This is a genomic window from Chryseomicrobium aureum (assembly GCF_043182735.1).
In the GTDB taxonomy this organism is placed as follows: domain Bacteria; phylum Bacillota; class Bacilli; order Bacillales_A; family Planococcaceae; genus Chryseomicrobium; species Chryseomicrobium aureum.
This window is the reverse complement of record NZ_CP171117.1, coordinates 1,200,308-1,257,978: the sequence shown is the minus strand read 5'-3', so window position 1 is coordinate 1,257,978 and position 57,671 is coordinate 1,200,308. Positions and strand designations below refer to the sequence as shown.

The 57,671-nt window shown below is 41.6% G+C and carries 52 protein-coding genes and 1 other RNA gene (2 of these 53 running past the window's edge); 8 read left to right on the top strand and 45 right to left on the bottom strand.

The annotated features are described in order from the left end of the window. The 3 genes from ACF3OH_RS06635 to ACF3OH_RS06625 all read right to left on the bottom strand — a co-directional run. Positions 1–214, bottom strand: partial view of a DHA2 family efflux MFS transporter permease subunit gene (locus tag ACF3OH_RS06635; protein ID WP_392456516.1) — the 5' end (the start) only. 1,247 nt of this gene lie to the left of the window's left edge; only the first 214 of its 1,461 coding nucleotides appear in the window; the start codon lies at positions 212–214; its stop codon lies beyond the left edge, outside the window. Between the two features lie 130 nt (positions 215–344). Beyond that, the gene (locus ACF3OH_RS06630) at positions 345–2,408 is read right to left on the bottom strand and encodes an RNA degradosome polyphosphate kinase (protein WP_392456514.1); all 2,064 of its coding nucleotides are present in this window, start codon (positions 2,406–2,408) and stop codon (positions 345–347) included. Beyond that, positions 2,405–3,949, bottom strand: coding sequence for a hypothetical protein (locus ACF3OH_RS06625; protein WP_392456513.1), 1,545 nt, complete (start codon positions 3,947–3,949; stop codon positions 2,405–2,407). The genes ACF3OH_RS06630 and ACF3OH_RS06625 overlap by 4 nt, the downstream gene beginning before the upstream one ends. 118 nt (positions 3,950–4,067) lie before the next feature. Between ACF3OH_RS06625 and ACF3OH_RS06620 the strand changes: the two genes are divergently transcribed. The 3 genes from ACF3OH_RS06620 (at position 4,068) to ACF3OH_RS06610 (ending at position 6,565) form a co-directional block, all read left to right on the top strand. After that, positions 4,068–5,342 (top strand): MFS transporter, encoded by a 1,275-nt coding sequence (locus ACF3OH_RS06620; protein ID WP_204589207.1) that lies wholly within the window; start codon positions 4,068–4,070, stop codon positions 5,340–5,342. Positions 5,343–5,571: 229 nt separating this feature from the next. After that, positions 5,572–6,141 carry an SLOG family protein gene (locus ACF3OH_RS06615; RefSeq protein ID WP_392456511.1) on the top strand — a complete coding sequence of 190 codons (570 nt, stop codon included), beginning with the start codon at positions 5,572–5,574 and terminating at the stop codon, positions 6,139–6,141. Beyond that, on the top strand, positions 6,131–6,565 hold the full coding sequence (locus ACF3OH_RS06610) for a hypothetical protein (RefSeq protein WP_392456509.1): 435 nt from the start codon (positions 6,131–6,133) through the stop codon (positions 6,563–6,565). The genes ACF3OH_RS06615 and ACF3OH_RS06610 overlap by 11 nt, the downstream gene beginning before the upstream one ends. Before the next feature lie 111 nt (positions 6,566–6,676). On the opposite strand, the gene hisF is transcribed toward ACF3OH_RS06610, so the two are convergent. The 4 genes from hisF to gltB form a co-directional block, all read right to left on the bottom strand. Further along, entirely contained in the window at positions 6,677–7,447 is a 771-nt protein-coding gene (hisF, locus tag ACF3OH_RS06605; RefSeq protein WP_392456506.1) for an imidazole glycerol phosphate synthase subunit HisF, read from the bottom strand. Further along, a complete protein-coding gene (gene hisH / locus ACF3OH_RS06600) occupies positions 7,441–8,064 on the bottom strand; it encodes an imidazole glycerol phosphate synthase subunit HisH (RefSeq protein ID WP_392456503.1) in 624 nt (207 codons plus the stop codon). The genes hisF and hisH overlap by 7 nt, the downstream gene beginning before the upstream one ends. A 106-nt stretch (positions 8,065–8,170) precedes the next feature. Further along, positions 8,171–9,640: a glutamate synthase subunit beta gene (locus ACF3OH_RS06595; RefSeq protein WP_392456500.1), complete on the bottom strand. Its 1,470-nt coding sequence runs from the start codon at positions 9,638–9,640 to the stop codon at positions 8,171–8,173. 15 nt (positions 9,641–9,655) lie between these two features. Further along, entirely contained in the window at positions 9,656–14,152 is a 4,497-nt protein-coding gene (gltB, locus tag ACF3OH_RS06590; protein WP_392456498.1) for a glutamate synthase large subunit, read from the bottom strand. Positions 14,153–14,268: 116 nt separating this feature from the next. Here gltB and ACF3OH_RS06585 point away from each other — a divergent pair, with 116 nt between their 5' ends. Beyond that, positions 14,269–15,171: a LysR family transcriptional regulator gene (locus ACF3OH_RS06585; RefSeq protein WP_392456495.1), complete on the top strand. Its 903-nt coding sequence runs from the start codon at positions 14,269–14,271 to the stop codon at positions 15,169–15,171. A gap of 69 nt (positions 15,172–15,240) precedes the next feature. Next, positions 15,241–16,503: a threonine ammonia-lyase IlvA gene (ilvA, locus tag ACF3OH_RS06580; protein WP_392456720.1), complete on the top strand. Its 1,263-nt coding sequence runs from the start codon at positions 15,241–15,243 to the stop codon at positions 16,501–16,503. A gap of 51 nt (positions 16,504–16,554) precedes the next feature. Here the strand turns inward: ilvA and ACF3OH_RS06575 are convergent, their stop codons facing one another. The 13 genes from ACF3OH_RS06575 to ACF3OH_RS06515 all read right to left on the bottom strand — a co-directional run bounded on the left by ACF3OH_RS06575 (position 16,555) and on the right by ACF3OH_RS06515 (position 32,718). Next, a complete protein-coding gene (locus tag ACF3OH_RS06575) occupies positions 16,555–17,352 on the bottom strand; it encodes an ABC transporter ATP-binding protein (RefSeq protein WP_204589199.1) in 798 nt (265 codons plus the stop codon). Next, the gene (locus tag ACF3OH_RS06570) at positions 17,336–18,301 is read right to left on the bottom strand and encodes an ABC transporter permease (protein WP_204589198.1); all 966 of its coding nucleotides are present in this window, start codon (positions 18,299–18,301) and stop codon (positions 17,336–17,338) included. Before ACF3OH_RS06570 ends, ACF3OH_RS06575 begins: the two co-directional genes overlap by 17 nt. A gap of 15 nt (positions 18,302–18,316) precedes the next feature. Beyond that, on the bottom strand, positions 18,317–19,291 hold the full coding sequence (locus ACF3OH_RS06565; protein WP_392456492.1) for an ABC transporter substrate-binding protein: 975 nt from the start codon (positions 19,289–19,291) through the stop codon (positions 18,317–18,319). A gap of 143 nt (positions 19,292–19,434) precedes the next feature. Further along, on the bottom strand, positions 19,435–20,502 hold the full coding sequence (gene rlmN, locus ACF3OH_RS06560; RefSeq protein WP_204589191.1) for a 23S rRNA (adenine(2503)-C(2))-methyltransferase RlmN: 1,068 nt from the start codon (positions 20,500–20,502) through the stop codon (positions 19,435–19,437). A gap of 71 nt (positions 20,503–20,573) precedes the next feature. Next, the gene (locus tag ACF3OH_RS06555; RefSeq protein ID WP_392456489.1) at positions 20,574–21,377 is read right to left on the bottom strand and encodes a sulfurtransferase; all 804 of its coding nucleotides are present in this window, start codon (positions 21,375–21,377) and stop codon (positions 20,574–20,576) included. A gap of 10 nt (positions 21,378–21,387) precedes the next feature. Further along, on the bottom strand, positions 21,388–24,930 hold the full coding sequence (locus ACF3OH_RS06550; protein ID WP_392456487.1) for a dynamin family protein: 3,543 nt from the start codon (positions 24,928–24,930) through the stop codon (positions 21,388–21,390). Positions 24,931–24,943: 13 nt separating this feature from the next. Continuing rightward, a complete protein-coding gene (locus ACF3OH_RS06545; RefSeq protein WP_392456484.1) occupies positions 24,944–26,830 on the bottom strand; it encodes an ATP-dependent DNA helicase in 1,887 nt (628 codons plus the stop codon). A gap of 24 nt (positions 26,831–26,854) precedes the next feature. Continuing rightward, on the bottom strand, positions 26,855–27,979 hold the full coding sequence (locus ACF3OH_RS06540; RefSeq protein WP_392456482.1) for a class I SAM-dependent RNA methyltransferase: 1,125 nt from the start codon (positions 27,977–27,979) through the stop codon (positions 26,855–26,857). Positions 27,980–28,059: 80 nt separating this feature from the next. Continuing rightward, an RNA gene (gene rnpB, locus ACF3OH_RS06535) (RNase P RNA component class B) lies at positions 28,060–28,438 on the bottom strand. Positions 28,439–28,486: 48 nt separating this feature from the next. Further along, positions 28,487–28,774 carry a cell division regulator GpsB gene (gpsB, locus tag ACF3OH_RS06530; protein WP_239584750.1) on the bottom strand — a complete coding sequence of 96 codons (288 nt, stop codon included), beginning with the start codon at positions 28,772–28,774 and terminating at the stop codon, positions 28,487–28,489. Between the two features lie 66 nt (positions 28,775–28,840). Beyond that, complete coding sequence (locus tag ACF3OH_RS06525; RefSeq protein ID WP_392456480.1) at positions 28,841–30,103, bottom strand: ribonuclease H-like domain-containing protein; 1,263 nt, start codon at positions 30,101–30,103, stop codon at positions 28,841–28,843. Between the two features lies 1 nt (position 30,104). After that, complete coding sequence (locus ACF3OH_RS06520; protein WP_392456478.1) at positions 30,105–32,363, bottom strand: DEAD/DEAH box helicase; 2,259 nt, start codon at positions 32,361–32,363, stop codon at positions 30,105–30,107. Beyond that, the gene (locus ACF3OH_RS06515; RefSeq protein WP_204589184.1) at positions 32,338–32,718 is read right to left on the bottom strand and encodes a YppE family protein; all 381 of its coding nucleotides are present in this window, start codon (positions 32,716–32,718) and stop codon (positions 32,338–32,340) included. The genes ACF3OH_RS06520 and ACF3OH_RS06515 overlap by 26 nt, the downstream gene beginning before the upstream one ends. A gap of 148 nt (positions 32,719–32,866) precedes the next feature. Here ACF3OH_RS06515 and recU point away from each other — a divergent pair, with 148 nt between their 5' ends. After that, a complete protein-coding gene (recU, locus tag ACF3OH_RS06510; protein ID WP_204589183.1) occupies positions 32,867–33,484 on the top strand; it encodes a Holliday junction resolvase RecU in 618 nt (205 codons plus the stop codon). A 4-nt stretch (positions 33,485–33,488) separates the two neighbouring features. After that, positions 33,489–36,086 carry a PBP1A family penicillin-binding protein gene (locus tag ACF3OH_RS06505; protein ID WP_392456475.1) on the top strand — a complete coding sequence of 866 codons (2,598 nt, stop codon included), beginning with the start codon at positions 33,489–33,491 and terminating at the stop codon, positions 36,084–36,086. A 12-nt stretch (positions 36,087–36,098) separates the two neighbouring features. Here ACF3OH_RS06505 and nth read toward each other — a convergent pair whose 3' ends face one another. From nth to ACF3OH_RS06430, 15 genes are all read right to left on the bottom strand, one after another. Beyond that, the gene (nth, locus tag ACF3OH_RS06500; RefSeq protein WP_392456473.1) at positions 36,099–36,761 is read right to left on the bottom strand and encodes an endonuclease III; all 663 of its coding nucleotides are present in this window, start codon (positions 36,759–36,761) and stop codon (positions 36,099–36,101) included. A gap of 1 nt (position 36,762) precedes the next feature. Then, complete coding sequence (locus tag ACF3OH_RS06495) at positions 36,763–37,467, bottom strand: DnaD domain-containing protein (protein ID WP_392456470.1); 705 nt, start codon at positions 37,465–37,467, stop codon at positions 36,763–36,765. A 12-nt stretch (positions 37,468–37,479) separates the two neighbouring features. Continuing rightward, positions 37,480–38,775, bottom strand: a complete 1,296-nt coding sequence (asnS, locus tag ACF3OH_RS06490; RefSeq protein ID WP_204589180.1) for an asparagine--tRNA ligase — start codon at positions 38,773–38,775, stop codon at positions 37,480–37,482. A 13-nt stretch (positions 38,776–38,788) separates the two neighbouring features. Then, positions 38,789–39,271 carry a DUF5590 domain-containing protein gene (locus ACF3OH_RS06485; protein WP_392456467.1) on the bottom strand — a complete coding sequence of 161 codons (483 nt, stop codon included), beginning with the start codon at positions 39,269–39,271 and terminating at the stop codon, positions 38,789–38,791. Beyond that, positions 39,268–39,438, bottom strand: coding sequence for a YpmA family protein (locus ACF3OH_RS06480; protein WP_204589178.1), 171 nt, complete (start codon positions 39,436–39,438; stop codon positions 39,268–39,270). Before ACF3OH_RS06480 ends, ACF3OH_RS06485 begins: the two co-directional genes overlap by 4 nt. Positions 39,439–39,464: 26 nt before the next feature. Beyond that, positions 39,465–42,140, bottom strand: a complete 2,676-nt coding sequence (locus tag ACF3OH_RS06475; RefSeq protein WP_392456464.1) for a helicase C-terminal domain-containing protein — start codon at positions 42,138–42,140, stop codon at positions 39,465–39,467. A gap of 82 nt (positions 42,141–42,222) precedes the next feature. Beyond that, positions 42,223–42,606 (bottom strand): aspartate 1-decarboxylase, encoded by a 384-nt coding sequence (gene panD / locus ACF3OH_RS06470; RefSeq protein WP_204589176.1) that lies wholly within the window; start codon positions 42,604–42,606, stop codon positions 42,223–42,225. Further along, positions 42,599–43,444, bottom strand: a complete 846-nt coding sequence (gene panC, locus ACF3OH_RS06465) for a pantoate--beta-alanine ligase (protein ID WP_392456462.1) — start codon at positions 43,442–43,444, stop codon at positions 42,599–42,601. The genes panD and panC overlap by 8 nt, the downstream gene beginning before the upstream one ends. After that, on the bottom strand, positions 43,441–44,277 hold the full coding sequence (gene panB / locus ACF3OH_RS06460; protein WP_204589174.1) for a 3-methyl-2-oxobutanoate hydroxymethyltransferase: 837 nt from the start codon (positions 44,275–44,277) through the stop codon (positions 43,441–43,443). Before panB ends, panC begins: the two co-directional genes overlap by 4 nt. A 192-nt stretch (positions 44,278–44,469) precedes the next feature. Next, entirely contained in the window at positions 44,470–45,462 is a 993-nt protein-coding gene (locus ACF3OH_RS06455) for a biotin--[acetyl-CoA-carboxylase] ligase (protein ID WP_392456459.1), read from the bottom strand. Then, entirely contained in the window at positions 45,452–46,591 is a 1,140-nt protein-coding gene (locus ACF3OH_RS06450; protein WP_392456457.1) for a CCA tRNA nucleotidyltransferase, read from the bottom strand. Before ACF3OH_RS06450 ends, ACF3OH_RS06455 begins: the two co-directional genes overlap by 11 nt. Further along, complete coding sequence (bshA, locus tag ACF3OH_RS06445; protein ID WP_392456454.1) at positions 46,581–47,729, bottom strand: N-acetyl-alpha-D-glucosaminyl L-malate synthase BshA; 1,149 nt, start codon at positions 47,727–47,729, stop codon at positions 46,581–46,583. The genes ACF3OH_RS06450 and bshA overlap by 11 nt, the downstream gene beginning before the upstream one ends. Further along, complete coding sequence (gene mgsA / locus ACF3OH_RS06440; protein ID WP_392456451.1) at positions 47,719–48,126, bottom strand: methylglyoxal synthase; 408 nt, start codon at positions 48,124–48,126, stop codon at positions 47,719–47,721. Before mgsA ends, bshA begins: the two co-directional genes overlap by 11 nt. A gap of 11 nt (positions 48,127–48,137) precedes the next feature. Beyond that, positions 48,138–48,908: a 4-hydroxy-tetrahydrodipicolinate reductase gene (gene dapB / locus ACF3OH_RS06435; protein ID WP_392456448.1), complete on the bottom strand. Its 771-nt coding sequence runs from the start codon at positions 48,906–48,908 to the stop codon at positions 48,138–48,140. Further along, the gene (locus tag ACF3OH_RS06430; protein ID WP_392456447.1) at positions 48,905–49,240 is read right to left on the bottom strand and encodes a nucleotide pyrophosphohydrolase; all 336 of its coding nucleotides are present in this window, start codon (positions 49,238–49,240) and stop codon (positions 48,905–48,907) included. The genes dapB and ACF3OH_RS06430 overlap by 4 nt, the downstream gene beginning before the upstream one ends. Positions 49,241–49,330: 90 nt before the next feature. Here ACF3OH_RS06430 and ACF3OH_RS06425 point away from each other — a divergent pair, with 90 nt between their 5' ends. After that, on the top strand, positions 49,331–50,200 hold the full coding sequence (locus ACF3OH_RS06425; protein WP_392456445.1) for a YitT family protein: 870 nt from the start codon (positions 49,331–49,333) through the stop codon (positions 50,198–50,200). Between the two features lie 209 nt (positions 50,201–50,409). On the opposite strand, the gene ACF3OH_RS06420 is transcribed toward ACF3OH_RS06425, so the two are convergent. The 10 genes from ACF3OH_RS06420 to ACF3OH_RS06375 form a co-directional block, all read right to left on the bottom strand. Beyond that, positions 50,410–51,087, bottom strand: coding sequence for a zinc metallopeptidase (locus ACF3OH_RS06420; RefSeq protein WP_392456444.1), 678 nt, complete (start codon positions 51,085–51,087; stop codon positions 50,410–50,412). Positions 51,088–51,120: 33 nt separating this feature from the next. Next, a complete protein-coding gene (locus tag ACF3OH_RS06415) occupies positions 51,121–51,729 on the bottom strand; it encodes a DUF1405 domain-containing protein (RefSeq protein ID WP_392456442.1) in 609 nt (202 codons plus the stop codon). A gap of 65 nt (positions 51,730–51,794) precedes the next feature. Continuing rightward, a complete protein-coding gene (locus tag ACF3OH_RS06410) occupies positions 51,795–52,574 on the bottom strand; it encodes a c-type cytochrome (protein ID WP_392456440.1) in 780 nt (259 codons plus the stop codon). Between the two features lie 39 nt (positions 52,575–52,613). Further along, positions 52,614–53,288, bottom strand: coding sequence for a menaquinol-cytochrome c reductase cytochrome b subunit (gene qcrB / locus ACF3OH_RS06405; protein WP_204589164.1), 675 nt, complete (start codon positions 53,286–53,288; stop codon positions 52,614–52,616). Between the two features lie 18 nt (positions 53,289–53,306). Further along, complete coding sequence (locus ACF3OH_RS06400) at positions 53,307–53,813, bottom strand: ubiquinol-cytochrome c reductase iron-sulfur subunit (RefSeq protein ID WP_392456437.1); 507 nt, start codon at positions 53,811–53,813, stop codon at positions 53,307–53,309. 174 nt (positions 53,814–53,987) lie between these two features. Continuing rightward, complete coding sequence (locus tag ACF3OH_RS06395) at positions 53,988–54,428, bottom strand: DUF2487 family protein (RefSeq protein WP_392456434.1); 441 nt, start codon at positions 54,426–54,428, stop codon at positions 53,988–53,990. Next, a complete protein-coding gene (locus ACF3OH_RS06390; protein WP_204589161.1) occupies positions 54,429–54,980 on the bottom strand; it encodes a ReoY family proteolytic degradation factor in 552 nt (183 codons plus the stop codon). Positions 54,981–54,992: 12 nt separating this feature from the next. Next, positions 54,993–56,237, bottom strand: a complete 1,245-nt coding sequence (locus ACF3OH_RS06385) for a tetratricopeptide repeat protein (RefSeq protein WP_392456432.1) — start codon at positions 56,235–56,237, stop codon at positions 54,993–54,995. A 64-nt stretch (positions 56,238–56,301) separates the two neighbouring features. Continuing rightward, positions 56,302–57,591, bottom strand: coding sequence for a 3-phosphoshikimate 1-carboxyvinyltransferase (aroA, locus tag ACF3OH_RS06380; RefSeq protein WP_392456430.1), 1,290 nt, complete (start codon positions 57,589–57,591; stop codon positions 56,302–56,304). A 12-nt stretch (positions 57,592–57,603) separates the two neighbouring features. Then, on the bottom strand, positions 57,604–57,671 hold the 3' portion of the coding sequence (locus tag ACF3OH_RS06375) for a prephenate dehydrogenase (RefSeq protein ID WP_392456427.1). Its footprint extends 1,021 nt past the window's final position; 68 of the gene's 1,089 nt are visible here — the last part of the coding sequence; the start codon falls outside the window, past its right edge — the gene reads right to left on this strand; the stop codon is at positions 57,604–57,606.

Here is a 57,671-nt window from a genome sequence, read left to right as displayed (position 1 = left end):
TATTTTTAAATTTTTGTATGAAGTAGGCAGACGCAGGAATCAAAATCCCATTCACGAGCATATATCCTGTCGTCAACCACTGGACTTGGGACGGAGTAACATCAAATTCAATCATGATTGTCGGAAGCGCGACATTAAGAAGTGTATTATTCAAAAAAGCAACAAATGCTCCAATGAATAAGATGGCAATCATTCCGTACGGAGGTTTTTTCATAGGGGTTCCTTCTTTCTAAAATTCCATCTGTCCATCGTACACTAAAGTAGTTAGCTTTTCAAACTATTTGTATATCGAAATATTTATCAATAAACTAGTCTGCTGAGTTATCAGCAGACCCCTGTATCAATTATTCATGTTTTCTCTTTGCTTCATTCATAAAGTAATTTTGAGCATGAATGACTTCATCAGACTTTTTATAAGTGTAAACACCTTCTGCGTTTTGAATTCTAGCTTTTACTGTGTCTTTTAACTCGATGTCTACTATCGAGAGAATTCTCTTCTTTATGGACGGTGACAAAATGGGGAAAAGGATTTCTACTCGTTTGATCATGTTACGCGTCATCATATCAGCAGAAGATAAAAACAACTTCGATGCACCGTTTCGATGGAAGTAATAAATGCGGGAATGCTCCAAAAATCTTCCTACAATACTTGTAACTGTAATCGTATCACTAATTCCCTTAATTCCAGGGCGTAAACAGCAAATCCCTCTCACTACAAGGTCAATTTTCACTCCAGCTTGTGACGCAACATACAACTTTTCAATAAGATCTTTGTCCGTTAGAGAATTCATTTTGAGCTTAATATGTCCATTTCCAAATGTTTTTTGAAACTCAATTTCTTCATCGATCAATTCCACAAAACGATCTTTGATTTCAAATGGCGAGACGACTAGTTTCTGGTAATCCGGTCTATCCATATAGCCACTCAAATAATTAAAAAACTTTGTAGCATCGGCCCCTATCTTTTTATTTGTCGTAATAATACTCATATCAGTGTATATTTTTGCCGTCTGATCATTATAGTTTCCAGTTCCTAGATGAACGAATTGCTCAATCTTTCCGTGTTTTTGACGAATGATCAAAGTGATTTTTGAGTGTGTTTTTAAATTATGCATACCATAAATAACAAGGCAACCTGCTTTTTCAAGCTCTTTTGCCCAAATCACATTATTTTCTTCATCAAACCGAGCTTTTAACTCAACAAGCACTGTCACTTGTTTCCCATTTTCTGCAGCGCGTTTTAAAGCTTTAATAATTGGTGAGTTCCCACTGACACGATACAGCGTTTGTTTTATCGCGAGCACATATGGATCATCTGCTGCTTTTTCAATGAAATCGACAATGGATTGGAATGATTCATACGGGTGAAAAAAGAATAGATCTTGACTTTGCGCTTTGACAAATACATCTTCTTCCCGGCGAAGATCTTGTGGTTGTTGTGGCATAAAGACGGGATAACTAAGCGCAGGGTAGCTCTGTTCAAAATACTTTGTAAATGAAAATAAGAATGTGACATCAAGAGGTCCATCTATTTTATACACATCACCTTCAGTTATTTCCAGCTCATCCAATAAATAATGCAGTACTTTTTGCTTGATTTCACTTACTTTTACTTCAAGACGGCTAACTGCTCCCCATTTCCGTTTCTTTAATTCTTTTTCAATTTCAATCAGAAGGTCTCGAGCTCCTTCTTCGTGTATCGTTAAATCGGCATTCCTAGTAATACGGAACGGATTTGCATGTTTCACTGTGTAGCCAGTGAACAGTTTTGATAAGTTTCCGATGATGACATCTTCTAATAAGACGATTGTGTGATTATCTTTTTGTGTTTCCACTACAATAAAACGCTTTAAAACAGAGGGCACTTGAACAATCGCAATTTTCAATGCGTCTTCTTCATCCCCATCTTCAATCATCGCTAAAATATTCATCGTTTTACTTAGTAGTATAGGAAAAGGTCGGTAGGCATCTACAGCTACTGGTGTGATAACCGGGTAAATTTCTTCATCAAACTGTAAGTCCACTACTCTTTTTTGCTCTGAGCTTAGCTTACTATAGCTGACTAAATGAAGCCCTTCTTTTGGAAGTTCAGTCTCCATCAGTTCACGGTACACTTTCATCTGTCTTGCTACGAGAAGTTGCGTCTTTTTCGCAATTGCGTCCAGTTGTTCTTGAGGTGTAAGACCAGACTTTGCTTCTTTATTTGTGAAGCCAACACGCACTTGATCCTGTAATCCTGCTACGCGTACCATAAAAAATTCATCTAAATTTGAACTGAAGATAGCAAGAAATTTTAACCGCTCGAATAGAGGGTTTTTTGGATCCTCCGCTTCTTCTAACACACGCTCGTTGAAGGCAAGCCAACTGAGTTCTCGATTATTAAAATGTTCATACAAGAATTGGGTCATGCATGTTCCTCCGTTTCAAAACGCAGTTTGACATTTCGATTGATCAGCTTTTCAATATGTTTTTTCATTTTCTCTGCTTGATAGGACTCCAGTATCGTTGAACCATGTGTTTGAAGTGTTAACTGAATATCTTCCCCCGCCGCTTCAAGTTCTGCATCATGGACACTTGAATGTTTAGTCGTTTGAAGGGCATGTACAAAGCGCAGGAGTGCACCAGCTTCTCTACATTCTTCTATTTCTTGCATAGTTAAAATGCCTTGATACGGTTGAATATACTGTTGAAAAGTTTGCTTGTTTTTATAGGAAGCAAGAAGTGCCAACTTTACTTTTTGTTTATTTGTAAACCCGTCTAGTGTACTATTCGTTAACAAATAGAACGTATGCTGACTAGCCGACTCTAAATCAACCTGCTTTCCGAAGTGGAACAGTTGGTAGGCATAGGTTAGCATTTCAGGATCATCCGACCACTCTTGAATCCAGCCCCCTTCTGCAAATTGATCGTGTAGTTTGTGAAAGGTGTCAATCAGCGCTGTATCTTCCGATGATTGGATCGCAAATTTTCCGTGAACATGGCGAATTGCACTAGATGCGACTTCATCCACAAAAAAAGTATGTTCATTATTTGATTCAAGCTGCTCAATAATGATTCCTTCACGTAAACCTTTACGACTGTGCATGAAAGTTGAGGTTGCTGCATGGGAAAGTAATGTCTCGAAAGTGATAATTGCGCCATCAATAACATCCGCTCGGTCTGAAGAGAGACCATCAATCTTTTTACGTTCTGAAAATGAGATTTTTTTCAACAGATAATCTATAGAACGTAAATCTTCTACCGTCATTTCATATTGATGCGTTCCGGATAAGGGATAATTTTTTCGATTTTGATCGATTTGGACAATGTTTCGCGCACTTCCTCCAATTGAAATGACCGGAAGTCCTTTTCCTTCTTCTGCAATCCAAGGTTGTTCTTTCAACTGATTTTCTACAAACGACTTAATTGCTTTTCGCTCTTGTAATGTAGGGAGGTCTCCAGAAATGAATTTTCGTTTTAAAGTGACGACACCGAACGGAAAACTATAAGAATGGATGAGTTGTTTATTACGGTAAAGAGTAACTTCCGTACTACCGCCCCCCATATCTACTGTCAATGCATCCTTACAATTTGTCGTCAATACAACCGCTAGATACCCATAATACGCTTCTTGTTTAGTGGATAATACGTCAATGCGTAGCCCTGTTTCTTGGAATACTCTTTCTAAAATCTCCTGTTGATTAGACGCTTGCCGAATGGCTGCCGTAGCTGCAACAACAGGCTTTGTGATAGAGAGGTCATTTAAGAACGATATGAAATTTTGAAGCGTCTCGATTAGTCGTTGAATTCCTTCATCGTGTAAAACATCGTTGTCATCTAAATAGCCACTTAGTCGAGCGACTGTTTTTATATTGTGGTGTTCTTCTAAGCCTTTTTCGTATGAATAACTGTAGACTACTAATCGAATGGAGTTTGATCCGATATCAATAATTGCGCGTAATGATTCCATGTCGTCACCTGCCGTTTCTTTTTATTATACCGGACGATTGAACATAAGGTTTTATTTTTCAGAAAATTTACCTGAAATTCATGTGGATGCGATACAATGAAAAAAAGGGAGGGGTCTTGTGAAAAAGTATTCGAAGAAAGAGAAAAGCTGGGTCATGTATGATTGGGCGTCTTCTGCCTACACACTCATCATTACAACAGCCATATTCCCGATTTATTTCAAAGAATCCGCAACAGCTGCCGGCATCGCTGGAGCCGATTCTACAGCTTATTTAGGTTATACAATCGCTATTTTTACAACTATCCTAGCTTTACTTGGACCCATTATGGGAACAGTCGCAGACTATGAAGGACTCAAAAAGAAATTTTTCGGTGTGTTCTTCTCTATCGGTGTCATTTTCACACTTGCATTAGCACTTGTTCCGTTTGAAAATTGGTTAATGCTTCTCGTTGTCTATACATTTGCAGCTTTAGGTGCTACCGGATCAAACGTCTTTTACGATAGTTTTATCGTCGATGTGACCAGTGATGAACGGATGGCCAAGGTATCTGCTCGAGGTTACGGGATGGGTTACATCGGGAGTTTGTTCCCATTTATTATCGCAATGGGTATAATCGTTGCCAGTCAAAACGGACTATTACCCTTAGCTGCGGATACTGCGAGTAAAATTGCATTTGTTATTACAGCTGCTTGGTGGATCGTGTTTTCCATTCCGATTTTTAGAAATGTGAAACAGGTTCATTTTGTACCGCGTGAACCGAATCCGGTGAGTCAAAGCTTCAAGCGGTTATTTACAACATTTAAAGAAATTCGCAAATACCGCGCTGTGTTTTTATTTTTACTGGCTTATTTCTTTTATATTGATGGCGTTGGAACAATTATCGCGATGTCGACTGCATACGGAACAGACCTTGGACTCGATTCAACGTCTTTATTAGGGATTTTATTTCTTACGCAAGTGATCGCTGCACCGTTTGCTTTCTTGTACGGTTTTTTAGCTGGTAAATTTGGTGAGAAGAATATGCTATATGTAGGGATTTTTGTATATATAATTGTTTGTACGTATGCGTATTTTATGAATTCTGTTACAGACTTCTTTATTCTCGCTATGCTTGTCGGTACATCTCAAGGTGGCATTCAAGCACTTTCCCGCTCATACTTCGGGAAATTGGTACCAAAACAAAATTCAAATGAATTTTTCGGTTTCTACAATATTTTTGGACGATTTGCCGCAATACTCGGCCCATTATTAGTTGGGGTAACTGCACAAGTTACGGGGAATTCTTCAATGGGTGTGTTCAGTTTGATTGTATTATTTATTATCGGATTCATTATTTTGCGTTTCGTACCGGAACCAGGGCACCATGCACCGCCGGTTGTTGTGAAAGAGTAATTAGCCACACAAATAAGGAGTTTCTCATGTTACGAGAAACTCCTTTTTTATTGTTGTGTAGGAAGCGTTCTGCATCTATGCATAGAGCATAACATACCTCTCAATGTTCGCCACATACTGTGAAGATTGACTCACATAATCCCTCTCTTTCACTTTATCCTATTCTTAACCCTTCGAAATGTGACACGAAATGACCAATTTGATGTACACTATTGGGTGAGGTGATACGGTGAAAAAATTAGTCATTACAGGATATAGAGGGAATGAGCTCGGTATTTTCGACTCGAAACATCCTGGTATCACAATTATCAAAACGGCCCTCGAGGATCGCTTACGCTTGTATGTAGAAGAAGGTTTAGAATGGGTATTGATTTCAGGTCAGCAAGGTGTTGAAATCTGGGCTGCGGAAGTCGTTTTATCTTTAAAGCGAGAAGGTCTCCCGGTTAAGTTGTCCATCACACCACCTTTTGCCGATTTTACTGCACGACTAAAACCTGAAAAACAAGCAGAATTCCAGCAACTCCGAATTGAAGCTGATTTTTATCAACCGCTCACAAGTGGTGGCTATCAGGGACCTTGGCAATTTCAAGAACGCGATAAATTTCTCGTCCGAAACAGTGAAGGTACTTTACTTGTATACGATGATGAACAGCCCGCTAGCCCTAAATTTTTCTTGAAATTGGTTCAAGATTATAAAGAAGGACAACCTACTTATTTTATTGAACAACTCACATCCTATGATTTGAATGAAACAGCCGAACAATTAAAATGGAAAGAAGGCGAAAGCTATGGCTATTGAACAAGATTTATTTACAAAAGAAAATGACGAGTATATTCGCTCACTATCTGAATCAGATTTGGCAGGACCACTATCTCTAGTAAAAGATCAAATCGAAAATTACATCTATGTAGCAAAACCAACATATGATGATTTAAAGATAGAAGGTTTTGTAGTAGAACTTGATGATATTTTCCGATTTTATAATTTGCTCGTTGGTATTTATGTGCCAAAAGCAAAGATGAAGGCTATAGAAGAAGTACTTCTTTCGAAATGGACAAATCCAGAGTTTAAATTTGCATTCACATTTGATGCAAACGAAGGAGTAGCCGAACTCAATCTACCTTTAGAGTACGTCGAAGGTTTTCGAGACGACTTTACTGTGGCGGAAACAATTGATTTTGTAGAAGAGCTGCTTACAACTATTCAAAAAAATAGCGCATAAAAAAGCCTCCGAAGCATACTACTTGCATTTGTGTAAAAACCAGCCCAACTTTAGCAGTCTCGCTAGAGTTGGACTGGTTTCTTTTTATTTCATACGTTTTAAATTAACGAACTATCTTACAGGAATGGAATACTCACGAAGATGCGCTTTAATTTCCGGAATCGTGTAATGCCCGTAATGTAACATGGAAGCAACAAGTGCTGCATCTGCATTCGCTTCTGTAAACACCTCTGAAATATGTTCAAGCTTGCCAGCTCCACCTGACGCAATAATTGGAATCGATACCTTCTCCGAAAGAAGTCGAATCAACTCCACATCATACCCTGTCTTCATTCCATCTTTATGGATACTTGTGCAGATAATCTCACCGGCTCCACGGTCTGCCGCTTCTTGCGCCCACTCCACTACATCACGCCCAGAATTTTCATGTCCAGAATGCGTGTACACTTCCCAACGTTCAATGGAGCCATCTTCTCGCATGATCGGCATTGCATCCAGACCGAGAACAACACACTGCTTTCCAAAAATTGCGGCAGCCTCGTTCAAAAGCTCTGGTCGTTGGACGGCAGCTGAATTCACACCTACTTTATCTGCTCCTGCTCTAAGCAATAAACGGAAGTCATCAATTGTGCGCACACCTCCGATAACCGAGAATGGAATATACACTTCTTCTGCCACGCGACGAATCCACTCATATTTGAGTTCTTGGTTTTTCAAAGATGCTGTCGTATCTAAATAGATAAGTTCGTCTGCACCATCTTCCGAATATTTACGGCCAAGTTCAGCCGGATCGCCAATAATAGTTGGATTCCGGAACTGAACGTATTTTACTGCTTTGTCATCTAATACATCGATTGCTGGTACGATTCGTTTTTTTAACATGATGTCACCTTCTTTTTCGCATAGCGACAGAAATTATCGAGCAGCTTCAAACCTGCTTCGCCACTTTTTTCTGGGTGGAATTGAACACCCATGACATAGTCATTCCCGATAGCAGACGCAAATTCATCACCGTAGTCAGTTAATCCGATAATATCGTCTGATGAAATCGGAGCTGCAAAATAGGAATGAACAAAATAAAAGTCGGATGCTTCTGGAAGATCTTTCAGCAGAAAATGCTGTTTTGCATCTTTCACTTCATTCCATCCCATGTGAGGGACTTTCAATTTAGTCTCATCAAAGTAAGGAACCGTACCTTTTAAGAGACCGAGCCCTTGCGTATTGCCTTCATCGCTTTTCTCGAGCAGTAGCTGCATCCCAAGACATATTCCAAGTAGCGGAATCCCTTCTTCTACTTTTCGTTGAATATAAGGAATTAATCCACGTTCTTCAAGTTGAATCATCGCTTGTTCCGCGTGACCCACACCCGGAAGAATCAACTGATCAATTTCTTCTGTGCATGTACCGTCCTCGATTCGTATGGACGGATATCCTAGCTTTTTAATTGCTTTTTCTACGCTGTGCATATTGCCAGCACCATAATCCAGTATGCCAATCATCGTACTCGCCTCCTGCTTTTCATTATGCCACCTCCTTGTCAAAATAGAAAGAAATAACTTTAATTCACTAGCAGGAGAAAGTTATTAATCGAAAAAAACCCGCCTTTTAGACGGGTTGAACGGAATAAATATATTGATTTACTTTTTGTGCTGCTTCTTTTCCTTCACGGATTGCCCAGACGACTAAACTTTGACCGCGACGTGCGTCTCCAGCAGTAAATACACCCGGGATATTTGTTGCATAATCCACTTTCGAAGCGCTAATGCGGTTTCGTGACATGGAAAGGTCTGTGCCTTCTGCCACTTCTGGATCGATTCCTTCAAATCCAATCGCTACAAATACGATATCTGCCGGCCATTCTTTTTCGGTGCCAGGAAGCTCTCGGAAATAATGGAAGCCGTCTTCTCCAATAACCTTCTCCATTTGCACAGTGCGTAGAGCTGTTACTTGTCCATTTGCTCCTTTGACGATTTCTTTCGTCTGAATCAAGTATTCGCGAGGATCTTGCCCTTTCACTGCCTGTGCTTCTTCATAAGCGTAATCCATTTTAAAAATGTTTGGGTCAGATGGCCACATGTGCATTTCATCGCGCGCATCTGGCAAACGTGGGTGTTTTCCGAATTGAACGACAGATTTACAATTTTGACGAACAGCAGTTGCTACACAATCTGCTCCAGTGTCTCCCCCACCAATTACGAGTACGTGTTTTCCTTTGACATCAATCTCAGCTTTATGACCATCTAGTAGATTCTTTGTGGTGCTTGTTAAATACGTCATAGCCGGAACAATTCCTGTTGCATCATCTCCTGGAAGATGCAACACGCGTTGACGCTGCGCACCCACACATAAGATCACAGCATCAAATTCTTCACGTAAATCATGAAGTGTACGATCTACTCCGATTTCCGTGTTGACGATAAATTGTACACCTTCTTCTGACAACAGTTGCACGCGGCGTGTCACCACATCTTTATCAAGTTTCATCGAAGGAATTCCGTACATCAACAAACCGCCCGGACGATCATCTCGCTCAAACACTGTCACGGTATGTCCATCTTGATTTAAATCATCGGCTGCTGTAAGTCCGGCTGGTCCTGAACCGACAATGGCAATTTTTTTACCCGTTCGATTTGAAGGAACTCGTGGAGTGATCCACCCTTCTTCGAACCCTTTATCGATAATGCTACGTTCAATGCTTTTAATTGCAACAGCTGGCTCAGAAATCGCCAGTGTACAAGAACTTTCGCAAGGTGCCGGACATACACGACCCGTAAATTCTGGGAAGTTATTGGTCATTAAGAGACGATCAAGTGCATCTTTCCACTGTCCCTTATACACCAAGTCGTTCCATTCCGGAATCACGTTTTGAATCGGACATCCTGCTGCCACACCACGTATCTCAATACCCATGTGACAGAAGGGTGTGCCACAGTCCATACACCGTGCACCTTGCGCTTTCATTTGTTCTTCCGTAAACCGCTCACCGTATTCGCCAAAGTGCCGCACCCGTTTTTTTGGAGGCTCTTCAAATGGCTTATCACGTTTGATTTCTAAAAATCCTGTAGGTTTTCCCATCTGTTTTCCTCCTTATCAAACGACTGTTGCGCCATAAAAGGCCTGCAAAGCCGCATTTTCTTTGTCTATGCCTTGTTGTTCTAAGTCGACAATGCGTTGCTTCATTTTCGCATACTCTACTGGCTCTACTTTTATAAATTGATATTTCAGGGCATCCCAGTTGGCAAGTATTTCACCAGCTTTCGTACTTTTTGTATAGTAGAAGTGATCCATAATCAGTTTTCGAACCTCATGATATTCTTCGTCTTCTTCAATTCGTACGAGTTGAATCATCTCATGATTGCTGAGCGCTTGAATATCCTTGTCTTGATCCAATAGTAAGTAGGCAGTTCCTCCCGACATTCCAGCACCGAAGTTCTTGCCGACATTTCCAAGTACGACTACTTTTCCACCTGTCATATACTCACACCCGTGATCTCCTATTCCTTCTACTACAATTGTAGCTCCAGAGTTTCGAACGGCAAAACGCTCACCTGCACGACCGTTCAAGTATGCCTCTCCAGAAGTTGCTCCATAAAATGTAACATTCCCGGCAATCATGTCACGCTCTTTCTCATTTTTGGCTCTTGATTCAAGGATCAGTTTCCCGCCAGATAGCCCTTTTCCAAGATAATCATTTGCATCCCCGAGAAGTTTGATAGTCATACCCTTTGGAGTGTAGGCGCCTAAACTCTGTCCAGCATGTCCAGTCAAACTGATTTCCACTGTATCATCTGGTAAACCTAGCTCTCCATACTGTTTTGTGATCTCATGACCGATGATTGTGCCGACGACGCGGTCTGTATTTTTAATTCGTGCCGATATACGGACGGACTGACCTTGTTCGATAGCTGCTTCCACTTGCGGCAACAGTTCTCGTAAGTCAAGTGATTCTTCAAGTCGATGATTTTGCTCACGTTGTTTTGTTCGTGGCCCATCTGTTCGGTGAAGCAGTGCCGTGAGGTCTAATTGCCCTGCTTTCCAGTGCGATGATGCGCGCTGTGAGACATGTAAGGCATCCGTGCGACCCACTAGCTCTTCTACTGTGCGGAAGCCAAGTTTCGCCATCCACTCACGCATTTCTTCTGCTACAAACAACATGTAGTTCACGACATGATCTGCAGCACCTGTAAATTTATCACGGAGCTTTGGATTTTGTGTGGCGATTCCGACAGGACAAGTATCTAAGTGACACGCCCGCATCATAACACAGCCCATGACAATGAGCGGAGCTGTTGCAAACGCATATTCTTCAGCACCTAAAAGAGCGGCAAGTAGCACATCTTTTCCAGTCATTAGTTTGCCGTCTGTCTCGAGCGTCACACGATCACGCAGCCCATTTAGCATAAGCGTTTGATGGGCTTCTGCTAAACCGAGTTCCCACGGCAGACCCGCATGGGTAATGCTTGTCTTCGGCGAAGCACCCGTCCCTCCGTCATAACCGGAGATTACAATGACATCCGCTGCACCTTTTGCCACACCTGCTGCAATCGTACCTACTCCACCTTTTGAGACGAGTTTGACACTAATGCGTGCATGACGGTTTGCATTTTTCAAGTCATGAATCAGTTGTGCCATATCTTCGATTGAATAGATATCGTGATGCGGAGGTGGTGAAATCAATCCAACACCAGGTGTTGATCCTCGGACGTCCGCAACCCACGGATAGACTTTATTCCCTGGGAGTTGGCCACCTTCTCCAGGTTTCGCACCTTGTGCCATCTTAATCTGTAATTCATCTGCTTGAGAAAGATAAATCGCTTTGACGCCAAAACGCCCTGATGCAATTTGCTTGATGGCACTGCGACGGAAATCACCGTTGTCATCCCGTTTGTAGCGAGAAGGGTGTTCCCCACCTTCTCCACTATTGCTTTTCCCTCCAAGACGGTTCATGGCGATAGCGAGCGTTTCGTGCGCTTCTTTTGATAATGAACCAAACGACATCGCACCTGTCTTAAATCGTTTCACGATCTCACTTGCGGGTTCTACTTCTTCAAGTGGAATAGGTGCCAAGTCTGACTTTATGTCAAACAGATTTCGTAAAAAGCCCATGCGCTCCTCATTTGCCATTTCTGCATATTGGCGATAAAGTCCACTATCATTTTGACGTGTCGCCCATTGCAATGTATGGATAGTTTTCGGGCGGAAAGCATGGTGCTCGCCATTTGCTCGCCACTGGAATTGACTTCCGGAATCGAGTGGTTTAGCAGCAAGACTGACGGCAGCTTCTACACGTTTTTCCATCTCCAGCTGAATCGTATCCAAATTAATACCACCGAGTTGTGATTTAGTACCCGTGAAATAGGCATGAATGACATCATGGCCAATTCCTACCGCTTCAAAAATTTGCGCTCCACGGTAACTTTGAATTGTTGAGATTCCCATCTTCGCCATAACTTTCACAACACCATCTGTAAATCCTTTTACTGCGGATGTGACTGCTTCTGTGTAAGTTTTTTGTAGATGACCCTCTTCGATAGCTTGATGGAGTGTCGCATATACGAGATACGGGTAAATTGCATCCGCTCCGTATCCAATCAGTGCAGCAATATGATGCACTTCTTTTACTTCTGCCGATTCAATGATCAGAGAAGCTTGTGTTCGAAGTCCTTTTCGAACTAAATGATGATGAATGCCACTAGAGGCTAAGAGAATCGGGACGACTTTTTGGCCTCTTTGTAACGAGCGATCAGATAGTACAATCAAGCTGACACCGGAGAGAATCGCTTGTTCAACTTCTTCACATAGTTGATCTAGCTTATCTTTTAAAGATCCTTCAAAAGCAACCTCTACAGTCTTGGATATCATCACCGGATGGTTGTAGAGCTGGTTCAACTCACTTGCCTTCAAAATCGGCGTTTTAATAAAAATGCGTTTTGCATGCGAAGCTTGTGGATTTAATAAATCTCCTTCCGCACCTAAATAACTGATTGTTGACGTGACCAGTTTCTCACGGATCGAATCGATTGGCGGGTTTGTGACCTGTGCGAATAGCTGCTTGAAGTAGTTGTATAAAAGTTGTGGTCGATCAGATAATACAGCAAGTGGCGTATCGTTGCCCATCGAACCAATTGGGTCTTTTCCTTCCGCTGCAAGCGGTAATAAATATTTATGAATGTCTTCAAACGTGTATTGATTCAACTGTTGTTTGTAGAGCAAATCATCACTGTTTTCTACAAGTTCTTGCGTGGATTCAAGCACTTCAAGGTTTTCAATCCACTCGCTGTAAGGCTCTGCAGTCGCAATCGTTTGTTTCAATTCTTCGTCTCCGATAATTCGTCCTTGTTCTAAATCGACAAGTAACATCTTTCCAGGACTTAGGCGTTCTTTTGAAACAATCATGCCCTCTTCCACATCAACTACGCCGACTTCAGATGAATAAATGATGCGGTCATCTTTCGTGACATAATATCGAGCAGGTCGAAGTCCATTCCGGTCTAACACTGCACCAATTTGTTTGCCGTCTGTAAAACAAATCGCAGTCGGTCCATCCCACGGTTCCATGAATGTAGAATGATACGTATAAAATGCTTCTTTTTCTGGCGTCATATGTGGATTTTCTTCACTCCACGGTTCAGGAATCATCATCATCGCTGCATGTGCAGGTGTACGTCCTGCAAGTACCAAAAACTCAAACGCATTATCAAGCATTGACGAATCACTACCTGTCTCATCCACAATCGGTAGAATTTCAGAAATATCTTCACCAAAAAGTTCTGAGACAAATTGTTTTTCACGCGCTTTCATCCAGTTCACATTGCCTTGCAATGTATTGATTTCCCCATTGTGAACAAGGTAGCGATTTGGATGTGCTCGCTTCCAGCTAGGGAAAGTATTTGTGCTGTAACGCGAATGAACAAGACTATAGGCAGATACGAAACGTGAATCTTTTAAATCTACATAAAACTCGCTAACCTCTTTCGGTGTGAGAAGTCCTTTGAAGACAATCGTCTCACTCGAGAAAGAGGGAATGTACACTTCGTATCCTTCTTGTAGTAACCAATGTTCGAATTTCTTTCGGATGACGTAAAGGGCACGTTCAAATGCCAAACGTTCCTGTGATGCCTCATTCTTTTTTACAAAAAGTTGTTTGATGATTGGCATCGAGTGGGTTGCTGCTTCAGATAACCCTTCTGCATTCAATGGAACATCTCTCCATGAGAGAAAATCTATAGTTTTAGAATCATTTACAAGTTCTTCTAATTTCGACTTTGCTACGTCCTCAACGACTGCTTCATTCGGGAAAAACACCATTGCTACTGCATAATCCCCTCGAGTTGGTAATGGAAAGTCGAGTACTTGTCGGAATAGAGCATCTGGTAGTTGCACCATGATTCCTGCGCCATCTCCAGTTTTATGATCACTCCCACGACCTGCTCGGTGATCTAATCGGTGAAGCATTTCAAGTCCATCCATCACAATGTCATGGCTGGCGATTCCTTTTATATTTGCATAGAGTCCGATCCCACATGCATCATGTTCATCTTTCGGATTGTATAGACCTTGTTTTTGTGGGTATTGATGAAATGTCATTGTTCATCCCTCCATGTCATTGATGTGTAAGAATAGTGTAAGTTTTCAAACTGATATAAACAATATATAATTACTATTATATCCATATCAATTTGAGATAGGAGTGTCGATAAACCTTGGAACTACGCCAACTCATCTACTTTCAAGAAGTAGCAAAACGGGAGCATATTTCAGAAGCCGCTCTTCAGTTGCATGTTGCCCAATCTGCCATTAGCAGGCAAATCGCTAATTTAGAGAAAGAACTTGGTGTTCAGTTATTCGACCGAATTGGTCGCAATGTAAAGCTGACATCGATTGGTAGAGATTTCTTAAAACATACAGAACGAGCCCTTGCTGAAATTAATTATGGCTTGGAGGAAATCGGGAACTATTTAGATCCTGAGAAAGGGACAATTCGAATAGGTTTTCCCAGTAGTTTTGCGACGCAACTTTTACCAAGTGTTATTACTGCTTTTCGAAAAGAACATCCGGATGTCGAGTTTCAACTTAGACAAGGTAATTATCACTTTTTAATAGATGCTGTGAAGGAACGATCGATTAATTTATCATTCATAGGTCCACTTCCAGCAGGTGACCCTGAACTTGAAACAACAGAATTATTTACAGAGTCGTTTTCACTTGTTGTCCCGCTTCAACATCGCTTAGCTAGTCAACGTTCTGTCCATTTAAGCGAGCTAAAAAAAGAGCCTTTTATCGTCTTTCCAGAAGAGTTTGTGCTGCACAAGACTGTCATACAGGCATGTCAATCGGTTGGTTTCGTGCCACAGGTCAGTTCAATCGGTGAGGATTTAGATGCTATCAAGGGGCTAGTTGCAGCCGGACTAGGCATTTCAATTTTGCCAGATAGCACATTGCCGGATGGCTCTTTACGATTAATTAAAAAAATCCAACTTACCACACCAACACTCAGTCGTTCAGTTGGCTTAATCACACCTGCTACTCGAATTCTCACACCGTCTGAGAAAGTGTTCATTGAATTCTCGAAAGACTTTTTTAAACGAATGAACCAATATTTATAATTTCACGTTCACTTCATCGCGTCGGTGTGTTAAACTAATGCAATATTCAAAAAAAGGTGTGATGAAATGATTGAAGTACAAAACAAGCAAACCGTGAAAGTTGAATCGATTCTTCAGGCATTTCATCAATTGAAGGATGTCGTGGTACATACCCCTCTTCAACGAAACGATGTACTGAGCAGACGCTACAATGCGGAAATTTATTTAAAGCGAGAAGACCTTCAGCATGTGCGCTCTTTTAAATTGAGAGGTGCCTATTACAAAATCATTTCTATAGAAGAAAAGGCGAGACAAAATAGTGTTGTTTGCGCTAGTGCCGGAAACCACGCACAAGGTGTAGCGTATGCTTGTTCAGAACTGAAGATTTTCGGAACCATCTTTATGCCAAAGACGACACCAAAACAAAAAGTGAATCAAGTCCGTATGTTTGGTGGCGAGTTTGTTGAGATTCGTCTAGAAGGGGATACTTTCGATGATTCAGCTGCATCCGCTCTCGCATTTTGTGACGAGAAGAAAGCAGAGTTTATTCATCCATTCGATGATTATGAAATCATCGCAGGGCAAGGAACAGTTGGTGTCGAGATTTTAAACGATGCAGAAACACCAGTGGATGTCATTGTTGCAAGTATTGGTGGCGGTGGACTTATTTCAGGTGTTGCGAGTTATTTTAAAGGGGTTTCTCCTGCTACAAAAATTATCGGCGTTGAACCCAGCGGTGCAGCAAGTATGGCCACAGCTTTTGAGAAAGGTAGACCCGTTGCGTTAGAGTCTATCGATAAGTTTGTGGACGGTGCTGCTGTTAAATGTGCTGGTGCCTTTACTTATTCAATAGCGTCTCAGACCGTGGATCAGATTATTGCCGTCGATGAAGGAAAAGTATGTACGACGATTTTGGAAATGTACAATCAACATGCGATTGTTGTAGAGCCTGCAGGTGCTCTTCCGATTGCTGCACTTGACACGTTAAAAGAGGATATACAAGGGAAACAAGTTGTGGCCATTATCAGTGGAGGAAACAATGATATCTCCAGGATGCAAGAAATCAAGGAAAAGTCTTTATTATATGAAGGCTATCTCCATTATTTCTTAGTAAAGTTCCCTCAACGTGCGGGCGCTTTGCGTCAATTCTTACATGACGTGCTCGGTCCTGAAGATGATATTACGACGTTTGAATATACGAAGAAAAATAACAAAGAGAGCGGCCCAGCATTAGTCGGAATTGAGTTACATGACCCAGCAGATTATCCCGCACTAGTAGAGAGGTTTGAGTCGAATGGGTTTGATTACAAGGTTGTGAACACGGACTCTTTATTATTTGAGTTATTGGTTTAATGAAATAGGCACATAAAACCAGCCTCCGCTCATTTTGAGTGGAGGCTGCTTTTATGCTTCGAGTAACATACGATCGGACAAGGCCTGGCTACCTTTGATCTGCTTGAACTCATTCAACAAATCTTGCACCGTCAAAGACTTCTTGCGCTCCTCATCCGCTTCAAAAATAATCGAACCTTGATCCATCATCACTAGTCGATTCCCAAGATCGATTGCTTGTTGCATATTATGCGTTACCATCAATGTTGTCAGTCCCTTTTGGTCAACTAATTGTTTCGTCAGTTGGGTGATCAACTCGGCACGAGCTGGGTCAAGAGCAGCCGTATGCTCGTCTAAGAGTAGAATCGAAGGGTTGGTAAATGTGGCCATAAGAAGTGACAAAGCTTGCCGTTCTCCCCCCGATAACATGCCTACTTTTGTAGTCAGGCGATTTTCAAGATTCAAATGAAGTGCTTCAAGCTCCGACTTAAAAAACTCACGGCGGTGCTTTGTCGCTGCGAATCGAAAACTACGTTTTGTATTGCGTGAATAGGCAATTGCTAAGTTTTCTTCAATCGTCAGAGTCGGTGACGTTCCCGCCATCGGGTCTTGAAACACTCGTCCAATCCACTTTGCACGTTTATGTTCAGGCAGGTGTTCGACATTTTGGTTATCGAGTAGTACATCTCCTTGCTCAATGGGCAATGTCCCCGAAATACAGTTGAGTAAAGTCGATTTTCCTGCTCCATTACTTCCAATAATCGTTACAAAATCTTTATCTTGAAGGGTCAAATCAATCGACCGGAGCGCAATCTTCTCATCATGACTGCCTTCGTTGAAGCGTTTCTGTAAGTTATGAATGGTTAGCAAGTTCGACACCTCCTCTTTTCTCTACTTGTTGCTTACGCAATGCCTGTTTTTTAAGTTTCGATAACTTCGTCGGTAAAACTAAAGCCAATACAACAATTAAAGCTGTTAGCAGTTTCATATCCCCTGTATCTAAAAACTCGATACGTAGGGCAAATGCTAATACAAGACGGTAGATTACAGCACCTACAATAACAGCGAGTGTAATGCGCACAATAGATTTTGTTCCAAAAAGCGCTTCCCCGATAATAACAGATGCTAATCCAATGACAATCATTCCGATACCCATTCCAACATCTGCAAACTTCCCGTATTGGGCGATAAGAGCACCTGAAAGTGCCACTAAACCATTCGAAATCGCAAGACCGATGATTGTCAGACGATCTGTATTTCCTGAAAAACTTCGAATCATTCGCTTATTATCTCCAGTCGCGCGCAAAGCAAGACCCACTTCCGTTTTTAAAAAGAGGTCCAATGCAATTTTTACGACTGCGACAACAACAAGTGCACCAACTACAATCGCATAGTATGTTGGGATACCTAATGATTCGATGAACGAGATGTACTTGGTAATTAATGTTTCAGATTGTAGTAGTGGAATATTTGGTCGTCCGACGGAATTTTCAACAGTGAGCCCCATAATACGTAAATTGATTGAATACAAGGCAATCATCATCAAAATACCAGACAGTAGAGGATTGATGCCCCCTTTTGTATGCAAGAGCCCTGTTCCTATTCCAGCAATAAATCCTGCTGCTAGTGCCGCTATAGTGGCAAGCAGTGGCGAGTAGCCAAGTACAATCATCATAGCAGCAGTAGAAGCTCCCGTAACAAAGCTTCCGTCTACCGTAAGATCAGGAAAATCAAGCACCCGGAATGTCAAATAGACGCCGAGTGCCATTATCCCATAAATCAATCCTTGTTCTACTGCTCCTGTTAGTGCTCCTAGCATAGGTATTCCCCTTTTCTATTCAACGATTTCAGCATTCCAGCTCTCATCTATAGTGATACCTAGTGTATCTGCTGCATCTTTATTGACAACAAATTTCACGTTTTGTGGATATTGAACTGGTAGATCTGCAGGTGTTTTCTCACCTGATAAAATTTGAGCAGCCATCTCACCCGCTTCATAGCCGATATCAAAGTAATCAAATCCGTAAGCTCCAAGTCCTCCACGGGCTACAGAATCAAATTCACCCACCATTACCGGTAATTGGTTGTCGTTTGCCACAGAGATGACAGATTCTAAGGCAGATACAACTGTATTATCTGTAATGATGTAAAGTGCATCGACTTTACCAATCAATGACTCTGTTGCTTGCTTGACCTCAGCTGAAGTCGCTACCGAGGCTTCTGCAATTTCAATTCCGATTTTAGCTGCTTCTTCTTTTACTCGACCGACTTGAGCGCGAGAGTTTTGCTCACCTGAGTTGAATACCATTCCAACAGATGTTGCATTCAAATTATCTTTCAAAAATTTCATTGTGCTTGGAATCGCTTCTGGTTGTGTATCGACCGTACCTGTTACGTTTCCACCCGGTGATTCCATCGACTGCACAAGTTCCGCACTAACTGCATCTGTTACAGAGGTGAATACAATTGGAATCTCAGAGGTAGCACTTGCGACAGCTTGTGCGCTAGGTGTAGAGTTTGCAAAAATCAAATCTACTTCTGCGCTCACTAGGTTCGTCGCAATGGTAGTATTTGCACTCGTATCATTTTGTGCATTTTCAATTTGGTAATTTGCATCGATTCCAGCATCCTCAATTGCTTTTTGGAAGCCTTCAAATGCTGCATTTAAGGAAGGGTGCTCCACAATTTGTGTAACACCGATTGTGACTTGATCTTCTGCCCCTTCTGCTTGCTGTGATGCGTCACCACATGCAGCAAGTAATAGAGTAGATGATAGTGCAAGTAGTCCGAGTGATTTTTTCCAGTTCATTTCATTTCCCCCTTAACTTTAGCGCGTTGAAGCGACGAAGTATTATAAAGCTATAGTACGTTGGTTTTGTATGAAAGTCAATCGAATTTTCAGAAATAATACAAATAAAAAAATCAGCAGAGATAATATCTCTGCTGACTCGATTAATTTGCAACTTTTTCTTTTTTGATTTGCTTACTACGAAGTTGTCCACAAGCTGCGTCGATATCCGTCCCTTGCTCCATACGAACACCACAGTTGATGCCACGTTTTTTAAGCGTTTGGAAGAAGGCATCGATTGCTTCTGGTGTGCTTCGCTGGTACTGTCCGTGTTCATCAACTGGGTTGTAAGGAATCAAGTTTACATAGGACAAGTGCCGCTTATTCTCGAGAAGATCCGCTAACTGTTTCGCCTCTTCTACATGATCGTTCACGTCACGAAGCAAAATGTATTCGAACGTAATTCGACGGTTCGTTTTCTCTAAATAATAATCAACAGAATCCATCAATTTTTCAATTGGGAATGCTTTATTGATAATCATGATTTTACTGCGCAAGTCATCGTTTGGCGCATGAAGAGAAACTGCAAGATTCACTTGAGTCTGCTCATCTGCAAATTCACGGATTTTCTTTGCAAGTCCACTCGTGGACACTGTGATATGACGTGCTCCGATTGAAAGTCCCTTTTGATCATTAACAACTGTCAAGAAATTCATCAAGTTTGTATAGTTATCAAAAGGTTCACCAATACCCATAACTACGATATGGCTGACACGCTCTTGCTTCCCAGCAGCATCTAAATGTTCTTGTACTTTCATGATTTGACCAACAATTTCTCCCGCATCTAAGTCCCGGCTCTTTTTTAAGAGTCCACTAGCACAGAAGCTACAACCGATATTACAGCCCACTTGTGTCGTTACACATACGGAAAGTCCGTAATGGAAGCGCATAAGTACAGTTTCAATCAAGTTGCCATCTTCTAGTTGGAACAAGAACTTGATTGTCCCATCTGCCGATTCTTGTTTTACAGATTCTTTCAATGTCTGCATTACAAAATGTTCGCTCAGTAGTTGCAAGCATTCTTTATTCACATTGTTCATTTCTTCAAACGATTGTACACGTTTAACATATAACCAATTCCACACTTGCTCTGCACGGAATTTCTTCTGACCACGCTCAAGTAACCAGTCTGTTAATTGATCCTTTGTCAGGCTATAAATTGATTTTTTCATTTTATGGTGTCCCTCATTTCATCCTCATTACAATTTTCCCATTATACTATAGGATTGGATGAGTGACAAGTTTATTTACTTGTCTCAATTTCATTCGTTTGAATCCAGTCACTGTAACTACCAGCGTAGAGACGCACGTTCTCTCTCCCACTCTCTAGTAGCGCAATGGTTAAGGGAGATGCTGTAACACCACTTCCACAATAGGTCATGATTTCCTTCTCTTCAGGGAGATGGCGAAAAAGCGCTTCTGCTTCTGTACCTTTTAAAAGACCTCTGTCCGATTTCAATTGCTCCCAATCAATGTTTGCTGCCGTTGGAATATGTCCGGCAATCGCATCGATGGGCTCAGTCACTCCTCGGTATCTATCAGTAGAACGTGCATCAATCAACATGCCATTTTGAGCAATATGATTTTTCACATCCTGCTGATCCGCAAGAAGACCATCATGGAACTGTAGAGTTTGATTTGTTGAAGGATACCAAGCAGTGCCTCCTTCTAGCGGAAACACTTCTTTTAGACGGCCATATCCTTCACGCGCAATCGAGACATTCGTAAAACCCGCCCACAGCAGTAGTACAGCAGCACGTGCAGCAAATGGTGCGTTTCCTTGATCATAAATGACGAGTTCGTCTTCGTATGTTAATCCAGATGCTTGAATTAGCTTTGTCATCCGTTGTTTTGACGGAACAGGATGACGGCCTTCAGAGCGAGACATATCCGAAAGATGATCCTCTAGGTGCCAATAGATAGCGCCTTGCACATGGTCTTGTTGGTAAGCTTGCTCGCCCCAAGTGGGGTTTTGTAAATCAAATCGTGTGTCGATGAAACGAACGTGTTGTTTTGGAAGTTCATGCAAATCTTTAGTAATGATCATATTCATCCTCCTAAAGTAGTGTGCGTTTTTGTTTCCATTTCGTAAGCGTTTCGTGTTGTTCTAAAAGTTCTCGTTCTGCTTGTATCGTTGAAACTGATGATTGTAAGAGTCGCAACTTTATTTGATCCATTACTTCGCTGAAATAACTATCTGTCCAATTGCGCAAGCGTGACTTCTCAGCAGCAAATGGATTTTCTAAATCATCTTTGATCATGCGTTCGAGGTCCTGTTGCACAGCATGTTTTTCATTCTTTTCGAAGAATCGTTTCGCGTTCTTGTATCCACTCTTTAACGAACTATAGTTTTCAACTTTTAGAGTAGGCTCTTGAAACTCTAAAAGTTTGGGTGCTTTGAGCTCTATAGGACTCACTGCAAATGCAGCAGGCTGTTCATACAAGAACGCAAGCTCTTGTCGCTCGTAATCCCGAACACTTTTGTCAGTTGCTTGTTGAAGGCGCAAGTTTGTGACGCGCAGCTCTTGCGCGGCATCAAACTGTATACTTGCAGCGACTTCACGTAACGCTTGTTCGAATGCTTGTCTTCCATCCTTACTAGCAAACCTTGACGGATTGAATGCTTCTTTAAAGAAGTCTGGATATCGGTAGAACAGTCGTTGTTTCAAATAATAAATAAGCGTGTCTGCTTCATTTAATAGAGCCGTACGCATCGATTGTGAATGGGACTTTGTATAGCGTGTGCGCAACTGTTGTTCGAGTTCTGCGAGTTCTGCTAATCGTTGTGGTTTCCGTAGCATATTCTCCTCAGTAGAATCAATTAGCTTAGAGAATTGCTCGACTAACTCGTCCGCTTGTTCTGAAACGGCCTGTAAAATCACATCAAGAAGCTCATTCCTTAAAAATGCTTGGAAAGCATCTGAAAAAGCAGGCATACCACTCGTTAAGTTTTCGCCAGTCTGCTTCTCTTTTAAAGCTTGTAGACTAGATACCCCATATAAGCGTGGGAAGCGAATGCCGAACTGGGTCAGTTCTTGTCCCACATAGTCGATGACTTCTTGTTTTTCTTGTTCAGAACTTGCGAGGTCAATTGCATTGACTACGAAGAACATTTTATCGAGTTCAAAAGAATCTTTTACACGTCCAAGTTGAATTAAAAACTCACGGTCTGCTTTTGCAAATGCGTGATTGTAATAGGTGATGAATAGAACTGCATCTGCATTTCGAATGTAATCGAAGGCAACGCCAGTATGCCGTGCATTAATCGAATCTGCCCCAGGTGTATCCACTAATGTGACCCCTGCTCGAGTCAATTCACAATCGTAGTAATAAGTGATTGTCTCAACAAAACAACTTTTTGATTCGACTGCGACATATTCAGTAAAGTTTTCATGATCTACTAGACGCGTGGTTCCAAGATAAATAAGTTGCTCGTCACTACCAGATAAGAATGCGCGAATGAAGGACTTTTTCGTTTCATCGAGAGGTTTAGTTAAAAACTCATTGGCTCGACTTTTGAATTCCTCAAGAGATTGACACTCTTTACCGTGTGGCGCAACCATGGCCTTTAATTCTGTCAGTAAATCTTCTTTTTTCTTGAATGCTACATCCGCGTGACGATGAGGTTTGCCCTCTGCAATAGGAGCGATTTTATTGATGGAAGCCGTTGTCGGGTTAGGCGACACTGGTAAAACTGCGTCTCCGAGCAACGCATTTGAAAAACTAGATTTACCAGCAGAAAATGCACCAAATAGAGCAATAGTGAATGAGCGATTCGTCACGCGTTTGATTTTTTGTTTTAGTTCACGCACAGCATCTTTAAAGTTCGGTATGTCTGCTAGTTGCGTCGTGACATTTTGCGCCTTTGACAAAATCGCGGACTCGTCAAATGATGCCGCTTTTTCAGCTTCTTGCTCTTGCTTTTCATCGATCACTTTTTCAACTTCTTGTCCGAGTTTGAGCGGTTTGGCTTTGGCGTAAAACTCTGTATACTCCTCTTCCCATGTCTTTAACTGAAGCATGCGAGCAGCTTGTAACTGTTCATTTGGTGACTTCATTTGTAGCGAGTAATCGGCTAGACGTTCTTCACTTGCAAACCACTCTTCTAGAGCTAGTTTTCGTCTCGTTAACGATTGTTTCTTAAGTTGATCGTCTTCTGATAAAATTGTTTCTCCATCTGACTCAGATAAACGTTCATCCGCCCAAACAAGTGTTGTCTGCACAATAAATCGTTTAATAGCCTGTTCGATCCGAGACGAAAACTGAAGAAGCCCGTCTCCTGTTGCACTTGTGCCAGGTTTGTACTCTGTAGCGATAAGTTTTGGATCCATCTTGAAAGAAATATATGTCTCGTCCGACTGTACTACACGTGCATAGCGATCAATCACTCGTTGTAGTAGTGGTAAGGTCGTTTGATCAAACACTTCTTGCAAAAGTTGCGTTGCAGCTTTTAAACGATTGTCTTGCTCCTCTTCCGTCTTTTTCTTCGCGCCAAAAAAGCCTACTTTGAAACCAGGTTGACTCGCCTCCGCGTATAGACGGATTCTCTCGCGGACATCAGGCGTCATCAAATAGGCCGTCGATAGCACTTCTTGGACATCATTTTGAAGTTCTTCTTTCCACTTGGTGAAATCCAGAAGTTCAAATGATTGAAGTGCAAGCTTTGTCTCTGAATAGGTCGTCTTTTTATCGAGCCATTCTTCTGGTGAAAAGAGCTCTTCATATGTAGCAGCTAAGTCTTCTTGATCTTCTTTTAAATAGGTAGCGTGTTCATCAATAAGTTTTTGAAGAGTGCCTGTAGTACTTTCTTCTAAAACCGTCTCCTTATTCTCGAGCGCGTGTTGGATGACATCCTGAACATCCTTCACTGGATAGGTCTTAGCATCACGAAGAGACGTAAAGAAAATTCCTTTTGGATGGACACCCCAGCTCTCAAATGCTGTCTTAACTGACTGTTTGTAAGCCTCTAGTGAAAGTTCTTGTTCTCTGTGCTTATCCATTTGATTAATAATCAAGTAAACGTTCGGATTTGTCCGCATCAAGTCTTTTGTGAAAGTAAAATTTAATTCTGACTGGACATGATTATAGTCCATCACATAAAATACCAAGTCCGCTAAATGCAACTCAGATTCTGTAGATAGTCTATGAGCATCGTCCGTAGAATCCACTCCAGGTGTATCCATTACTACGATATCATTTGGCAATCGAGTATCTGGGTGAAACAATTCGATTTTACGAACGGATTGTCCGTCTTTTGCCATACGTTTAAGGTTGGCTACAGCCAATTCTTCCTCTGCTACGGCGACGTCTCCATTCATAAAGTGGATGTATGCTTTCCAATTCGTAGCTTTTTGAATCGTCACTATATTTGCAGATGTGGGAATTGGACTTGTTGCTAACAAGTTTTCACCTGTCAACGCGTTGATCATGCTGGACTTCCCCGCAGAGAAGTGCCCAGCAAACGCAATCGTCAGATTTTCCGTAAACAGTTTTTGACCAAATTTCTTCGCTTTATCAAATGTAGTAACATTCCCTTGCTGCTTCGTTACGACACCTAAAAGCGCAGTTCGTCTATACAGTTGTTGTCGTTGTTCATTCATACACGCTACCCCTTTACTTTGGCGAGACAGGAAGTTCCTGTTCGAGCTCTTGTAAAAATGCTTTTTCAGATGCAGTCAGTAAAATCTCAATCGAGCCACGATCTTTTTCTGTACGAATCAAACGCCCGACCCCCTGCTTCATTCGCATCTTCATAAATGGTAAATCCACTTCTTCAAATGCATTGAAAGAAGCTGCACGCTTCGCATTGAAAATCGGATCATTCGGTGGGAATGGCAAATCGTAGACAATGACACGCGTCAATAAGTCTTGCGGTAGATCCAATCCTTCCCAAAGTGAGTAGGAAGCTAAAACAGATGGCTTTTCTTTGTACGCCTCAATAAGCGAGCTCATTTCTTGTTCCCCTTCGAACAATATATCCTCATGTCCATACATCAATTGGAACTGTTCAAACGATTCTTTTGTCGCAAACAAGACAAGTGTCGGCTCTTCTGATTTTAGAAGTTCGAGTACTTTTTCGCTTTTATCCACGGGTTCAGACACATGAATCGTCATGACTTCTTCGTAGTCAAATGGTGAAGCAACTTGAAGTGACTGATAGTCTGCAATCCCTAAATTGCCAGCTAAATAGTCAAACGTCTGCTCGACACTGAGTGTTGCAGAAGAGAAGATAATTGGTAGTGTTCCATTAAACAATTTTTCAGCAAGTTGTTCGTCTACAAGTTCTGGCATGATGGCAAGTGTTTCAATCCCGTCTACCTCTTCTACCCAATCAATCGCTTCATTGTCTTCTGTGAACAACTGGAACGCTTGCAAGTAATCTTCCAAGTATTCTTCCATCAGTTTCATATCGTAGGATTCAATCGAGTACATTTCACCCTCGAATACAAACTCTTCTAGTAGAGCTTCTACTGTTCTGACAAGTAATCCACTCGCAGCTTTCAACTCATCGGTATGACGGATTGTCATCTTTTCAAGCATGTCATTGTCAATAGAAGAACGTAACAGTTCAAAAAACGCTAAATGAGCTTCTTCTAGAACATCAAGATAGTGAAGTGTTTTAGGACGCAATCCTTCTACTCGTGCTTTCTCTAACAAATCCAATAATGATTCGCTTTGCACTTTTAATGTAAATGCTTCCTGCGCGGCAAATTCCACTAAGTGTCCTTCATCTAATACAATCGCAGAAGCTTCAGGAAGTAATGGCAATTGTTCTTGACGCTTGCGTGACTCTGCCGTCCACAAATGTTCCATCAAAAATTCATGCGAGCAAATCACTAGGTCAGTTGCTTGACGGTAGAATTGACGAGAGATGGTTTGTCCACATTGATTTTTGATGTCACAGATGGAACACTGTTGTACCGGATGATAATTGACAAGCTTCCACTGCTCATCTGTAAGGAAGCTGAATTCTTTGCGATCTCCATACGGATACACTTTTTGAAGAGAAGATCCCCCAAATACAAACTCCGGAAGACGGTCATCAATCTCATCCACAAATTCTGGCACATCAAACCCACGACGTTGTTCATCTAATCGCTGCAGACACAAATATTCTTCTCGCGACTTTGCCAAACGTACATCAATCGATAAGTTGAGCAGCTCAGATAGGCGAGAGATATCCCCTTCTGGTTTGATCAGCTGTTCAATAAGGGCTTCATCCGAACAAGCTATAATTACAGGCTTACCTGTGTAGCGTGCATACGCAATCGATGGTAATAAATAAGCCATTGTCTTTCCAGTTCCTACTCCGGCCTCGGCAAAAAGAACGGATTTCGACTGTAATGCCTTTTCAATTTGGAAGGCCATATATACTTGTTCATCACGAATCTCGTATCCATTTTCCGGCAAGGTGTCATAAAACACATCACCTAACCAGTTCGATAACGACTGATAGAACGATTGATCTTTGGATAATTCGAATGGAATATTTTTGCGCATAACTTCACTCTTTTCTAGACTAATTTAGACTCTTTGACCCCAGAATTGATAATAATCTGTACGGATAAATCCATTGAATAATTTGCGTTTTTTCGTTGCTTTCTTACCATAAACGGTTTCCAAGTTTTCCATAGAAGATAACAAATAAACAGACCACGATGGATATTTACTCATCACATAGCCAAATTGAGACAATGTCTTTTCAATCTCTTCAACTTCACCGATACGTTCTCCGTAGGGTGGGTTACTGATGACAACACCGTTATCTAAACGAGTTGTAAAATCTGCGGCTTGCATTTGCTTGAATGTAATGATATCCGCAAATCCTGCTTCTAATGCATTGGAATTCGCAATTTCAATCATACGGTGATCGATGTCCGTTCCAAGGATTGTGAGTTCTTGATCATAATCCGCTTGTGTGTCGGCTTCATCACGTATTTTTTCCCATACTGCTGGTTTGATCCAACTCCAGTGTTCTGCATCAAACTCACGATTATATCCGGGTGCAATGTTCTGACCAATCATAGCCGCTTCAATACAAAGTGTACCCGAGCCACAGAATGGGTCGACAAATGGACGACTTGGACTCCACTTTGAAATTTTTACAAGAGCCGCTGCTAATGTTTCTTTTAAAGGAGCATCCCCTTGCGTCGTTCGATATCCGCGTTTATGCAGGCCAACACCGCTTGTATCCATTGTGAGTAACACACGGTCCTTTAAAATGCTGACTTCGATTTTATAGCGAGCACCGGACTCATCAAGATAGCTCATACGTTTATATGCGGACTTTAATCGCTCAACGATTGCTTTTTTCACGATACTTTGACAATCTGGAACACTGTATAATGTCGATTTTACACTTTTCCCGCTCACTGGGAAATTTGCATCTACCGGTAAGTACTTTTCCCATGGAAGTGCTTTTGTCCCTTCAAAAAGTTGATCAAATGTCTTGGCAGGGAACTCCCCTACTACAAGTTTCACACGGTCTGCCACACGTAACCAAATGTTCGCTTTTGCGATGGCTTCTTCGTCCCCTTCAAAAAACACTTTCCCGTTGTCTGTTTGTGTTTCAAAACCTAAGTCTTTCAATTCATCTGCAACGATACCCTCTAATCCCATTGCAGCTGTCGCAAGTAATTTATATGTCATAGTATCCACTCCTTTTTAGTCTATAAAGAGAAAAAACTCTCCGAAAAGGAGAGCTGTGCTGTTTATCATAAAACCTTCTATTCGATAAGCCATGTTTTGTCTCCCTTGTACTCAAACGGGAAATTCCCTCGTACATACTGGGCGGCAATCATCTATCTACGGACATGCCGTCTTCCAATCCGTTCAATTCCTTCATGGAAATGCCCCTACCATAATTTGGGTTTCTCACTCGTGGGGTTTACCGCGTTCCACTCTTACCGTTTCCGATAAGACTTCGTCACTGTGGCACTTTCAAGAGTACTGCACCATATCCCGTAAGACGTAGGTGGTTTCTCTGCCGTCAGCTGGCAGCTGCCCTCGTTTATGACTTCACGAGGCACGAACACTACAGACATCTCAGAACTGTGTGAGCATGGACTTTCCTCTACACATTAGTATGTGCAGCGATTGCCTGAATAGAAGGCCACAATCGAGTATACGTTATTTTACTGGTTTACACAAGAACTATCAGTCGTAAAGCTTCGCACCAAATACATGCTTCTCCAAATTAGACAAGCGCTTTAAAATGTCAAAGTTTGTAGATGACTGAGGGGCTGGTGCTGATTTTGGTGTATCTTCTAATTGCGTGCGAAGATCTCGGTTCTCTTTCTCGAGCTCTTGGATTCGCTTATCGAACTGCTCATAGTCTTTAATGACTTCATCTAAAAATGCATCGACTTCTTCTTGACTATAGCCACGCATTGTTGTTTTAAATTGTTTCTCTAAAATATCATTTGGTTTAAATTGAATCCCCATACCCATCTTCCTTCCATCCATTGGTGATTGGCTTCATTATAGCATAGGAACGCTTGACACACCTATCTATTTGTCGAAGCTTGCGCTTTCCCGAGAAATGATTTTCCGGTCTAATCGTTCGTCCCTATTTTTCAATTCTGCCAAGTAGAAAGCCAATTTCTCACGCGTCAAGATTGCTGTTAATGATAACAACTGTGTTTTTGCTTGTTGGACGTAATTCTTCGCTTGCCCGAGATCTTTCATTTGATGCTCTGCAAGTTTTGCACAATGAATGAGTGCGTCCAACTTCTCAATTCCTACTAGCAATTCTGAAGCTGTCTCCATCAAATCAAGGCTTGATGCAAATTCTCCTTCACGCTTTTGTAAAAGAGACAAATAATAATAAGCGTGTGGTATATCTTGTTTCTCATAACGTTCAGTTACTTTTCCATAAAGCTCTCGACTGTTTGGCAACAATTTTAAATCTCGCAGCCATTTTGCTAAATTTAATTCAGTTTGAGAAGACCGGGTCTCAGGTGCATCTACGAGATGACGAAGAGAGTGGATATACAATGCCACTAGAGAATACAAATCCCATTTGTTATGTTCTAGTATGCGATCCAAGTTTTCGGTTTTCCCCGATCTAACAGCGTCCATATAAACAATCGGAGCGAGATGTCCGGGCATGTCATCTTCCCTATGAAAGTTCAATTGTTCTCTTTCCATGTCTTGCAACTTATAACGCTCTTGTTGTCCTCTCCACAGTCGCTTACTTCCGTGAAGCAAATCAATTTGAAACACTTGCGGAAAACTTGGAAGAAGTTTTCGGTTCATCGTCCAACGCACTTCGAGCTGGGTCAAGTCAAAGCTTTTGCCGTTATACGTGATAATTGTGTCACGGTCTTGAAAAGGTAACGCTTTTAAAAATGCCAATTCATGTTGCGGAGAAGCCAAAATAAATTGATCGAGTTGAAACCCAGTGGCCGTTTCAAACAAGACGCCATTTAAAAAAATATGAACGCCGACACCTTTTAGACCCGTCGTTTCGGTGTCATAAAAAAAGAGGCGACTTGACTCTTCTGGAGTTAGTGGATGCCCTTTAAAATCGCGCTTTGCTTTCGCGACAAGGGAGGAGAGTTCTGAAAACTGAGTCCCTCCATGCTTAAAGTCATGCGGCAAAAGCGTTGAGATTTTATAGTAGACGCCTTGGTCTGTATGAACCAAGTCATAGTCCGACGAAGACCATTTCACAAAATCAGGGCGATTCACTTCTTTGATAGGTTCTTTGACTTGTTCAGGTTGCTTTTTTATAAGGCCTTTCATAGCCAGTAATTTTTTTTCATAGGACATATCAGTCACGCACCAAGTTCGTTAGTAATAAAAGGACTTCTTCTTTTAAACCGACATTTGCTTCCTGCGCACCAATACATGCAGGACATCCATCCAAGCATGGACAAGAAGCTACTTGCGCATGTGCTTCTTCCACAAGTTCTTCAAATCGGTCTAACATTCGTTCAGATAAACCAATACCACCTGGATAACTGTCGTAAATGAAAAATGTTGGTTGCTGGTCTAAGATGGATTTCATTTGCGGAACGACATGCACATCTTTACGATCACAGTCTAAAAATAGTGGAATGAAAGAATGTAGCGCATAAGCTGCACCAACCATTGCATCTGAGAACAGATGCAGATTCCCTTCTTCCGGTTTTGAAAAAGTGATCCATGTTGCAGATGTATGAAGCTCAAGTGGCGGTAAATCGATTGTTCCAGATCCAATATTGTCATGCGTATCAAATTTGATTTTTTTAAAGAGTGTAGGGTGTGCGAGCACGATAATATCGCCATAATGCATCTCGACGTTCTTTTCGGTTCGGTGTTTATCTTTCGAAAGTACTTTCATTTCTACTGCAATGTTTGCATCCGTAAAATAATCTACATCTACTTCTGTGACAAATGCTTTTTTCTCATCCCAATCGAGAAGCTCTACTTGAAACTGAGTGCCTTGATGGAGATAGATCGCTTCTTCGTGTAACAATGTCATCGCACTAAATAAATCCATCTCTCCTATAACCCGCGTCTTGGTTGGAACGGATTGATCAATAATAATCACATTGTCCTGAGAGGCTGAACGCAAGGAGATATTACTCGCTGGAAAACTTTCAGCCATCCAATGCCATTTATCTGCTGTTTCTAACAAGACGCGTTCTTCTTTCAAAAGCTCAAGTAGTGGCGTCACATGATACTCCGCGTAGTCTTCTTGTTTCTCGAACGGTAATTCAAACGCTGCACATTTTAAATGGTCCATTAAAATCAACATGTTTTCCGGGAAAATACGGACTTCTTCTGGAGATTGGCCAAGTAAATACTCGGGATGGTCAACAACGTATTGATCCAGTGCTGTAGATTGTGCGACATAGACAACAAGTGACTCTTCTTGACGACGCCCCGCTCGTCCTGCTTGTTGCCATGCACTTGCAATATTGCCTGGATAGCCTGTCATAATACAGACTTGCAATTGCCCAATGTCGACACCCAGTTCTAAAGCGTTTGTACTGACGACTGTTCGAATGTCTCCGTCACGCAAGCCCTTCTCAATTTCTCTTCTTTCAGAAGGTAAATACCCTCCTCTATATCCTTGAATGGAGCGATCATTTAGTTTCTTACTGACCAATGCTTTCAAATAGGTGACGAGCATCTCTACACGAACGCGACTCTTCGCAAAAATGATTGTCTGTAAACGTTTTGCATACAATTCTTGCGCGAGGTCACGAACTTCTAGAACAGCACTTCTTCGCACGTTGTAAGTCGGATGGACGACCGGCGGATTGTAAAACATGAAGTACTTTGTTCCGGAAGGGGCGCCGTTATTTGTGAGTACGACATGGTCTTCATGTGTGAGTGAATCCGCTAACTCTTTTGGATTTTGAATTGTGGCAGACGTACAGATGATGACCGGGTGGCTTCCGTAAAATGCACAAATTCGTTTCAATCGACGTATAACATGCGCTACGTGAGAGCCGAACACACCTTTATACGTATGCATTTCATCAATTATGATGTATTTCAAGTTCTCAAACATCGACACCCATTTTGTGTGGTGCGGTAAAATACCTGAATGCAACATGTCCGGATTGGTTAGAATGATATTGCCATTCGTTCGCACTTTTCTACGAATCCCTGGCTCTGTATCTCCATCATATGTAAAACTGTTGATTTGCTTGCCTGTGGCTTCAATCAATTTGTTCACATCTGCTTTTTGATCTTGCGCTAGAGCTTTCGTTGGAAATAAATAAATCGCCCGGCTTTTGGGGTCTTCAATAATCGACTGCAAAACTGGTAGATGATAGCACAATGATTTGCCAGAAGCTGTAGGAGTAATTGCTGTAAACGACTCTCCAGCACGAGCATGCATGTATGCACTCGCTTGATGTGTGTAAAGTTCTGAAATTCCTTTCGCATGGAGGGCAGCTATCAAACTATCATCTAAGTCTTGAGGAAACGGGACTGTTTTTGCTTCTTTTGGTTCTATGACATGTATCGACTGGATCTGCTGTTTTTTGGCAGGATCTTTTACCCATTCATCAAGTAGTTGGGATATTGTCGTCATTGCCCTCACGCTCCAATTCCGTCAGCAAAGTTTTCAGTGTGTAAAGAACGGCATGTACACTTTGATAAAATCTTTTCTTCGAAGTTTCTTTGAAAAAAGACTGTACACTATACTGTTTCATCCCATCTTCTGTTGCATCGATTTGATTTTGATGGATATACTTCGGTCGGTTAAGACGAATGTAGCGCTCGGCTTCTTGTTTCCACTCACTAATCCATATGTCCACTTTTGCTACATGAGGTTTTACTTCCTCGAAAAAATCAGGTGTGCGATCTTCGACACGTAGTTGTTCAAATCTTGCAAGACACGCTTCTGATTCACTAATCAATTTTTCTGTTAAGTCTTTAAGTTTCATCTGTGTCACTTCCTGTTCACTTCTATCCTTTTATCATATCAAAAGTTCACTACTTCAACTAGTTTTACGAACAAACATTCGAATGAAACATTCGGGGCATGTCAGGCGTCTAGTGTATATGCTACACTAAGGCACAGAGGTGTTGACTATGAGCATACGGTATCCGAATGGAAAACGGTACCAACCTACCTCCCCGAAAAAAACTGCGTCCAAAAAGGATTATTCTTTTAGTAATCGGGGAAAGACGTTAGAGGATGAAGTCAATGAAACGAATGACTATTACTTGCAACATAAAGTAGCAGTGATTCATAAAAAACCAATCCCAATCCAAATCGTAAAAGTGGATTACCCCGGAAGAGCGCGTGCAGTCATACGAGAAGCTTATTACCGTACACCATCCACAACAGATTACAATGGCGTATATAATGGATACTATTTAGATTTTGAAGCGAAAGAGACGAAGAATAAAACATCGTTTCCTCTTCAAAATGTTCACGAACACCAAGTCCTGCACATGCGACAAGTAGCAGAGCAAAATGGTATCGCATTTTTGGTTGTAGCTTTTTCAACTCTTGAACGCTACTTTTTCATGAGTAGTCAAACACTTGACTTGTATTGGGATCGAATGAATCAAGGTGGTCGAAAATCGATCACACTTGATGAGTTTGAACAAACTGGTATTGAAATTACTCCTGGGTATGCTCCGCGTGTACCCTATTTAGATGCTGTCGATCTTTATTTGACTGGCAAAGAAAGTGAGGAATGAGCTCGTGGCGAATGAACAGCGAACTCGGCAACAAATTAGATTAGAGCAACAAAAAAGCAAAAAGAAAACAAAAGGAAAAACTGGCAAACGGGGTATCTTCAAAAAGATATTCTTAGCACTAGTCGCAATTGGCCTTATTGGCTTACTTAGTGGTTTTGGATTATTTGTGTATTACGCAAGCTCTGCACCACCGCTTGATGAAGAGTCTTTAAAAGACCCGATTTCGTCCACTTTCCTTGATAAAAATGGCGAAGCTTTCTATACTTCTGGAACTGAAAACCGAATTTATGTCAATTTTGATGATATTCCACAACAGATGGAAGATGCGATTTTAGCTACAGAAGATGTTCGTTTTTATGACCATATGGGTATGGACTTCTTACGTTTAGGAAGTGCCGTAATTGCGAACGTTACACAAGGGTTTGGAGCACAGGGTGCTTCTACTATTACGCAACAAGTCGTGAAAAACTCTTTCTTGCAAAATGAAAAGACATTAAAACGAAAAGCGCAAGAAGCTTGGCTATCGTTCCAATTAGAACGCGCCTATGACAAAGAAGAGATTTTTGAAATGTATTTCAATAAAATTCTTATGTCAGGTCGCAATTATGGTTTTGGAACAGCTGCAGATTATTTCTATGGTAAGGAATTAAATGAACTAGAACTACATGAAATAGCGATGCTTGCTGGAATTCCACAAAGTCCGAACAATTACAATCCGTTCAACAATCCAGAACTTGCTGAAAAACGTCGAAATACAGTCCTGCATTTAATGGAGTTACACGGAAAAATTACGACTGAAGAAGCGGATGCTGCTCGTGCAATTCCCGTTACAGAGACATTGATTCCAGAAGATCAACGTCAAGCTTCAAGCGAATTAAAATATGAAGCATTCATTGATATCGTGGAAAGTGAATTAAACAAAATTGACCCTTCTCTTCTATCAGAAGGTATCACTGTTCACACGACTTTAGACCCTGCTGTACAAACGAAAGTAGAAGAAGTGATCAACTCTGACATTTATGCTACTGAGAAACAACAAGCAGGTATCGCCGTCGTAGACCCGAAAACTGGAGCACTTGTTGCTTCAGGTGGAGCACGAAATTATTCAAATCGTGGTTGGAACTATGCGTATGATAATAAAGACCGTCAGCCTGGCTCTACGATGAAACCACTTCTTGCGTATGCGCCTGCGATAGAAAATCTGAACTGGTCAACAGGGCAAACTGTAGTCGATGAACAAATCACCTACACAGGTACTGACCAAGTTGTACGGAACTTTGTCGATCGTTATTTAGGTCCTATGACAATGCGCGAAGCATTATACCGCTCTCAAAACACACCTGCAGTCAAAACACTGCGCGAAGTGGGTCTTGATAACTCTCGAGACTTTATCAATCGTTTTGGGTTAGGCATTGAAAATGTTTATGAATCGTCTGTTCTAGGTGGTATTGAAGGAATTTCACCAATGACGCTTGCTGGTGCATATAGCGCATTTGCGAATGGCGGATATCACGCGGAACCTTATGCAATTGAAAAAATCGTCTATCGTGACGGAGAAACAGAAGACGTTTTGAAAAACAACTTAGAAACAGTCATGAAGGATTCTACAGCCTACATGGTGACGGATATGTTACGTGACGTTTTAGAAAATCAAAATGGTACAGGTCAAACCGCTGCAGTTCCTGGGATTGACTTGGCAGGTAAGTCTGGTACTTCGAACTATAGTGCCGACGAGATTGCAACAAATAACCTCCCTTCTGGTTCGTTCCCAGATACATGGTTTGCTGGCTACTCTACGGATTATTCAGTAGCGATTTGGTCAGGAAATAGTAAACGAAGTGAACCGATGACTTCTGCTGAAGAGCGTCGTGTACCGCAACAAATGTTCAAGCAGATCATGACGACCATTTCTGCAAATGCTGCAGACTTTAGCCGTCCAAACTCAGTAGTGGAAGCTACTATTGAAGTAGGTACTTCACCCCTTCAATTAGCAAGTGAATTTACACCAAGTAACCTACGTCGTACAGAATTATTCGTTCGCGGTTCAGAACCAACGGCAGTTTCTGATGAATACGAGTTGACGGAACTCCCTGCTCCGACAGGATTAGCGGCAGATTTTGATGAGTCTAACGCGTCCGCAACACTTCGTTGGAACTATGAAGCTCCTGAAGGTGTTGAAGATGTAGAGTTTGTCGTATCTGTGAGAGTAAACGATGGTGGCGCTCAAGAGGTAGACACGACATCCGACACTGGGCTTATTGTTAGGGATTTACAACCTGGAAACACCTATACATTTAGTGTTGTAGCAACAGCTGAAGGTATATCCAGTGCCCCTGCCACAGTATCGATTACACTTGCTGAAGAACAAGAGCCGGAGGAAGAAGAACCTGCGGAGCCTACGGAACCTGAACCGGGTGAAGGTGAAGGTGACGAAAATGGCAATGGAAATGGAAACGGCAATGGCAACGGTAATGGAAATGGTAACGGAGATGAATCTGAGGAACCAACTGAGCCGGGTGAAGGTGAAGGCGATGGCGATTCAGAAGAACCGACTGAGCCTACAGAACCTGGTACAGATGAAGAAGAAACAAATAGTAATTAAAAAAGTGGCCCATTATAGGGCCACTTTTTTTGTGCTTTTCATTCGTTTTTTCCCTTCACGACATTTTTCGAGAAGTGGACATTCGGGACAATTTGGATTTTGCGCTTTGCAATGATACCGTCCGAAAAAAATCATTTGATGATGCGCTTTGGACCACAATTCTTTAGGCATCTTTCGCATCAGCGTCTCCTCTACTTGTAACGGTGAATCCTTCCACCTTGAAACACCTAGCCGTTTCGATACACGTTCAACATGTGTGTCTACGGCAAGAGCAGGTACTCCATATGCGACAGATACCACTACATTTGCCGTCTTTCTACCCACACCTGGTAGGCGCGTCAACGTGTCGCGATCTTCGGGAACCACGCCACCAAATTCATCAAGTAACATCTGACTCAGCTTTTGTATATTCGATGCTTTATTGCGATACAATCCGATTGATCGTATATCTTGTTGCAATTCTTCCAAAGGAACAGCCAAGTAATCTTCGGGTGTCTTGTATTTTTGGAAAAGATCTTTCGTTACACGGTTCACTAAGACATCCGTACATTGTGCGGAGAGTAGTGTGGCAATGACAAGTTCAAATGCGTTGTCATGCACCAATTCGCAATGGGCATCTGGATACATCGTATCCATAACATCTAGAATTTCAAGCCACTCTTTCTTCGTTACCATCTTACTCCCTCTCTTCCAACCAATTATAAAACGGCACTTTTGGTCGACTTTCTGAAGACGGTGTTCGTTTTACCGTATATTTATGAAACCCTTCAGAATGCTTACGAATTTCTTCGAGTGTCGTCAGATTTTTTTTCTTCCATTCAAATAATATGCGGTCTATATACTTCAAACTTTTCTTTTCAGCAAGCACAGCTTCTACAAGTGCTTGCCTGATCACATCCACGCTGTGACGATCTTCATCAATCCATTTTGAAATCGTCTCATATTCAAGTGGAGTGAATACCCTACCAAACTCTTCTTCAAAAGTACGGAATAACTCACCAATCTGTTGTTCCGATGTTTTTTTCTCTGATGCAGATTGTTCCTTCTCTAAACAATCTACAAGTCGTTCCCACAGCTGATATAACACATAAGACTCTTCTACCATCTTATCTGTGTTGGATTGTTCGATAAACAATAAGCCCCTTTGCATCAATCGTTGTAAGATGGCTGCAACTTGATGTTCCGTGATTTCCATTCGAGAGGATATTTCGGTAGGCGTCGGGAAATGAATCCCAGCTTGTTGATACGATTGAATATGTAAAATCACCATGGCTTCTTGGTCGGAAAGCTCTAAAGCCCGATAATGAGTAAAAAAAAGCTGGGAAATGGTTACATTTCCCTGCTTCATCCACTGCTCCAGGCGACTCGACGTGTTTTTCACGTGATGTCCTCCTTAAGGGTATAAACGATTTAATAGACGTGGGAATGGAATGGATTCACGAACGTGTTCCGCTCCACTGATCCATGCTACTGTGCGCTCAAGACCTAAACCGAATCCTGAGTGAGGTACTGTTCCATATTTACGGAGTTCTAAGTACCAAGCATATGCAGCTTCATCTAAGTTGTGTTCTTGTATACGTTGCTTTAATAAATCATAATCATGAATACGTTCTGATCCACCGATAATTTCACCGTAACCTTCTGGTGCAATCATGTCTGCACATAACACTACATCATCACGGTCTGGGTGTGGTTGCATATAAAAAGGCTTGATACCTGTTGGATAATGTGTAATAAATACAGGCTTGTCATAAGCTTCAGCAATCGCTGTCTCGTGTGGTGCTCCGAAATCATCGCCCCACTTAATGTCATCAAATCCTTGTTCATGCAAGAAAGTGATAGCATCATCGTATGTAATACGTGGGAATGGCGCTTGAATTGCTTCTAATTTCGATGTGTCACGACCTAAACGCTCAAGCTCTAATTGACAGTTCTTCAATACCGATTGCACGATGTAGGATACATAATTTTCTTGCACTTCTAAGCTCTCATTAAACTCAACAAATGCCATCTCCGGCTCAATCATCCAGAATTCAATCAAATGACGACGCGTTTTTGATTTTTCAGCACGGAATGTTGGACCGAACGAGAATACTTTCCCCATTGCCATCGCTGCTGCTTCCATGTATAACTGACCGGATTGTGATAAGAACGCATCTTCATCGAAATACTTTGTCGCAAACAGTTCAGACGTACCTTCTGGAGCTGAACCTGTTAAAATCGGAGGATCCATTTTGACAAAGCCCTCTTGGTTATAGAATTCATAGGTCGCTCGAATGATTTCGTTACGAATTTTCATGATGGCATGTTGTTTACGAGAGCGTAGCCAAACATGACGGTTATCCATCAAAAACTCCGTCCCGTGCTCTTTTGGTGTAATCGGGAAATCTTCAGCGAGTGATAACACTTCAATTTCTGAAACTTGGATTTCACAACCAAAACTGTTGCGTGTATCTTCAGTCACTGTTCCGGTAATATAAACCGAAGACTCTTGAGTCAGACCTTTTGCAGTTTGGAAAAGCTCTTCTCCAACGTCTGCCTTCACTACAACACCTTGTACAAATCCAGTTCCATCTCGCAATTGTAAAAATGCAATTTTCCCACTTGAACGCTTGTTCGCAATCCAAGCCCCTAGCTTTACTTCTTCTCCGATATGAGAAGGCATTTGATTAATTGAAATTTTCTTCATGATTTCCTCCATCTTATAAATTCGAAATCCGCTTCCACCAATCTCCTGATTTAAAATCCAAGTACGTATAGCCAAGCGCATCATTCGTGTTCAAATAGGTGACTTCCCATACAGGTCCTATTTCTTCATGACCGAGTTTTATGGACATAATCTTCTCGACATTGCCTTCTGCGCGCGTTCGCTGTTCGGCTTCTTCAGCAGAAATCCCATCAGAGAGGTTTACTTCATACGCTGTTTGGTTTTCAGCTTTGTCGATGATGTACGCCACATCTTGCCCTTCAGAGGACTTTCCGATGACAGTTACATAACTCGTCACACTATTGTAGGCATAAACTTCTGAAACAGTACTAAGAAGACCCTGAGATTTGACGAGTTCTTCATACTTTGCAAATTCGTTTTGTTCAGGCTTCTTTGCCACTGTATAGAGAATTCCGAGACCGGAAATGACGACGACTCCAATTAGCAGCACTGTCGCTACGATCCATTTCATTTTCATGTGCGGTAAATTGTAAAGACCGCTTTTGATTCATCCTCTTTGTCAAGCGCTAAACCGAACATCAAATCATCGTGTTTCAATGAACGATTGAGTGCGTCTACTAGCTTATAGAGGTCGGATTGGTACGTTACGGTCACGGATTGGATGACTTCAATTTTTGATTCCATTGCAATCCCTGCTTTCTTCAATATACTTAGCTATTATACCAAGTTTCTAATGTATCGACCATCGTTTCAATGGAAACTTGTTTTTTTGGAACTTGTGGAATGGCATCTAAAAAATCTTTTCCGTACGATTTTGTTTCAATTCTACGATCGAGAATTATAAAAGCTCCTTTTTCTTCCGGGCTACGAATCAAGCGCCCAAACCCTTGTCGGAACCTTATAATTGCCTCCGGTAGTGCATACTGCGTAAAAGCATTGCGCCCTTGCTTCGTTAACTGATCTGCTTTTTGTTTAAAATAGGGATCATCAGGGCTTGTGAATGGCAATCGAACTAATAGTATTGTGGAAAGTGCATCTCCCGGCACATCGATTCCTTCCCAGAACGTTGTTGTTCCGAACAAAATCGCTTTCGGGAAGCGTTGAAAAGTACGTAACATGCGCATTTTGCTACCAGCATTCATACCTTGTGCGATTAATAAATACTCACTAAGTAAGTCAGTCTCTTCAATTAATTCAACCGTCTTTCTTAGCATATCTTGAGATGTAAACAATACAAACATACGGCCATTTGCTACTTGAGCAGTTTGAATGATGACATCTGCAATCGATTCGATAAACGTATTTTGATCCACTTGGGTAACATCAGGGACATCTTTGACGACAAAGACTTCGGCTCCTTTGTAAAAGTCTGGTTCTGCCTGAAAGCGTTGAATCGTCAGTTCTTTTGGTAAATACAATTGATCTAAAATAAACCACGGTTGCTTTGGCACGGTTAAAGTACCAGACGTCCAAATAAGTGCTTTTCCTTCACGAAGAGGAGCGAGCAGCTTCTCAGTCGTCAGCTGCTGATCAAGCTTTCGCTGATGAAAGACAAATGAACTCGGTAGACTTCGCTTGTCTGCCTCTACCCAACTTGCCTCATTTGAGAGCTGATCTACAAACTCTTCCCAATCATATGCAGCGATTCGTAACTCACGAACCCAGTACAACACATCTTCTTTTACAACCTTAGAAGATATGTCATTTTCATAAAGAAATGCATCATACAGGCTTACAAGACGATTGACTTCTTGTACGAGATCTACAAAAAGATCCTTATGATCTGTCAACTGCAGCTGGAGCTTTGAATTTCCACGACTCGTCCGCTGTTGATTGGTCCAATCTGTCAACTGCTTTGTAAGCAGTTCAAAGACATCGTTCACAGTTTCTGTCTTGATTTTGATTTTTACTAATTTTGACGCGTACGATTCAATCTGTTCAAGCTTCCAGCCAATTTGCGTCTTGTCCACAAATCCAAACTGACTGAGTAAGTATTTCCACTCTGTAAATGAAATGACTTTTTCATTAAGCTTTTGAACCGCAGTTAAGAAATGATGCGCTTCATCAATAACAACTGCACCGATATCGTGATCAAGCGAGCGCAGAATTTCAGGTTGCCCTGCAAGCATCGCATGATTCGTTAAAATAATATCTGCATCTTTCGCGCGACGGTATTCACGCTCGTAAAAATCGTTTGCAAATTGTGGTGTTCGTTGATGTTTTCGGACTTTATCAAGCGTCAGTTGTCCACCACCTGTAGTATTCAATTCACTTAAGTCGCCTGTAGTCGTTTCTTCTAACCAGACGAGAAGCTGCATGAGCGCGAACGTTTCATCATACGATTCATCTCGACTTGCTAAACGTAACTCAAATAAATTCAAATCGAGATAATGTGTATAGGATTTTAGTTTAGACACACGGAAAGATTGTGGAAAATGACTCAACAGTGTTGCACATTCACCTTCGTATAATTGATCCAAAAGAGTGTTGGTATATGTTGAAATCACTACTTTTTTCCGAGATTCGTTAGCATAACTGATGCTAGGAAGTATATAACCGATTGTTTTTCCGATGCCTGTTTCCGCTTCGAGTGCGACTTCTTTTTTACTAACTAGTGCACTATGGACCGCGTCCATATAACGGAATTGAGCAGGACGTTCCTGGGCTCCTGGATAAATTGTCGACAAAAGCTCCATTTTTGAAGAAGAGGAATCAGGATAAGCAGGCAACTCTCTCTCGATTGGTTGCGTGCTCTCCACTCGTGTTGTCAGCTGCTGCTGCTGTTTTTTCAATGCCTCAAAAAATAATGGAGCTAAATGCGATTTCAATTTAAAACAGCGCTTATGTAATTTCTCGATAGTTGGAAGAGATAGGGTCGTCAACTTTTTCGCGCATGACAAAAACAACTCTGCAGTTGCGTATGCATCCGCATCCGCTCTATGGGCATCTTCTAAAGGAATACCAAGTTCAACTGTGATTTCACTCAACTTGTAGCTAAGTGCTGTCGGAAACATGAGTCGTGCAAACTCGACTGTATCAATTTTTTTATTCTTTAAAGCGGGTTGTTGGATACGTTTCAACTCACCTTGAATGAACGGAAAATCAAAGTTGACGTTATGCGCTACAAAAATCGCACCTTCTAGTTGTTTTGCCACTTCGTGCGCGATGTCTGAGAACAAAGGTGCATGTTTGACATCGTCGTTCCCAATATGTGTAAGTGTCTGAATAAAGTATGGAATCGGTTTTTCTGGATTCACAAAAGAAGAGTAGGTAGAGACAATCTCCCCTTTCTCTATTCGTACAATACCGATTTGTATAATTCGGTCTCCATTTTTTGGTGAACTCCCTGTTGTCTCTAAGTCCACCACTGCATATACATCATTCATCTCGTTCACTCACAGTACTTTTAGATTCCTTAGAATTGTAACATAAAAGCGCCGGTTCACGTAGAAACCGGCGCTTTTTGAATTATAGAATTGTTGCTTCTGGTTCGTAGGAAATCAAGTCTCGAACTGAATTATCTTCGTTCATGATGGCTACAGTCGGCTTATGCGATTTTGCTTCATCATTCATCATATAGACATACGATAAAATAATGACAATATCCCCTCTTTGCACTAATCGCGCAGCTGCTCCATTTACACATATGACACCACTGCCACGTTTTCCTGCAATAATGTATGTTTCAAAACGGGCACCATTATTGTTGTTCACAACATGGACCTTTTCATTCGGAAGCATGCCAACTGCATCCAACAGGTCTTGGTCGATTGTTATACTTCCTACATAATTTAAATCGGCTTCCGTTACAGTCGCTCGGTGGATTTTACTGTTTAACATCATTCTAAGCATGGGCATTCACTCTTTCTATTAATATATTGTCAATAAGGCGGGCTTTTGTGAAGAAAACGGCTGTCGCTAAAATTGAGAGTGGCGCATTTTCTTGCACTTCAAGATTTGGATAACTCAACAGCTCCACATAATCTACTCGGCCAGACGTATTTGTTTCAATCATCGCTTTCACAGATCGAATCACATCATCTGTCCGCGCTTCGGACTCCACTAATTCTTTTCCGTGTTGAAGCGCTTGGAAAAGGACAGCTGCTTCCTTGCGTTCCTTGTTATTCAAAAAAACGTTTCGAGAGCTTTTCGCCAGTCCATCTTGTTCACGAACTGTTGGGATACGGTGCACGGTTAAAGGAAAATCATAGGATTCAACAAGAGATTCAATTAGTGCAAGTTGTTGGGCATCTTTTTGCCCAAAATAAGCGTTTGTTGGTTGAACAATATGAAAGAGTTTTGTAACGATTTGCAGAACTCCATCAAAATGACCGGGTCTACTTGCTCCACAAAGTTTCGTGGCCATAGCACCTGGTTGAATAGAGAGAGTTGTTGTGGTGCTATACATCTCTTCTACTGAAGGATAAAAGATTGCATCTACACCGAGTGATTCAGCTAGAGCTTGATCCCGCTCAAAATCACGTGGATACCTGTCTAAATCTTCATTTGGACCAAACTGTGTGGGGTTTACAAATATACTGAGCACTGTTACATCATTTTGCTCTACAGATGCCTTTAGCAATTCAGCATGCCCCTCGTGTAAATAGCCCATTGTTGGAACGAAACCAACTGGCCCGCTCTGCTCTTTGCGCCATGCGCGTAATTGTTGTTTTGTTTTAAGCAGTTTCATTTCTTTCCTCCGTACAAGGCAATCGTTTCTTGTTCTTTCATAACAAATTGATGGGCTTCACTTGGAAATGTGAGAGACTTCACCTCATCCACATAAGTTGCCAATGCCTGTTGCATCGTTGGGAATACGGTCGCATACTGTTTCACAAATTTCGGTATATGATGCGTTCCGTAGCCTATTAAGTCATGGAAAACAAGGACTTGACCGTCTACATCTTTCCCAGCTCCAATACCAATTGTCGGAATCGTCAATGCTTCTGAGAGTTGTTTGGCGAGCTGATGAGGAATGCATTCTACCACGAGCATAAATGCTCCAGCCTGCTCTGTTTTTTTAGCATCTTCGAGTATTTTTAATGCTTCAGACGATGTTTTCCCTTGTACTTTGAATCCTCCAAGGACAGCTGCACTTTGTGGTGTCAAACCGAGGTGTGCAACAACTGGAATCCCAGCAGCCGTCAATCGCTCAATGAGCGGAATCATCGTTCCTGCCCCTTCAATTTTCACTGCTTCTGCACCCGTTTTCTGCATCATTTCAATCGCATAACGGAGTGCTTGGTCCGTTGATAAATGACAAACACCAAATGGCATATCAACGACTAAAAATGTATCAGGTGCACCGCGTCTTGCGGCTTTCCCGTGATGAATCATATCATCCACAGTTACAGGAATCGTTGAATCATACCCGAGCACGACCATGCCTAATGAATCGCCCACTAGAATCATATCGATCCCTGCTTGTTCGGCTACTTTGGCAGATGGGTAATCATAAGCTGTTACCATCGTAATCTTTTCATACTTCATTTTCATCGCTTTAAATTGAGTTGTAGATTTCACTGTTTTCCCTCCTTTAGTGTTCAGAAGGAAAAAACCATACTAAAAGCCCCTGCAAAAAGACGCAGGGGCAGAAAAATAGCCAGAATTGGTTTTTTCCGTCCCTGTCAGAAACTGATCAAGGCGATATGTTAGGTTCAAGTCTTACAATAGGTATGGTTCTCAAGAGATACCATCCAAATTCAGTGTAGCATATTATGAAAATGTGTCCAGTTTTCCACTCAGTGTAACATCGCCTGAGAATAACGTACGTACGCCGTCACCCGTTTGAACAAGTAATGCACCATGTTCATTTAAACCAAGGGCAATTCCCTGAATCGTTTCACGAACTGTTGTCGCTGTGACCTTCTTTCCTATCATAGTCGAGTGTCGTTCCCACTCTACTTGAAAGCGGCGAAAGCCCTGTGTTTCAAAAGTCGTAATGGCTTGTTCAAGTTCATTTGCCATAGCTGCAAGTAGTTTGGTGCGGTCAACAGGAGTGTCACATTCGATTGCGAGTGAAGTGGCACGTTTTGTTAAGTCCTGGTTTAATTCTTCTTCTGCCTGCAATACATTAATACCAATCCCTAGTAAGATGGCTTCGATTTTATCAGGCGTTGCTTGTAACTCTGTTAAAATCCCACCGACTTTTTTCCCATCAATTAAAAGGTCATTGGGCCATTTAATATCGACCTGTATCCCTGTCGTTGAATGAATAGCTTTGGCAAGAGCTAGCGCCACCACTAATGTTATAGGTGGTGCTTCATGAGGGAGCAAGTCTGGTTTAACAATCCATGTAGTCCAAAGACCTTTTCCTTTTGACGATACCCACTGTCGATTTAAACGGCCTTTTCCCGCTGTCTGTTCTTCACTGACAACGACCAGTCCATGCATACCTTTGCCTTTTACTAGCAGTTCGTTCGCTACAAATTGGGTAGAAGGACAGCTCTCAAGATAATATAAAGCACGTGCAAAGTGAGTTGTTTCTAAATAAGGTGAAACCGTCTCAACTGATAATTGAGACGACAGCTGCTTTAAAACATACCCTTTTTTCTTGATAGCTTCCACTTCGTGTCCATCTTCCTTCAACGATTTGATATACTTCCAAATCATTGTACGGGATACTCCTAATTGTTCGGAGAGATGTTCACCAGAAATTGGTTCTTCAGCGTTCATAAGAAAGGATAGTAGTTGTTGTTTATTCGACATGTTCAAGCACCCACTTCTTTAATGCATCTCGTGTATTCAGAATGTTGCCGGCTAAAATCTCGTCAGCCATCCGTTCATTCGTCTTTTTGATCCATGGACCTGAATTACGCTGTTTTAGTTGCATTAAGTCGTGTCCGGACAGTGCAAGATCCTTTGGAAAGCGAATTGGTGCATCTTGAAGCCAACGGAGAAGGTGTTGTTTCGTAGCAAAAGGTTTGCTTTGTGAGATTTCCCAGCAAACTCGCACTGCACTCTCACTTGAATTAAAAACAGATCGATAGGTCCAACCTTCCTTTGATACACGCTTCATTAAAGCAACTACTTCTTTATTTAATCGCTTTTCGTCATTTGAATAAGGAAACTCATACGTGTCAGACTGGAAATAATGAAACAATGCCCATCCTTCGGCAGTAGATTCAAATGGTGTGTGACGCTCAGGAAGAATGGTAAAAACACCTGGCAAAAACTCATCAAAATGTGGGTGTTTTAATTCACGAAGCGAAATCTCAGGGTCAACCATGGTCCATATTCTAGACACTTCTTGCTTGATGCGTTCTTTTGCAATCCAAGGTAAGAGATGACTCGCCTCTGTCATAGCTTGCCGTGTTTGAGTTTCAATGGAAAAGCCGAGCTGACCTGCTAACCGAATACCCCGAAGAATACGGAGCGCATCTTCTTCGAAGCGCTCCTTTGGTTGACCAACTGCCCGAATAAGTTTATTTTGTAAATCTTCTTTTCCACCGTAGTAGTCTATAATTTCACCATCAATCCCCATTGCAAGAGCATTGATGGTGAAATCACGGCGGCTTAAGTCATCTTTCAACTCGCGCACAAAACGTACTTCGGAAGGTCTTCGTTTATCGATATACTTTGATTCCACACGAAATGTGGTCACTTCAATTGCATCACCGTGGAGCACCGTAACTGTACCATGTGCAATACCGGTTGCAAATGTCTTTGGAAAAAGTTCTTGAACGTTCTCTGGTAATGCATCTGTTGCTACGTCAATGTCTTTGCAAGCAATGCCAAGTAGATGATCGCGCACAGCTCCGCCTACAATATACGCTTGGTAACCTGCCTCTTGAAGGATCTTGACCACTTCAAATGCATGTGTCCAATTAGTCGTCATAGCGTGCTACCTCATAGTAAAGATTCTCATATTGAGAAATAATGGTGTCACTGTTAAATTTTGAGTGAACAGTTTGCAAAGCGTTTTCTTTAAATGTCGCAAACATTTCATCATTGGTTAACAGTTCAACTGCAAGCAATGCTGCGCGTTCAACTGCCCCTTCAGGAACGATAAATCCATTCTCACCGTGGTCGATGACTTCTGGGATTCCTCCAATATCTGTTCCAATACAAGGTACGCCACATGCCATTGCTTCTAATAGAACAAGCCCAAACGATTCTTTTTCTGACATCAACAAAAACAAGTCTGCAAGCGCGTATAATTCGGCTACATTCTCTTGTTTGCCTAAAAATAATATATCGTGTTCATAAGCCGTCCCTTTTGTTTGTTCTAAAATCGGATGCCGTTCCGGTCCATCTCCTACCAGCAATAATTTACACGGCATTTGTTTACGAACATATGAGAACGTTTCAACAACGTCTTGTACACGTTTGACTTTACGGAAATTCGAGACGTGTAAAATTATTTTTTCATCAGGGGCTATCCCAAGAATTTTACGTAGATGGCTTACATCTTGTGGATGATAATCAGCTGTATCAATAAAATTGTAGACAGTTCGAATTTCTTGGTTTGGTTCAATTAAATCCATTGTTTGATTCGCAAGTGAGTTTGAAACTGCCGTCACTATATCTGATTTTTCAATTCCGTACCGGATGGCTCCTTTTAAAGAAGAATCTACGCCAAGTACTGTAATATCTGTTCCATGAAGCGTTGTAACAATTCCTACATCACGCTTTGCCATATCACGAGCTAAAATTGCGCAGACAGCATGGGGGATAGCATAATGCATATGCAACACATCGAGTTGTTCATCATCAATGACCTCGGCTATCTTGTTTGCAAGGGCGATGTCATATGGCGCATATTGAAACACAGAATAATTATTCACTTCGACCTCGTGATAGGTGACAGATTGATAAAACCCTTTCAAGCGAAAGGGCATACTAGATGTTATGAAGTGGATTTCATGTCCACGTTCAGCAAGTTGTTTACCAAGTTCCGTTGCGATGATGCCAGATCCACCTACAGTTGGATAACATGTAATCCCAATTTTTAACTTTCTGCTATTAGCGGTCACGACGATCCTCCAATAATCTCCAGTCCAAAAATCCTTCTTCGATACCTTTTAAAAGTACTTCTGCGGTGCCCATATTAGTCGCTAATGGGATTTGATAAACATCACATAAGCGAATCAAAGCTGTTACATCTGGCTCATGAGGTTGAGCAGTTAATGGGTCTCTAAAAAAGATGACCATGTCCATCAAGTTATCTGCTATTGCTGAACCAATCTGCTGATCGCCACCGAGTGGGCCAGACTTAAACTTATGAATCGATACGCCGACTTCCCTTTCGATACGACTTCCCGTTGTTCCCGTCGCGTATAAATCATGTTTTACTAAAGTATTTTTATAAGCTGTTACAAATTGAATCAAATCATCCTTTTTCTTATCATGTGCAATGAGTGCAATGCGCATATCGTCATCTCCTAATCAATCAGGTTTTCGAGCCCGTAAATAAGTTTTGTTGTTGTCATGACTTCTTTAATACATAGTGCAACCCCTGGCATAAATGAACCACGTGTAAAAGAATCATGGCGCAATGTTAAAAGTTGTCCTTCTCCACCAAACAATACTTGTTGATGAGCCACTAACCCAGGTAGTCGTACACTATGTAATTTAATACCTTCTAAATCTGCACCGCGTGCGCCTTCGATAGACTCTTGTTCTTCAGGATGGCCTTGTTGATGCGCAGGACGATTATTTTGAATGAGCTCCGCAGTTTTTACTGCTGTACCAGAAGGAGCATCCAACTTTTTATCATGATGCATCTCAATGATTTCTACGTCTTGCATATAACGAGCTGCCTGTTCAGCAAATTTCATCATAAGAATAGCTCCGATTGAAAAATTCGGCGCAATTATACAACCGATTTGAGTCTTTTCACAAAGCTCTTCAAGTTCCGTTAAGTCCTGCTGTGTAAACCCTGTTGTTCCAACTACTGGGCGAACACCAGCTTGAATTGCTGCGGTTGTATGTTTCATACCTAGTTCAGGTGTGGTTAAATCAATAAAGACTTGCGGGTTCGTTTCCTCAAGTAATTGTTCAATTGATGTATATACAGGTACAGAACCTAAATCTAGACCTGACTGTTTTGAATCTAGGACGGATACAAGTTCAAATTCAGCATGTGCCACTACCATGTTAACAGCTTCTTCTCCCATTTTACCACGAGGTCCTGCGATAGCTACACGAATCATTGTAGTTCCTCCTTCTTCGTCCAGCGGTCTTTATCACGCGTGTTAAATTTCTCCATTACTCGGTCTAGTGCTTGTTGCATATCAATATTTTGCGCATTCGCAAAACAGATGAGAACAAATAAGAAGTCTCCGAGCTCTTCTTCAATCGCTTTTTCCGTTTCCGTACTTTTCTTTTTTTTCATGCCATAAAGATGCTGTACTTCACGAGATAACTCTCCAAGTTCTTCCGTCAGACGTGCCAGCAATTCCATCGGAGGAAAATATCCTTCTTTAAATTGACCAATATATGTATCGACTTCTTGTTGCATTTGATGCATCGTTTTTTGTTCCATTTCACCACTCCTTACTGTTTATCGTAGCTATTGAAAGAGTTGTTGTCAAAGCGTAGCAAATGACAGATAATGAGGATTGAGGTGGATGGAATGAAATTAGGATTAAAATTTAAAAACATCTTCTTTATCATGCTCGGAGCTGCGATTTTCAGCTTTGGGTTTGTTCATTTTAATATCCAAAATGAACTGGGAGAAGGTGGATTCTCAGGAATCACATTGATACTTTATTTTGTGCTTGGCTGGGACGTTGCACTCATGAACTTATTATTAAATATTCCAATGTTTATTATCGGCTGGAAGCTCTTGGGACGTAAAGTATTTTTGTACACATTGATTGGAACTGTCAGTGTTTCAGTATTTTTAAAGATTTTTCAAGTGTATGAAGTACAAATCGGCTTACAAAACGATTTATTCTTAGCCTCACTGTTTGCCGGAGTCTTTGTCGGAGTGGGACTTGGAATCATTTTCCGGTACGGAGGTACAACAGGTGGCGTGGACATTTTGGCGCGACTTGTGCACAAATACGTCGGCTGGAGTATGGGAAAGACAATGTTCTTATTCGATGCAGGAGTTATTTTACTATCCTGGTTAACATTCTTAGACGAACGTTCAATGATGTATACACTTGTTGCTGTATTTATCGGTGCTCGCGTCATTGATTTCGTGCAAGAAGGTGCTTACTCGGGTCGAGGGGCATTTATCATCTCTGATCACCAGGCGGAAATCGCAGAGCGTATCGGTAAAGAAATGGATCGCGGCGTGACAGTACTGGATGGGCACGGGTTCTATTCAAAAGCGAAACGAGAAATGCTCTACTGTGTCATCGGTCGAAACGAGATTGTTCGATTAAAGAGTATTATTACTTCTGTTGATCCACATGCATTCGTTTCGATAGTGGATGTACATGACGTCATGGGCGAGGGCTTTACGCTGGATGAGAATAAAAAGCCATTTGATTAACAAGAAAAGTGGAACAGGCTCGTCCAGAAATGCCGAGTAAATCTGGCGTGCCCGTAGAGACTCTTTTCGTCTCTGCGGGTGCGACTGATTTGGGAGTGTATTTCTAGCCTGTGGAACTAGACAATAAGAAAAGTGAAACAGCTCGTCCAGAAATGCCGAGTAAATCATAAAAAAACTGCTCTGAGCAAAATGCTCTGAGCAGTTTTTATTTATTCGCTACGTTGCATACCTGTATAGATTAGAATCAAACGAAGTAACTCAAGTACTGCTACTGCCGCTGCTGCTACATACGTCATAGCTGCTGCGTTCAATACTTTCTTCGCATGACGTTCTTCTTCATTGCGAATTAGGTTCAGACTGACCATTTCATTCATGGCACGACTTGAGGCATTGAACTCAACTGGTAAAGTTACAAGTTGGAAAACTACACCAGCTGCAAGTAAACCAATACCGACTAATAGCATTTCTGGTATTGTCGATAAAATACCAATTAGAATAAAGATCCAAGAAGCATTCGAAGAGATATTCGCAACAGGTATTAACTTGTGACGAATTGTTAAGAACGAGTACGCTTCTTTATGTTGAATCGCATGTCCAACTTCGTGTGCGGCAATCGCAGTTCCCGCTACAGATGCCTCGTGAAAGTTGTGAGACGATAAAGCAACGATACGCGTCATCGGGTTGTAGTGATCGCTTAAAAATCCTTTACTCTCAACGACTTGAACATCTTGTAGACCGTGTGCATCTAGTATCGTGCGTGCAACTTGTGCACCCGTCATACCAGATGTTGATCGAACTTTTGAGTACCGTTTATACGTACTCTTCACTTTAAATTGTGCATAAAGCGGTAAAATTAATAGGACAGCAAAGTAAATTAGAAAACCCACTGTTTTCCCCCTCTTTTCTGATATACCTCTATTTTATCGACTCTTGATCAAATTATCAAATGTCATGTATCGCTTCGTACTTATATTCCAAGCGGCGAGTGCTATACATCCTATTGATAACCAAAATGTAAAATAGCCGATTTGTGATGAAAATTCGAGAAGTGAACGATAAATAGGCATCTGCCCAAATACATAGTCAATCACATCATTATGCAGTGTCCAAATAGCTGCAATGCTCAATGAAATCCAGCCAAAGCGGTACCACGGGAAATAAAGAATCGCTTGAACGGCCATCCCAAAATGGGAAATCACAAGCATCCATCCGACAGGTCCGATGGGTCCATCTACTCCAATGGTCAGCAAATTCATGACAACTGCCCATAACCCATACTTTACAAGCGTGACTAGAGCTAACGCCTCGATTAGTCGCCAATTCTTCCCTAACAGCCAGCCTAATAAGGCAAGTGTGAAAAACAAACTTGCAGTCGGACTATCCGGAACGAAAATATAGTAGATGGGTTCCGTGATAGACAATTGTCCTTTATACCAATAATACCCGTAAATCGTACCCAGTAAGTTCACAACAAACAACAGCCACATAAACGGCTTTGCATACAATACGGAACGAATGAGTGTCATCATAACTCGTAGTCCTCTCATCAAGTGATAAAAAAAAGAGAGTCATGACTGACTCTCTTTTAGAAGTATTATTCTGCTGGTTCTAAAGTTGAGATGAATTCAGAAAGCTGTTGAAGCTCTTCATCTGTTCCTTGATAAGTTCCAGCTGGCATAGTACCTACACCGTTTACAGCGATGTCATAAATCTCTTCAGCTGATAGACCAGTACCAACTAGAGTTGGTCCAAGCCCACCTTCAAAGGCATTCCCGTGACATGCTATACAGGACGATGTGGAGTACAATTGATAGCCTTCGGAGTTTTCATCGAATTCTACAGCTACTTCTTCACGAATCTCACCTGCTGCACGTTTTGCATCCCAATCTACGTTCACTACAGACTCCCATGTTAGGAAGATCATAGACGCGATTGCAAGAAGCATAAAGCCAGTTGGTAGAGGACGCTTGAATGGACGACGTTCTTTCGACGTATCTAAGAACGGTACAAGAAGTAGTGCCATAAATGCGATACCTGGAATAATGATTGCACCAATAATGTTATATGGTCCTGATGCAAATTCATATTTCAGAAGTTGGTATAAGAATAAGAAATACCAGTCTGGTAATGCAGTATATGCAGTGTCAGTCGGATCTGCTTGACGCTCCAGCGGTGCTGGATGCGATACCGTTAAAATTAGATAACCTACTAAGAATACAGAACCAATCAACCATTCTTTTAGTAGAAAGTCTGGCCAAAACGCTTCTGTTTTCCCTGGATACTCAGAGTAATCTTTAGGTCCCTTTTTCTTACGGCTAGATGGATGCAGAACACGAGAGTCACCCACGAATTTTAAACCTTTTCCGCGATGCATGAAGTCCCCTCCTTGTTATCCTCTTTTTCCACTAACCTATTATAGTGGACCTGAAATACCTTGACGACGAATTAAGATAAAGTGAGCTGCTAATAATCCGAACAATGCTGCTGGTAAGAAGAATACGTGAATTGCGAAGAAACGTGTAAGTGTCTGCGCACCAAGGATTACTTCATCCCCTGCTAACAATGTCTTAATTGCTCCACCGATAAATGGAACCGAAGCTGCAATCTCAATACCTACTTTTGTTGCAAACAATGCTTTCATATCCCATGGTAACAAGTAACCCGTAAATCCAAGGCCTAACATAATACCAAAGATTCCTACTCCTACCATCCAGTTTAATTCACGAGGTTTTTTATACGAACCTGTGAAGAAAACACGCAATGTATGCAAGAACATCATAACGATAACTAGCGATGCTCCCCAGTGGTGCATACCCCGAACAATCTCTCCGAATGCCACTTCATTTTGAAGATAATAAACAGAGTTCCATGCATTTTCAATATCCGGCACATAGTACATTGTTAAGAACATACCTGAAAGAATTTGAATAACTGTAACAAAGAACGTTAATCCTCCGAAACAATACACAAACGCCGAAAAGTGGTGTGCAGGGTTTACGTGTTCAGGAACTTCATGGTCTGCGATGTCACGCCAAATTGGTGTAATATCGAGACGCTCATCTACCCAATCATAAATCTTGTTCAGCACGATGTCGTACCCCCTTTATTACACTAATGTATTCGGAACAACTGGACCTAACTCAAGTAGTCCATCTGCACTTTCACGTACTTCATACATGTCAAGTGGACCACGTGGTGGTGTTCCTGGAACGTTCTTTCCAGTCTTTTCATATAATCCTGCGTGGCAAGCACAGAAGAATCGATTTGGATGTGCGCTGTCAGTCGCCCAGCCTACTGTACATCCCAAGTGTTTACAGATAGGAGATAAGGCAACAATTGTGTCTCCATCTCTATAGACCCATGCCGTGCTCGTTACTTCTGATGAATACCATGCATCAATTTGCTCGAAGTTGAAATCGACACGAGTCGGTTCTTCAGTAATATCAGCGACAGGTAGATCCGTAAGAACGAAGTCTCCACCATCTTTTTTCTGAAGAACAGGGTCAATTGCAAAACGAACCATTGGCATGAGCATACCTGCAGCCATGAATCCGCCAACTCCAGTAAGCGTATAGCTTAAAAATTGACGTCTTGTTACTTTGTTGTTGCTCATCGGTTTCCCCCCTCTAACGTAAAGGTCAGTCCAAAGGACATACTTGCGTGAATAAAATAATACTAGGACAGTTCAATGATACTTTAACCTAGCAATAAAATCAATATTGGCTAGGGGTGAATTCGACAGTTTGTGAACATTTGTTGAATCCTATTGAAAAATAAAGAAATGCCGTTATGTAGACCATTTTTCAGCGATACGAGGAATGATTTGACGCACTTGATCATCCAAGATTTTCATTTTCATTTTTGCGTCCATTGAATCCAATGGAATCGTTGGTGTCCACAGCACAGAATCATCGATTGCTAGCCATTCTGAATCCCCAGTGATAAATAAAACATGTTTAAATGGTGAATTCTCAAAAGCTAGCTTCCAATTACTATACAGGTCTTCTTTCTCTTGTCCTTCGACATAGCAAAAAGAAGGGAAAGCGACAACTCTCCCTTTAAACTGATTCTCCAATGCATTCACAAGTGATAACACATAATCGGATTGAGACGCTGCATTATGAAGCGTCTCTTTTTTCAATCCAATTGAAATCAAGGGTACAAGAGCTGTGTCAATAAAATCTGTTTGTTGAAGGAACTGTGTACTGTCTTTTCCGTTATAAAACATTTAGTCAACCTCCGACTGCAACTCATAATAGTGTTTAGAAAGTCTAGCAAATAGCTCTCTGTCTTGCGCATCAAGTGCTCGATCAATTGCTTTTTCAAGTTGTAACAGTTGATAGTGCTTTAAGGAGCTGTCGACCACTTGATCTGCTGTTACTCGATCCATCTTTTTCAGTTCTTCATTCATAGGCAAGAATGGGTTGTCTTCCAACACAGCAATGAACTGGGGAATACGTTTCTTATCTGGGAATTTTAACTCGATGTACATTGGTTCATCTGGATGTAAGCGCATATCATGAAAAGATTTTTCAGCATCTGCTGATACGATTGTTCCTTTATAGAAGCGGAAAGGTGCACCTGTAGATGACGTAGTCGAAATCATCATGCCACGGGGACAATGTTCCACCCCTTCAACAAAATGAACATTTTCAAGCAATTCTTCATGACTCACCAAGTAATTTAAAATCCATACGCTTTCACGCCGCTTCAATTGAAAATTCGACAGCAACCATTTCACAAAATCACGCTTTTCATTTGCTGTTACCGAAGCAGTCATAGCTAGTCCCTCCTATAAGTTATCTATCATTTCTCGCCACTCTACCGCTTGAGGATGTAAACTAAGCAGTTGCTCAATGACTGATTTCGCTTCTTTACGTTTCCCCTCTTCTAGTAAGAAGTATGCATATTTTTCAAGAAAATAGACATCTTCTTTTTGTTCAGTGTATGCGAGCTTATAGAAATCGTATGCTTTATTATAATTTTCTAATTCATGATGACTTTGTGCCAAGAATGGATAGAGGGAAGTCAATGTTGCTCCATCTGCTTGAACATCTGCTGCCAGTTGAACTACAGCTTCATACTCTTCTTGATGCATGTAAAGGTGGACTAGGTGTAAAATGCCATCAATGTATTCTGGATCAAGAGCAATCGCTTCACTAAAGTAGCGTTGTGCTTTATCTTCTTGGCCTAATTTAAGTGCCAGTTTCCCTGCAACTAGATAATACTCTTTTTCAAAAGAGTCTTTTTCAATCCCTTGTTCTATTCTTTCAAGAGCTGATTGGTTCTCCTCGAGCATGCCATAAGCTTGTGCAGATAATAAATAAGCTGAATAGTAATCTGGGTCTGCCGCGAGTACTTCGTCTAATTGCTCAATCGCTGCTTTATAGTCACCGATTTGGAACAACGCATACCCATATTGGAATAGTTTATCAGGAGCTTCCCCCTGTGCTAAAGAATCTTTAAAATAAGGAATCGCTTCTTCGTACGCAGCTCCTGCTGAATAGGTTTCTGCTAACTTTTGGGACAAATCTATATGTGGAAGTTCTGAACGGAGTGGATACACTTCTTCATAGATACGAGCTGCTTCCAAATATCGACCTGTCTCGCGTTTTAGTTCTGCCTTGGCAAGTTTTAAAAGTGGCTCATCAGGCATCAACCTGGTTGCTTCTTCTAACTTTTGTTCCGCTACTTCATAAAGACCCGTCATTTGATAATAGTCTGCCATTGCAAGTAATACTTGTGGATAGACTTCAGACTGTCGTGGAATTTCCTGGAGAATTGTGAGTGCCTGTTCTTCTCTACCTACCTCGAGCATCCAAATAGCTTGATCTACTTTTAACTGTTCTTCTTCCGGGAACAAGTAGACAAGATGCTCGAGCATACGAATCGCTTCTTCAACAAAACCATACGCTGCGAGTTGTTCAGAAGCTTGATAAATTTCATCTGGCTCTGCATTTAATAGATATGTCTCTAATTGTTCTTGCCAATCATTTTGACCCGTCTCGATTTGACGGAGAATTTCATTTAATGTCATTTCAATCACTTCTTTCTTGCCTTTAGTTTACACGAATTTCTAGAAAACAAAAAGAAGACAGACTCTAATGTGAGTCTGCCGTCAATTTTGAATAATGGTCAAAAAATGTAGGGTAACTTACGGCAATGCACTCTGGATCATCTAACTCAATCGGAGTCGATGTTAGTAGGGAAGCAATCGCCCCCATCATGCCAATTCGGTGATCACCGTACGTTGTTATTTTTCCACCGGTCAGAGGAGTCGGACCCGTAATAACCATACCGTCCTCCGTTGATTCAATGTCTGCACCTAATTTTTTCAGCTCTGTCACAACTGCATCTATTCGATTTGTCTCTTTTACTTTCAGTTCTTCTGCATCACGAATGATAGTCGTACCTTCAGCTTGCGTAGCTAGAAGCGCAATGATGGGAATCTCATCTATAAGACGCGGAATTAGACTTCCACCAATTTCTGTGGAACGTAAGGAACTTGTCCGAATCTTGAGTGTCCCAATTTCTTCGTGAGAAGGAGAGTCCGCTGAATCAAATGATAAGTCAGCTCCCATATTTTTGAGTACTTCCAAAATACCATCTCGCGTCGGGTTCAAGCCAACGTTCGCAAGTTCCACTTCAGAGTCCTTGGTGATCGCACCTGCTACAAGCCAAAAAGCGGCGGAGGAAATATCACCTGGTACGACGATGTGTGCCGGTGTCAGTGTTTGTCCACCCCGTAAAGAAATGGTTTTGTCTTGTTCATCAAGCTCCACTCCAAAGTGACGCAACATTTTTTCTGTATGGTCCCGAGTTTTTTCAAGTTCGGTAATAATAGTCGTTCCCTCAGCACGAATACCTGCTAAAAGAATGGCTGATTTCACTTGTGCAGATGCGACTGGCATCGGGTAATCAATTGCGGTGAGTTCGCGACCTTGAATAGCGAGTGGTGTGAAATTACCGCCTTTTCTACCAATAATATCTGCGCCCATTTGTCGAAGTGGATCTGTTACCCGTTTCATTGGGCGCTTTTGAATCGACTCATCTCCAATCATCACAGAAGCAAAATTTGTCGATGCGAGCACCCCTGAAAGAAGACGTGTTGTCGTTCCTGAGTTACCTGTATACAAAATTGTGTCCGGCTCAACCCAGTTCTCAATTCCGTCACTTGTTATTGTGACGGATTCGCCTTCTACTGCGACATCCACACCAAACTTACGCACACAGTCAATAGTGCTAAGGCAATCGTCACTTTGTAAAAAACCTTCAACGGTTGTCACACCTTTTGCCATCGCTCCAAATAGAATTGAACGGTGAGAAACGGATTTGTCTCCAGGGATAGAAAGAGTCCCTTTTAATCTACCAGTATGTTGTAAACTCTTCACACTATCACTTCCTTACGCAATATACGTTTCATAGGTTGTTTCTTGATGAATACACTCCATCGCACGCACGCGATCTTCAT

Excerpts from the sequence above, each read along its gene's own strand:
- rlmN (WP_204589191.1), bottom strand. The coding sequence starts at position 20,502 with ATGAAAAAATCAATTTATAGCCTGACAAAGGATCAATTAACAGACTGG.
- ACF3OH_RS06480 (WP_204589178.1), bottom strand. The coding sequence starts at position 39,438 with ATGGAATCAAAAATTGAAGTCATCCAATCCGTGACCGTAACGTACCAA.
- recU (WP_204589183.1), top strand. The coding sequence starts at position 32,867 with ATGAGCATACGGTATCCGAATGGAAAACGGTACCAACCTACCTCCCCG.
- ACF3OH_RS06625 (WP_392456513.1), bottom strand. The coding sequence starts at position 3,949 with ATGGAATCATTACGCGCAATTATTGATATCGGATCAAACTCCATTCGA.
- ACF3OH_RS06415 (WP_392456442.1), bottom strand. The coding sequence starts at position 51,729 with ATGATGACACTCATTCGTTCCGTATTGTATGCAAAGCCGTTTATGTGG.
- ACF3OH_RS06610 (WP_392456509.1), top strand. The coding sequence starts at position 6,131 with ATGGCTATTGAACAAGATTTATTTACAAAAGAAAATGACGAGTATATT.
- ACF3OH_RS06385 (WP_392456432.1), bottom strand. The coding sequence starts at position 56,237 with ATGACATTAAATGAAATTCTCCGTCAAATCGAGACGGGTCAAAATGAT.
- ACF3OH_RS06425 (WP_392456445.1), top strand. The coding sequence starts at position 49,331 with ATGAAATTAGGATTAAAATTTAAAAACATCTTCTTTATCATGCTCGGA.
- ACF3OH_RS06595 (WP_392456500.1), bottom strand. The coding sequence starts at position 9,640 with ATGGGAAAACCTACAGGATTTTTAGAAATCAAACGTGATAAGCCATTT.
- ACF3OH_RS06550 (WP_392456487.1), bottom strand. The coding sequence starts at position 24,930 with ATGAATGAACAACGACAACAACTGTATAGACGAACTGCGCTTTTAGGT.
- ACF3OH_RS06570 (WP_204589198.1), bottom strand. The coding sequence starts at position 18,301 with ATGCTAGGAGCACTAACAGGAGCAGTAGAACAAGGATTGATTTATGGG.
- ACF3OH_RS06395 (WP_392456434.1), bottom strand. The coding sequence starts at position 54,428 with ATGTTTTATAACGGAAAAGACAGTACACAGTTCCTTCAACAAACAGAT.
- panC (WP_392456462.1), bottom strand. The coding sequence starts at position 43,444 with ATGAAACTGCTTAAAACAAAACAACAATTACGCGCATGGCGCAAAGAG.
- asnS (WP_204589180.1), bottom strand. The coding sequence starts at position 38,775 with ATGAAGAAAATTTCAATTAATCAAATGCCTTCTCATATCGGAGAAGAA.
- dapB (WP_392456448.1), bottom strand. The coding sequence starts at position 48,908 with ATGATTCGTGTAGCTATCGCAGGACCTCGTGGTAAAATGGGAGAAGAA.
- hisH (WP_392456503.1), bottom strand. The coding sequence starts at position 8,064 with ATGATTGGCATACTGGATTATGGTGCTGGCAATATGCACAGCGTAGAA.
- ACF3OH_RS06475 (WP_392456464.1), bottom strand. The coding sequence starts at position 42,140 with ATGAATGATGTATATGCAGTGGTGGACTTAGAGACAACAGGGAGTTCA.
- ACF3OH_RS06430 (WP_392456447.1), bottom strand. The coding sequence starts at position 49,240 with ATGGAACAAAAAACGATGCATCAAATGCAACAAGAAGTCGATACATAT.
- ACF3OH_RS06400 (WP_392456437.1), bottom strand. The coding sequence starts at position 53,813 with ATGAGCAACAACAAAGTAACAAGACGTCAATTTTTAAGCTATACGCTT.
- ACF3OH_RS06565 (WP_392456492.1), bottom strand. The coding sequence starts at position 19,291 with ATGAACTGGAAAAAATCACTCGGACTACTTGCACTATCATCTACTCTA.
- ACF3OH_RS06390 (WP_204589161.1), bottom strand. The coding sequence starts at position 54,980 with ATGACTGCTTCGGTAACAGCAAATGAAAAGCGTGATTTTGTGAAATGG.
- ACF3OH_RS06520 (WP_392456478.1), bottom strand. The coding sequence starts at position 32,363 with ATGACGACAATATCCCAACTACTTGATGAATGGGTAAAAGATCCTGCC.
- nth (WP_392456473.1), bottom strand. The coding sequence starts at position 36,761 with ATGGTAACGAAGAAAGAGTGGCTTGAAATTCTAGATGTTATGGATACG.
- panD (WP_204589176.1), bottom strand. The coding sequence starts at position 42,606 with ATGCTTAGAATGATGTTAAACAGTAAAATCCACCGAGCGACTGTAACG.
- ACF3OH_RS06630 (WP_392456514.1), bottom strand. The coding sequence starts at position 2,408 with ATGACCCAATTCTTGTATGAACATTTTAATAATCGAGAACTCAGTTGG.
- ACF3OH_RS06450 (WP_392456457.1), bottom strand. The coding sequence starts at position 46,591 with ATGACGACTAATTGGACACATGCATTTGAAGTGGTCAAGATCCTTCAA.
- ACF3OH_RS06525 (WP_392456480.1), bottom strand. The coding sequence starts at position 30,103 with ATGTCCTATGAAAAAAAATTACTGGCTATGAAAGGCCTTATAAAAAAG.
- ACF3OH_RS06540 (WP_392456482.1), bottom strand. The coding sequence starts at position 27,979 with ATGACATATAAATTACTTGCGACAGCTGCAATGGGATTAGAGGGTATC.
- ACF3OH_RS06555 (WP_392456489.1), bottom strand. The coding sequence starts at position 21,377 with ATGATCATTACTAAAGATTTGCATGAACTTCCAAAACAACACGTTCGT.
- gpsB (WP_239584750.1), bottom strand. The coding sequence starts at position 28,774 with ATGGGGATTCAATTTAAACCAAATGATATTTTAGAGAAACAATTTAAA.
- mgsA (WP_392456451.1), bottom strand. The coding sequence starts at position 48,126 with ATGCGCATTGCACTCATTGCACATGATAAGAAAAAGGATGATTTGATT.
- ACF3OH_RS06485 (WP_392456467.1), bottom strand. The coding sequence starts at position 39,271 with ATGAAAATGAAATGGATCGTAGCGACAGTGCTGCTAATTGGAGTCGTC.
- ACF3OH_RS06515 (WP_204589184.1), bottom strand. The coding sequence starts at position 32,718 with ATGAAACTTAAAGACTTAACAGAAAAATTGATTAGTGAATCAGAAGCG.
- ACF3OH_RS06410 (WP_392456440.1), bottom strand. The coding sequence starts at position 52,574 with ATGCATCGCGGAAAAGGTTTAAAATTCGTGGGTGACTCTCGTGTTCTG.
- ACF3OH_RS06455 (WP_392456459.1), bottom strand. The coding sequence starts at position 45,462 with ATGTCGAATAAACAACAACTACTATCCTTTCTTATGAACGCTGAAGAA.
- ACF3OH_RS06545 (WP_392456484.1), bottom strand. The coding sequence starts at position 26,830 with ATGCGCAAAAATATTCCATTCGAATTATCCAAAGATCAATCGTTCTAT.
- hisF (WP_392456506.1), bottom strand. The coding sequence starts at position 7,447 with ATGTTAAAAAAACGAATCGTACCAGCAATCGATGTATTAGATGACAAA.
- gltB (WP_392456498.1), bottom strand. The coding sequence starts at position 14,152 with ATGACATTTCATCAATACCCACAAAAACAAGGTCTATACAATCCGAAA.